This window comes from Nocardia transvalensis NBRC 15921 (genome assembly GCF_000308875.1).
Lineage (GTDB): Bacteria > Actinomycetota > Actinomycetes > Mycobacteriales > Mycobacteriaceae > Nocardia > Nocardia transvalensis.
In genome coordinates, this window is sequence record NZ_BAGL01000128.1 from 1 (window position 1) to 57671 (window position 57671).

Genomic DNA, 57671 nt, shown 5'->3' on the forward strand with positions numbered 1-57671 from the left:
GCGCGAGCTGGCCGCCGATGTTCGCACCGATCATTCGAACACGTCCGGTGGCGGTGAATCCTTCAGTAAGGAAGACACCCCCGGTGGTGATCGCGTTGTCGAGGCTGAGGGCGTCGCCGCCGGGGTTGGCGAGGGTGGCACCGTCGAGTGAGATCTCGACGCCGAAATTCGCACCTAGGGCACTGATTTGGCCGGCAGCGGTGAATCCCTCTCTGGCAACCATGCCGCCGGTGATCGTCGCTCCGTCGAGGAACAGGGCGGTGCCGTCAGGATTGTTGAGGGTGGCACCGTTCAGTGAGAGCTGGCCGCCGATGTTCGCCCCGACGCCGCGGATCTGTCCGGTAGCGGTGAATCCGTCTCTGGCGAACACGTCGCCGGTGATAGTCGCCCGGTCGAGGAACAGGCAGATGCCGTTAGGGTTGGTCAAGTGGGCACCGTTTAGGACAAGTGGGCCGTTGATATTCACGCCGGGGCCGATCACCTCTCCGGCGGTGAAGCCGTCGACGGCGAACAGCCCGCCGGTGATGGTGGCCCTCCCTAACGCGAGTGATTCGACGCGGGAACCACTGAGGTTGAGTCCTCTCAACGTCGAACCCGACAGGACGATGCGGTGGTCGACGTAGCATGCCGTGAGGTGTAGGGGATACTGAAACTCTAGGTTCTCCAGATCGACCGGACCCGTGATCCGGGCACCGTTGATCCGGATCCCGTGGGGATCGACAACAAGGTTGCGGTTGACCAAGACTGCGCGTAACGCGGCAGCCGGTATCTGCCGCTCGGTCCCCCATCCGCCGCCACCGGCCGGATTCCGAGCGGCGAAGTCGACAGCAGGCCCTTTGGCGAGATCGAGTGTTTTCCCCTGCTCGGCTGCCACGCTGAGTCGTGCGACCCACGACGTAATGTCGTAGCCCTCATCCGAAATCGTCACATCGACGATCGTGCCGTACGAACCAGATCGGCGTCACGATGTTCGCGACTGGAGGCGCGACAAGCGCTGAGTGGCACCGGCAGCATCAAAGGGGGCGCATCCTACGACTCCGCAGACGCTTATCGAGTCAACGAAGCAACAGATCTAATCGGGCAACGCGCCTGTCTCGGGCGGACGCGCAGCGGTTCAGACTCGAACGCTCCAAGGTCGGCAATCTTGGTCGGTACTCCGGTAATTGCTGTCTCGGTCCCGTAACCTGGCTGGCGCTCCCCCCTTCCGGGAGCGGCTGGCCGAATGGCTGGCTGCGAGAAGAAATTTCATCGGAGCTGTCTCCGCGACAGCCGATCCTGGAAGGTGGTGGCCGTTGCCGAAGAACAAGCGGCATCGTAGGACGAAACGGGCGAAGACCTTGGCGGTGTTGTTTACCGCCAAGGTCTCCGTGTGTGTCCCGGGCCCGCTGCTGGTGTTCCCCGTGGTGTGGTGGTTCCTCCAGCGCTAGCCCCAAGGAGGCCGGTCATCGGTTGCTGCCGTTGGCCGGCCCTTCCTCACTCGGCGAGGGATGCCGAGCGAAGTCGTTCGATGTGCAGTTGTGGGCCGGTAGGGAGTCGAGGCCGAAGGTCAATCGCTCCTCCTGGCATTGACTCAGCTGGCCGTTGACCCTGTGCTCCAGGCGACCTGCCGGATACGGTCCAGTCATCACCTGGGGCATTGTCAAGTTGTGTCAGTTGCGTAATATGCGTAAGACGCGTGCGCGGCAACAATACCCCCGTTACGGGGGGTAGGTGTTGCAAACTAGTGCTTCACCGCGGGCGGGGATCGAGTGTGACAGGTCAGTGGGGTTTGTTGCGCAGGTAGGCGATTTTCGGTTTGCCGGGGCCGGGGCTGCGTTTGCAGACGTCGAACAGGCCGCAGGCGAGGACGAACTTGCCGAACTTCGCGTGCCCGTAATGTTTGGTGTCGAATCCGGGGATGCGGGTGGTGGCTTTCGCGGCGACCGTGGACTGGTTGGCCCAGCCGTCGGCGTCGGCGGCCGCGGCGACGATCTTCCGGATCCGGTTGCACAGTTCGGTGTCCAGGCCGAGGGGGTTCTTCTTCGTCGCCTTCGGCTGCTGGACGGGTGGTGGGCTGGGCTGGCTTTTGGCTGGTGCGGGTGATGCTGGTGCAGCGCGGGCCGATGGGGTGTCGAGGTTGTCGAGGTAGGTGAAGCGGGTGCAGGCTGCGGTGAACGGTTTCGCGGCGGTGGTTTGCCCGAATCCGTGGACGTGGCAGCCGGATTCGCGCAGCCGCAGCGCCAGGCCGGTGAAGTCGGAGTCGCTGGACACGAGTACGAAGGTGCGAATCATGTTGACGTGCAGGAGATCTAGTGCGTCGATGGCCAGGGCGATGTCGGCGGCATTCTTGCCGGTGACGTAGCTCGGCGTGTGGATCGGGCGAATGGCGTAGGCGAGCATCGGGTTTCGCCACGGTCCCAGGCTTGGGCGGCTCCAGTCGCCGTAGGCCCGCCGGAACCGCACCTCTCCCAATTCCGAGGCGGCGGTCAGGACGGGGCCGATGCGGTGGGCGGGGACGTTCTCCGCGTCGATCAGCACCGCCACCGTATGGTGCCGTTGCGGTGCGTGCCCGTCGCCGCCGGGCACGGTCGCGGAGCCGTGGGAGTGGTGGCCGGCGCTGTAGCCGGGTAGCCACCGCCGCCACCATGAGATGTGTTTGTCGTTCGTGACGCCTGTCGGGCTCGATGCTGGGTCGAGGGTGGTGTGGGGATCGCCGGTGGTGCGTGGGTGCTGTGCTGGCATCGGAGGTCTCCATGCTTGGCGGTTGGGTGAGGTGCGTCGGGAGTACCTGGCGGCGCCCGTGGTGGTTGGTCAGTCGGTGACTCCCGTCGTCTGAGTTCGGCGTGGCGCTATCGGCGGGCCCGTTGCGCGATCCATTCTTGCCAGGATGCCGCTGGCGCCTGGTGCGTGCGCAGCAATCGATCAGGGGTTTCGTCGTCTTCGCAGACCGTCCGCGGCCGACCGGCCGGCATCTACACTCACCTGTATGGACGACGATCTCGGCATCGACGCAGCCGCTCAGGATGATCCGGCGTGGAGAGAGTGGTCCCGCCCCGAGCGTATTGCCCACCAGGTCGACAGGTTGTTCAGCGAGACACTGCCCGCGGTACCGACCGGTCCCGGCGGCTGGACGACACCCGCGGGAGACCCGTTGCCGCCGATGCCGGCCGTGGCCCGGTACGACGACGCCATGAAATTGCATTGGCTGGCCGACGTTTTCGGTGGCTTCTTCCCCGACGAGGACAGCCTGCTCGTCGCCGACAACGCCGATCTCGCGGACCAATTCGTGTGCTACATCGGCCAGTACTTCGTCGAGCGGTGCGGCGGCCGGTGGATCAACGACCCGAGCCTCGGCGGGATGCTCTACGAGTTCGGTCCGGCGGTCGCATTCGACTACCTTCCGCCGTCGGAGACCGCGGTCAGCCCCGGCGTGCACCCCGTTCACCTACTGTTCGAAGCGGCCGCGGACGGTGACTTCGCGGTGGTGACCGACGCGATGTACTCCGCGAGTGCGAGTTACGCCGAGGCCCACGGCCTAGCGCACGAGGCTCTGCAGCTTCGAGGGCAGCACGACCTGAACGCCTGACCGGGCGCCGCGGTGAACGAGGAGGGGCGTCGGCGGGAGGCCGACGAGGAGCGAAGACGGCGGCGCGAGGAGACCGAACGGGGGCGCAAGCACAACGAACGCTCGCGTCACTTCCATGAGGGCATGGCCCAGCTGCGTGGGGAGACCCGGGAGGCCGGCTGGAAGCACGAGCAGACCATCAAGACGCCGCTGTCGGAGCGACGGCACGATACCGCCCTCGACTCGAAGAAGGGCCGGGAGTTCACGGAATACAATGGGGGAAACAATCTTTCGGGCCCGAGGAAGCTGCTGCAGATCGCGAAGGATCGGAGCCTTCTCGAGCGTGATCCGACGGCGTCCGGTTCGTGGGTCGCGATCCAGGGGGCCGCTGACGCGCAGATCCGCGAGCAGTTGGAGGCGATGGAGCGCGACTTCGGTGAGCGATTCCGCTTCGTCGAAGTCACTCGCGAGCAGGCCAGGGCCGCCCGAGAACTCGGGAAACGCCTTGAGCGAGAACGTAACCCGATGGAGTTGTTCAACTCCGAGAATCTGCGTGCACGGGAGCGGATGCGCGAGCGGGCCGAGAGAGTCAGAGAGAAGGCCCGCACGCAGGCCGCGGCCGAACGCGCCATCCAGGCCGCGAGAGAGGCCAGGGCGCGGGAGGAGCGGATCAGGGTCCAGCGGGAGGCGCACGAGCGCGTACTGGCGATGCTGCCTCGCGACGTGGCGAAACTTCTCCAGGTGAGTACTCCCGATCCGGGGGAACGGCTACCGGGCGCACCGGAACCGCACGACGGGAGCACCCGGGCCGGCCGGGAGGCCCGTGCGCGGGCATTGGAGCGGGGCGGCAGGAGCCGCGACACCCGGTGATGGGTAGATGTCCCAGATTCCTTCGCAGCCTCCAGGTTTCGGGCGCCCTGGGCGTCGGCGTGGGGTATGAAGGTGCACAGTGGGCGCTGGAGCAGTGCAGGGCGTGTGCCCTGCCGCAGCCGCAGAGGAACTCATGTCACTACACAAATCGCTCGCCCGGTGGGTCCTTCGGGACGAGCTTGTCGAGGAACGAGCCGCAAGGCTAGCGGCCGAAAGAACCGTTGCAGAATTGCGTGATTTGACGGCAGCCCCCGACCCTGCACCGCGGCCTCAGCCAGCCATGTCGGCGACGATAGCCGGGAATCTTGGATTGCTCACCTTCGCGGCGACGCTCGTGTTCGGTCTCATCTGGATGTCCTACCGTCGCGCGTACGGCACACTGGGGCTGACCCCGGACGAAGTCGGTTTGGACTACAGCGGAATATTGTCGCGAGCGTCCACCGGTTTCGGAGTGCTGGGGTTGTCTGTAGTAATCGGTTGGGGAATCTGGCATCTTTTCGGACGACTGGCCGACAGTGACGAAATTTCGGTCGACGGGACCAGGAAGATCCTCGGTCTAGCCATGTGCGGTTCCCTTCTGATCGTGGTCTACTTCCTGTTGTCGGGACAGGGATTACCAATCCGATATGTTGGATACCTCTTCGCGCTTACGGTAATCGAACTGGCGTGCTTCTTCGTGCTGGTAACGGGCGTAGGATCCCGTGCATGGTTTCAAAAGGTCGACCGAAGTATCAGTCGAGTCGCTGCTTGGTGGCAGGTTCCGGTGGCTATCGTAATGCTTCTGTTGCTACTTAACATGCCGAATATGGCCGGAGCGACAATGTCGAAATCCATAGAATCCGGAGGGTTCATACCCTCGCGACTCTTCCCTGCGTTGGTTGATGCGAAAGTCGTTTCCGTGGACGTGCATTGGCTGGCAGATTCGAAGCCGGACTTTATCGACCAGTCCATGTTTCCGCATGGATTTTACTACCTGGGTCAGCGTGGCGATCTTGTCGTTCTATATCATGATCAAAGCCATAGGGTCCTGCGAGTATCGAGCCAGAATATCGTCATGGAATCGTATGGGTTCAAATAGGTTCGCCTAGGTTATTCTGAGCCTCGAGATAAGGGAACCACCTGCTGGTGAGGAAGACGGCGACCCGCCCGAGGCCTTCACCGCGACCAGTTCTCGAGCCACAGGCTGTAGCAACGCAGGAAGTCACTGACGCGACGCTGCGTGACCCACTCCTCCGGGTCGTCGGGATCGAGGCCGGCGGCGAGCAGTGCTTCGCGGTCAATCGAGTCGGTCATGTCGGGTTGGACGCCGGCGATGCGCCCACGGTGCCGTGCGGCGGGGCACCTGTCCGGGATTGACCGGTCGAGAGACCCGCGAGCGGCAGACGGTGACGGTGTGCTCGCGAACCAGTTCGGGTCGCGCCCTCTATCGCAGGCGTTGCGCTTCCTCAGCGGTGGGCAACCGGATAGCATCGCCGGGCACCCACTGTTTCAGAGTAGCCTCTTCGCGCTGGTTGCGGGCTTGTAGGGTGATCGCGACTTCCCCGAACCAGATGGCTCCGGTGGTGTAGAGCAACATCCAGGAGTACAGCAATGCGGGATGCCACTGGCCGCCAGCGAGCTGGGTGTCGAAGGCGCGGGCCCGAAGTCCGATCGACTGGCCCTTGGCCGCTTTGAGCGGAAGTACGAACACTCGGGAAGGGTCCACCAAGACGGCTTTCGGGTGTTTGAGCCTCCGCACTGCCGGCCGCTCCGGGGGCCCGTTCATCCTGCCCTACTCCATCGCGCGGCCGCAGCCGATTCCGCGGCTGGGGCCCATGCTGTCCTGCCGTTGCCGTTGGCCGTGAGGCGCAGTTCACCGCGGCGGGGGCGGGTGTTGCGGCCGGAGACCTCCAGGGTGAGGTGCAGCTCGCGCAGGCGCCCGTATCCGGGGCCGAGGCCGTGGATTGCGGTTGGGCGCGCGGTGAGGGTCAGGTCGGGCCGGATGCCGCGCACGCGGTCGGTGATCACGAGGATTCCCTGCTGGTTGCGAATTTTCGCGGTCAGGGTCTGGGCGCGTTTCGGTGGGACGGCGGCCGGGGTGTCGCAGACGATCAGCGGGACGCCGTCGGCGAGGACGGACACGGTTTCGAGGGGGTCGCCGCCGCTGGCGTCGATGACGGCCAGGCGGTCGAGGCGGCCGCCCATCTCGGTGACCGCGAGCAGTCCGATGCGCTGCCGCCGGCCGCCGACGATGGCGGCCCACGCTCCGCTGCCGGTGGCGGCGGCGAGCAGCCCGGTCAGTATCCCGGTGCTGCCCCGGCAGCCCACCACGCTCCCGTAGGCCAGTCCGCCACCGGGTAGCAATGCCCCGATCCCGCCCGGCACCACGATCCCGTCGACAAGCGGACCGTCGGCCTCGCCCACGTCGGCCTGCTGCTCGCTGGGCGGCGCGCTCCGGTCGGCGCCGTCCCATGGGTTCCGCTTCCGTCCGGTGGGCGGCTCGGCGGGCATGGCGGTGGCCGCGCCGACCTTGCCGCCGACCGTGGCGATGGAGTCGCGCAAGGCGGCTAGGCGGTCATGTTTCGAGAGCGCCGCCAACTCCGCGGGATCGAGTCGTCGGGACTTGCTCACAGACGAGAGTGTATCGAACGTCAGTTCGATTGATGATGTGTCCAGTGGGTTTAACGTGCAACTTTGTCCCGAACGACCATCCTGGTGATGCCGTCAGGGACACCGGAGCCACCGACTTGCAAGGGCTCCCTGTCGTCGTTCCGCCGCCCTGTTGTGTGCCCGGACCGAGCAGCCTGGCTACATCGGTGATCTGTGACGTCGTATGTCGGTTGATCTTGACGGTGGTTGTGCTGGCGGGATGTTCGTCTCGGTGATTCTGACGCGGTTCTCGCCGATCCGGACATGATCACGTGTCTGACCGACATCGGCGACTCCATCCGCGAGCTGGATTGGGCGCTGGCCGGACTTCGATAGCGGCAGGTCGGCGTCAGACACTGCTGTCCCTGCGTCAGTGACGTGGTGCAGCCGGTATCCGGTCGGGGGTGTAGGTCGTCATGATAGGCAGGTGGTCGCTGGCCGAAAGGGCGAGGTCGGTGCGGATGACCTGGAAGTCGGTGACGGCCGGCGCGAAAGCGGGGGTGACGCGCAGGGTGTCGAAACGCCTGTCCGGGTAGGGGTCTGAGGGCCAGTGGCCTGCCGTCTGCTGCCAGGGCGTCCCGGTGAGGACGGCGGCATCGGCTAGTCCTGCTGCCAGGACGTCGCCGGTGCGGCGGTCGGCCCGCCACGGCCGTTTTTCACCGGGTAGGTAAGTGTTGGGCGACTCGCCGCGGTCGCACTGGTACACGAATTCCGGGGACCACTCGGTCGCGTGGGCGAACGGGTCGCTGTCGTAGCGGATGTAGCGGGTCTTCTCGTCCTGGGGGTACGGGGTCGGGTCGCCGTGTTCGACGCGCAGCAGGACATGGTCGGCGAGCACGCAGTTGGCGTCCATGCCGAGCAGGCCGCCCACGGCGGGCGGGCGGGTCATCGTGGCGACGACCTTCTCGGCTTCGTCGACGCGCTGGCCGCGGCCGAACGGGGTCAAATGGGCGGTGGCGTGCGCGACCGGGGTACCGCCGATATCGAGAACCAGGGTGCCCATGGCATGGTGCAGGGTCGCCGACCACGGCTGCCAGTTCAGGGGGGTGAGGCCGGGCCGCCATAGGACCGCGACGTGGTAGCCCATGTTGCCGACCGCGACGGTGATCTGCCCGCCGGTCGTCTCGCAGCACAGGCCGGTCGCGGCCGCCAGCTCGCGCACCAGCTGCGCGGCGCGCGGGCGCGGATTGTCGCCCGGGGCGTGGATCTCCTGCACGGCAAGCACATCCGGGTCTGCGGCACGGATGACCTCGTGGACCGATTCCCGGCGCGGTGAAGCCGCCCCGTAGTTGTAGAGGTTGTAGCTCATCATCCGCACCCGCACGGGTTGTCCCCTCGTCACCTCCGGCAAGGTATCACTCCCGGCCACACCGACGGCTTGCGCTCTGTCAGCTGGCCGGTAGCCGCCGCTGACAGCCCGATCGCGCCGCAGGGATTCGGCCAGCTGACAGCCCTTTGGACCGATCTCCTCGGACGGTGACGCAATGCGCGCCAACGTAATTCACCGGTCCGGGCTCGCCGACTGGTAGGGCGGTCCGGCCTCGGGTAAGCAGCCCATGACCCCGGTGTGCCCCCTTACCGGGTGAGGTGTCGCTGCGCATTGCTCCCGCCCCGGTGCACTCGGATCTCGTTCCGTGGCGCTAGTGCCAGCGGCCCGATGCGAGGTTCCGGAACCCACCGACTATCCATGAACGGCTTATCGCCTGCCGCGTCGTGGCCGAGCACGGCGTGAAATATGCCGCGGCTGCCCCGGTTTCACCGCTACCGACCTCAACGGCTTCCGCGGCCACCGCACCCCCGAACAGGGCGCGGCAATCGCGATTCGCCTCGCGACCCTTCCCGATAACGGCCCGACCGGTGGATTCTTCGGCGACGCCGGAACAGTGCCCTGGTAACACTATTCATTGCGGTACGGCTGGTAGCGCTCGGCGGCGGCGACCGGCTGACCGCGGGTGGCGGAGGAGAGCACCAGGAGGACGAGGACCAGGAACGGCAGTTCCGTGATAGCGACGAACTGGCTGTCGGTGAAGTTGAAAAGCTGGGTGAAGCACAGATTCACGACCAAGGCCGCCTTCAGCAGCCGGATCGCGGCGTTGTTGCCATGCGGTTCGGCGGGGTTACACCGCGTTGGGGATCGGCCCGGACTCCCGGCCGGAAACTATCCGGGCCGTCGTCCGGCAAGCCGAGCCGGAAGCCCGCGTACTGCCCCCGCCCAAAACCCGCCGCCGAGCTGCTGGTCACGCGGGAGCGCCGTGACCGCACCCCGCTCACCATCATCGAACGTAGGTTCGATGATGGCATATACTGCGCGGTATGTTTGTGGTTGGTGACGAAGTGCGTATCCGGCCCGCGGGTGTGTCGGTGTTCCGGGTGGTCGAGATCGAGGACGACGAGCATGTGGTCATCGTGTCGGTCGATCCCGCACCCGGCGCCTACCCGCATTCGCGGCGGGTGGCCGATCTGGTCCTCGCCACCGAGGTGTGACCAGAGCGGCCCGTTACCACCGTGGGCGTGTTGCGGAGTCTATGCGGTGAGGTCGGCGATAGTGGCGGTCGCGGCGTTGGTCTTGACCGACTGGATGCCTTTCTCGGCCGCGGCCTTGGATTCGTAGGCTTGGCTCTGGGCGATGATCTCGCCGTTGCCGGCCTTGAGCCGCCAGCGAACCTTCTGTGACGCATCAGGGAATATTTCGAACTTCGCCGCCATCATGACCTCCTCGAATCGGAAGGGATAACGCCCGTTCAACCGCAGCTTAACCGGCATCCGCAGTGAAGGAAACCGCCACGTAGTCAGCGCCGGTGCCTCGATGCGCTGGCTGTCGGGTCCGCTGCTGTGACGGCTGGCGCGGAAAGCCGGTTGATGAGGCGCTCGGGCACCCCGGGCGGGGTAGCGTGACGGTTGCCGACAGTGGTGAGGTGCCGTGGCCGGGCGCTATGGTCCCGGTTGCTGCTGCTGCGGTTGCCTGCGGCCTTGGTGGAGGTGAGCCCCGGTGATGGCCGAGAAAAGTAGGGTGGTTCGATTACCGACCCGGTCCGACACCGCCGCCCGCCGGGCCGCCGAGCAGGTGCAGTCGGCGGCGCGGGACTACCGGCACGCCCGCCGGCACCTGGACACACTGCTGGCGCGGATCGACACCGCGGCCCGAGATTCTGCGGTCGACGCTATCGACCGCGACGCCGCCGCGGCGCTGGGTGAGCTGGCGGCTGGCGTTCACGGCGGGTTCGTGCGGTTGGTGACCAGCGTCGAGATCGGCCGCGACCTTGTCGACGAACAGGCGCTCGCCGCGTCGATCGCCCAGGCCGCCGAACTCCCCGAAACACCGCCGGAACCGGAACCCGGCCGGTGATCCTCGCCGCCGATTCCGCGCCACGCGTGTCCGGCCTCGCTGATCTGGCCGCGTTGGGTGCGGGTTCGATCGTGGTGCAGGGCCTGGCGGACGTGCCGGATCGGGTGCGTCCGTTCCAGCGAGGTGATGACGGTTACTGGTACAGCCACGGGATCGGCGGCGGCGTGTCGTCGGAGAGGCTGTGGAGAACTGGGGATGATCTGGTCGTCGTCTCCCGCAGCGACCGGCCCGTCACCGCGGGTGCGACGCAGATCGACAGGGTCCGCGCATTCCCTGTCAAGTCTGCGTGTTGAAGAGCTGCAGACTCCAGTACTCGGTGAACGTCAGCGGCCCCGGCGATGCAGCCGACAGGGGTCCCGGGTTCGGCCCGTGACGTTCAGAGTCAATGACTGCATTGCTCGGCGCCGGGCGCGCTGCCGCGTGGATGACCAGAGCCCATGCTGCTGGGGCTGGAGCACTCGGCACAGCTGGGTCTGCGCGTCGTCGTCGACTGCTCGGGATGTGGTTGAGCGGGCGACACGACCAGGGCCTCGGGCGCCACGATGGGGGGCGAACCGGACACGCTGGCCCGGTTGGGTCGACGGTGGGTGCCGGGTTGTTTCTACTGTTCGGATATGACGACGACCCACGATGTGCGCCGGGTGCATGCCTTCGGTGACGACGCGCTGGCTGACCACGACGCCGTCGAGGTGGCTGCCCTGATCCGCCGGGGTGAGATCTCGGTGGAGGAGGCCGAGTGTGCGGCTGTCGCTCGCGTCCGCACGGTGGAGCCCACCCTGAACGCGGTCGCGTTCGCCGCGTACGAGTCGCCGCGCCGCGGCACCGATCCGTGCGCGCCGTTGTATGGGGTACCGACGCTGGTCAAGGACAACACCGAAGTGGCCGGTATGCCCACCAATCACGGCACGGACGCCTTCCGTGCCAGGCCCGCGCGCACGGACGGGCGGTATGCCCGGCAGTTGCTGAGTACGGGTGTCACAGTGCTCGGCAAGACGCGGATGCCGGAGTTCGGTTTCAACGCGACGTCGGAGTTCCGGCTCGCCGAGCCGGTGCGGAACCCGTGGAACCTCGATTACTCGAGCGGTGCCTCCTCGGGCGGGGCCGCCGCCCTGGTGGCGGCGGGCGCGCTGCCTCTCGCGCACGGCAACGACGGGGGTGGGTCGATCCGCATCCCTGCGGCCGCGGCCGGGCTCATCGGACTCAAGCCGAGCCGCGGACGTCACGTCGATGGTGAGGCGGCGCGCGCGATGCCGATCAACATCGTCAGCGAAGGAGTACTCAGCCGTTCGGTGCGCGATACCGCTGCCTATGTCGCTGCCACGGAAGCCTGCTGGCGTAACCGGAGGTTGCCTCCCATCGGGCTGGTGGAGGGGCCCGCCCGGCGCCGGCTGCGCGTCGGGGTGTTGACCGAGCACATCCTCGGCGGTGAGGTGGACACGCAGACGCTCGCCGCCGTCGACAAGACCGTCGCCCTGCTCGAGGCGCAGGGCCATGTCGCCGAACCGATCTCGCTGCCTGTCGACTCGCGGTTCGCCGAGGACTTCACTCTCTACTGGGGGTTGCTGGCGAGCCTGGCCACCGGTTTCGGCCGTGTCGCGTTCGATCGGTCGTTCGACAGTGGGCAGATCGATGGGCTGACCCGGGGCCTGCGCCGCTACTATGCCCGCAACATCGCCCGGACGCCCGGTGCGTTTCGTCGCCTGCGCCGTACCGGTGCGCAGTACGCGCGGCTGTTCGACCGTCACGAACTGATCGTGTCGCCGGTGGTTTCCCACGTCACGCCGCGGCTCGGCGTCCTCAGCCCGTGCGTGCCGTTCGACGAGTTGATCCAGCGGCTGCGGAATTTCGTCGCCTTCACACCGCTGCAGAACGTCACCGGCACGCCGGCGATCTCACTGCCGATGGCCATGGCCGACGAGGGCGTTCCGGTCGGTGTGCAGGTGGCATCGGCCTTCGGCGACGAGCGGACGCTACTCGAAGTCGCCTTCGCGCTCGAGGAAGCGACCGTGTGGCCCCGCATCCACAACCACGAGGGCTGCTGACATGTACGACGCGGATGTCATAGTCGTCGGCGCCGGACTCGCCGGCCTCGTTGCTGCGCGTGAGCTCGAGCGCACCGGTCTCGACGTGCTCGTCGTCGAAGCCGCCGACCGCGTGGGCGGCAAGACGCTGACAGCTCACATCGGCGACGACCACGTCGATCTCGGCGCGCATTGGATCGGCCCCCGCCAGGCGCGGATCATCGCCCTGGCCGCCGAGCTCGAGGTGCCGACGCGGCCGCAGCCGGTCACCGGAAAGAACGTCCTACGGGTCAACGGTCGCCGGCATGTGTTCCGCGGATCGGTGCCCGCCCTCAACCCTGTGACCTTGTCCGATCTGAGTGTCGGCGCCTTCCGGCTGTGGCGCGCGCACCGCCGCGCCGGGTTCCGCGCCGCGGCCGCCGGGCCCGTGGACAGCCAGACGGCAGCCGAACTCGCTCGGCAGGTGTTCCACACCCGCGACGCGCGTGCGCTTGTGAACATGTTCACCGGGCTGCTGCTCGGCGCGGACCTCGAGGACGTGTCGGCCGCGTATCTGCTCGCCTACCTGCGCTCGGGCGGCGGAGTGCGGTTCCTGTCGGAGTTCAAGGGAGGCGCGCAACAGGACTTCTTCGTCGGTGGCGCCCAGCAACTGTGCGAGCGGATCGCCGCCCGGTTACGGTGCCCGGTCGCGACCGGCACCCGAGTGACCGGTGTGGTGCAGGACGACGACGGCGTCACGGTGCACGCGGGCGAGTCGGCGTGGCGGGCGCGCAGATGTGTCATGGCAATGGCACCACCACTGCTCACCCGAATCGGTTTCACCCCGGCACTGACGCAGGCGCTGGACCGACTCTCCAGACAGACCCGGCTCGGCTCGTACTCGAAGTACGTCGCGGTCTACGAGCGGCCGTGGTGGCGCGAGCAGGGCTACTCCGGCATCGGCTTCGCCACCGACGGTCCGCTGCAGATGGTCGTCGACGGCTGCGCCGACTCCGGTCGCGGCATCCTCGTCGGGTTCAGCACCGGTGCCAGCGCCCGCCGGATGGCGGCCCTCGACGCCGCGGACCGGCGCGCTGCCGCGGTGGACGCGATGGCCGAACTCCTCGGGCCCGAAGCCGCGGCCGCGACCGACTTCTTCGAGATCGAGTGGGCAGATGTTCCGCTGATCGAGGGCGGCCCGGTCGCGTTCGTCCCGAGCGGCGCCGGTCTGCCGGAGCATTTTCCGCCTCCACCCCACCAGCACGTGCATTGGGCCGGTACCGACTACGCCGTCCGGAACAACGGTTACCTCGACGGCGCGATCGAATCCGGCGAGCGCGCCGCTCGCGCCATCGTCGGCACGGGTGCTGTCACGACCTGAGGCATCATGAGTCTCGGCACCGCTCGGGACGACATGATGCAGGGGGTCGGTTGATCGACGACAACGGCCTGCATACGCCGATCATCCCGCCGAACGTCGTGCTGGGCCTGCTCGATCTGGCCGACCGGCGCGGCCTGCACGTCGATCCCTGGTTCGCAGGCAGTGGCCTGTCTCGCGCCGATCTCACTGTCCCCGAGGCACGACTGTCCTACCGTCAGGCCGCCGCGATCGTGCACCGAGCGCTCGCGGCGCTGCCGGCCGGGCCGGTCGGGCTGCAACTCGGGACCACGGACCTGCTGCGCTCGTTCGGCATTCTCGGCTTCGCCGTCCGCGCCTGCGACACGATCGGGGACGCGATAGCGGTCGGTGTGCAGTTCCACCAGGCATCCGGCAGCCTCGCCGATTTCGAGTTCCACGCGGACAGTGACCAATTCGCGATCGAACTGACCGAGCGTCACCCCGACCGGACGCTGCTGCCCTTCATCGCCGAGGAAGCGTTCGGCAGCATCCTGGTGCTCGCGCGCGCCATCATCGGCAACGAGTTCACTCCGACCGGCCTCGAGCTGGCCTACCCACCGCCGCCGTACCTGCCCGCATACACCCGCCTTTTTCGCTGCCCGATCGAGTTCGAGGCCACCGGGAACCGCCTGCACGGCCCGACAGCGCTGCTGACCCGGCCGATCGCCACGAGCAGCGCAGCGCACCTGGCCGTCGCGCTGGACGCGACACGCCGCATGGTCGACCCGTCCGACCGCCGACCGGGCATCGTGGCCGCGGTCGAGGGAGTTTTGCGCCGCAACCTCAGGCAGCCGCTGACCATGGCCGAAGTGGCCAGGCAGCTGCACATCACCGAACGAACGCTGCACCGGCAGTTGGCGGCAGCCGGTCACCAGTTCAGCGCCATCCGCGACCGGGTACGCCACCAGCGCGCGAAGATCCTGCTGCGTGAGTCGAACCAGCCGATCGCCGCGATCGCCCGCGAAGTGGGCTACAGCGACGGACGAGAATTCCGCCGCGCCTACCACCGCTGGACAGGACACCCACCCAGCACCGAGCGGCCGTGAAGCCGGCAACACCGGCCGTGCACCGATCGAGAACGCCGCAGCCGAGCAGTAGCGACATTCCGGTATCGGTGCCATCCACGAGACCCGCCGGTGAATCCGCGCGTGCCACGCCAGGGCGGGCATCGGCAATGCCCGGTGATCAGGCGCTGTCGTGTGGGGGTCGAGGCAGGAGATTCTCGAGCAGCCAGCTGAGCGCAGCCCGATTCCGGACAGCGCCGGCTTCGGTGGCCGGGGTGGTCAGCGCCGTGAGGCGAAGCCCGTCGATCACCGCGACCAGCAGGCGCGCCGTCTCGGCCGGCCGGGGAACCTCGAGACGTTCGAGGACCTCGCCGAACATGGCTTCGATGGCGTCGATCCACGTCTGAACCTCTGCCTGAAGGTGCGGATGATCGGCAGCGTAGAGCTGGAGTTCGTACTGCGCCCGCAATGCCGTCCGATCCTCCGGCACAAGTTCTTCGGTGATGAGGTTCAGCAGGTCATCGTGTGTGAGACCGGATTGCCTCACCCTGGCCGGTAATGCCTCGACAGCGGCGTGAGCCTTGGCCCGCTCCTGTTCCGCGAGCCATCGCAATGCCGCGGCGACGATGTCGTCGCGCGACGCGAAGTGGTACGTCGTGGACGACAGCGACACCTCGGCCGCCTCCGCGACCGCCCGGTGTGTCAATCCGTCGACACCACGTTGCCCGGCGACACGAACGGCGGAGCGCACGATCGCACCGCGAATCTCCTCGGCAGATCGCCGACGGTTCGGCATCGGTCACATCCTCCCACCAACCTAGTTGCAGTACATTTGTACTCACAGTACGTTTGTACTCATGATGGGTAGGGTATCGGCTGACGACGGTGACGGCGTGTCCGGAACGATCGACGCCGGTCACGACCAGTAGCGCCGAATCGACTGGAGCGCTCACGAGGCCACGGTCACCCTCGACGCCACAGTGCTCAACATCGCCGATATCGGCGACAGCAGCGATGCCTGCCTGCTGATCCACGGCCACGGCGGCAACTGGCAGTACTGGCTGCCGACCATGTCCCGTCTCGCGTCGCGGCGTCGCGTGATCGCTGTCGACCTCCCCGGGTTCGGCCGGTCAGCACCCGTGCCGTGGCGGTCGGCGGCGTTCGCCACGACAGCGGCAACGCTCGCCCGGCTCTGCACGCACCTCGGTCTGGATCGCGTTCACCTGATCGGCCACTCCCTGGGGACGCTGATCGCCTGCGAACTCGCCGCCGCCCAGCCCGACCTCGTCACCGGCGTGACACTGGTCAACGGCCCGCCTCTCTCGGCCATCGAGTTCGCCCGCCACCCCATCCGCATCGCGCGCCGTCATCCCCAGCTGGCGAGGGTGGCGCTCACCGACCTGGCGACCGCCGGACTGCCCATACCCACCCTGATCCGGCAGCAGGTCGCCGCCCGCCCACGTCTTCGCGACGCCGCGTTCGCCACCTACATGGGCCGCCCCCCGACCCGCCTGCCAGCCGACCTTGCCCTCAAACTGCTCGACGGCGTCGGCGCACCCGGCTACTACCAAGTGCCCCTCCTCGCGCGGCACTACGACCCGCACCCGGCCCACACCCGAATCCGCTGCCCCGTGCAGCTGATCAACGGCGCCCAAGACCCCCTCGTCCCCGACACCGACATCGCCCGCTTCTGCGCATCCGGCGCCCCGATTCACGACAACATCCGCATCGAAGCCGCCGGGCACCTCGTCAACCTGGAAAAACCCACACAGTTTCACCACCACCTCGAGCGATTCCTCACCGTGACGGAGACCCGCACACGATGACACCCCCAGCAAAACCCAACCCACGCAGCACCCTGCTCATCGCCGGACGCCTCAGCCTCGGCGCAGCCCTGATGATCGCGCCGCGAACCATCGCACGACCATGGGTCACCGACACCGACCACCCCACCGTCCGTTACCTGCTCCGCATCATCGGAGGACGCGAAGTCGCCATGGCCGTCAGCTTGCTCGCGGTAGAGCCCGCACAGCACACAAACCGCAAAAGGCTTCTCACACTGGACGCCGCGTTCGACCTCTGGGACGCCCTCATCGCCATCTCGGCCCGCCCCGCGCTGCCCGGACCCCGTCGGCCCCTCGCCATCGCCGCCGCACTGAGCTGGGCCACCCTCGGCATCCTCACCGCCACCCGGATCGACAACGACTCCGAACGGCGCAGACCCGCCACCGCGGGAGCGCAGAGCCGCAGCCGCAGTGACCGTTGAACAGCGTGTCCGCGGGCGCAGATCACCTGCCGACGAGATCGACCGCCCAGCCCGGCATCCACCCAGGGCCCACTCGACACCACGCCCGATCAGAAACGACACGTCGCTCAGACGACGAGCGGCCGACCACGGCGCCCATCCGGCGAGTAACTGATCAACCAGTCCATCGGCGACAAGGTCGATCGAGAACGCGCAGCTGGTGTGGCAGGGCGTGCGAGAACCAAACCACCGCGGCTGGGCTTGGATCGGTGCCGGTGTCCTCACCCTGGGTGTCTACGGCTTCGTCGCCACCGGGCAACCCGACGCGAACTTCGGGCGCATCCCCGCCGCCTACGGCGGGGCGTCGCCGGATCGCTGCTGTGGGGCATGACTTTTGGACGGATTCCGGCCCGACCGCTGGGACATCACCGGCGCGGTGATCTGCCTGATCGGCGTCGCGGTCATCATGTACACACCACGTCCGAGCTGACCGGAGACCCGGTGTCGGCCACGCATATGGGCCGTCGTCTCTACGGCAGTCGCGTTGACCGTCTGGACACACAGGTTCGCTGCGGACTTGCGAATCTCGATTCGTTTCGCCGGCACGTGCCGAGCACCGCGTGCAGGTAACGGGCACGACGTCCGGTTGCGTGGCTAGTCCGTCTCGCCGAGGCGCTGCCGGGACATGGGCACGATGTTGCGGCGGCCGGTGAGCGCGTCGCGGAGTTGCCGATTTTCCAGGGTGAGTTGATTCAGTGCGGTGACGAGCGCGGGCACGTCGGCCCGGAGTCGCGCGAGTTCGGCGTTCTTGTTGGTGATCGTCTGTTCGAGTTCCGTGATTCGTGCTCGGAGTCGAGTTTCGGCCTCCGGTAGGGTGCCGCAGGCTGCGACTCGGGAGTAGAACTCGTTGCGCAGGTCCGGATGTCGTTGTGTCAGCGCGTTTCTCGGGACATCGGCCTCCAGAGCCAACGCGACGATGGTGAGTGCGCCGTTGCAGCGGTGGGGAGTGCCGTCGAGGATGCGGTGCATCGCGGCCCGGATCCGGTCGCGTTCGTCGGGAGCGGGACTCATCGAGAGTGTCCTTCGGTGATCGAATCGCGGGTGATGCGGGTGCGGTCGTGATTCTCGGCGTGGCCGCGCAGTTTTTCGGCGTTGGCATGGAGCCGGTCGGCGAGCGGTCCCGGAATGTGTGCGGCTTGCTGGTCGAGAATATTTGCGCGACGCCGTAGTTGATGCGCGTGGTCGTCGGTGCGGGCGATGTTGCCGCATCCAGGAACGCAATGGTCGAGGGTGGGTGTGTCGGCGACCTCGTCGCGGTGGCACAGGGCGCGTTCGCGGGTGTAGTGACACAGCAGCAGGGCGTGGGGGTTGTCGTAGAGCCTCGCGTCTTTGTTGGCCAGCAGTCGCCGGGCGGTGGTGGCGGTGATTGTGGTGCCGGTGAAGCGGGGCGCGGTGGTAGCGGCGGTGATCGCCCGGCGGGCGGCCGGGCCCGACACTCCACCGCCGGCCTGGAGGTCGTCGTGGAGCGTGGTGACGGTGTCGGCGACCGCGCGGGCGGTTTCGATGTCGAGGAGTTCGTGGATGCCGCCGCGTCCGCGGGCGGCGTAGCCGGCCGAGACGGTGGTGCGCAGGTGCCCGTATTGGATGGCGAGCGCGGCCGTTCCGTTGGGGCGGCGGGCGATGTGCCAGGCCAGGCTGCGGCGGAATCTGCTGACGCCGATCGGTCCGTGCGGGTCGGGCGGGATCGTCTCGGACGTCCGGTGGTGGCGGTCTGCCTGAGTGTTGGCCCAGGCGATGAAGTCACGGATCCGCTTGTGCAGTGTCACCGGTTTGAGGGAGCCGGTGCCCGGCCGTTTCATCCGGTCGTGCGTGGCGTGGTCGAACAGCAGGTGCCCGGCGGGGACCATGCGCTCTAGCACGCGAACGGCGTTGACGACCGGCGCGATCGCCACCCACCCGACGTCACGTTCGATGCCGGTGGACAGGTGGTTGCCGTCCTCGTCGAAGGCCGACTTGAATTCGTTGCCGCGCACCACGTGCCGCCCGGACGTCCCGTCGGCGCCGGGAACCGGATCGGGACAGCATCCCGCCCGCAGCCCGAGGACTTCACCGGGTCGCATGCCGGTCAGGTAGGCGCAGACGATGAATGCGGCCGTCCCGAGGTGCCGGACCAACGTGTTCACCTCGTCGATATCGATGGCGTCGCGCCACGGTGCCCCGGCGATGCGGCCGGTGATCGGAGTGTCCAGAGGACACGGCCCGGGACGCTGCGCCGCGGCGGCTCGGGCTCGGTGTCGGCTGGCGTAGTTCTTGACCTGTTTCAGCGAGGCGCCGGTGCGACCGGCGAGGTAGGTGGCGGCGAGCCCACGCCCACCACGCATAGCGATGGCAGGCACGGGCCGCTCGGCAGCCAGCACCGGATCCAGGAAGGCGCGCAGCTCGGCCTCACCGGCAGGAGTGCAGCGGTTGGTGGTCGCGGCGGTAAGCAGACGCTGGTGTTCGGTCCGGGCGGCCAGGATGTCGTCGGCGAAGTCGTCGACCATCCGCATCGCCCAGACCAGCAGCGGGCCCAGGGTCTGCTCGGCCACCGGCTCGGTGCTGTTCTCACCTCCGGCGTGACGTGCGGCAGTCAAGTAGTCGTCCGTGCCGTGAATATCCCAGGGCGGGCGCGCGATTCCGGTGGGCCGGGCGCAGAGCTGGTCGAAGGCCCACAACCGAGTAAGTGCGGTGAGAACATGCTGCACGCGGTGACTCCGCAGGTCGGCCGCCGGTGCCAGCAGTCGCTGGGCGTAGGCGTCGAACACGTTGCCGCGGCACTCGGCGAGGCTGGTGATGCCGTGACTGTTGAGCCATTCGGCCAGTTGAATCCATTGCTGCACTGTGCTTTTCACAGTTTGGACGCTGATTCGCGCTCGTATCCGGTGGCTGCGTTCGGCGACGAAGCTGGGACGCAGCCGGCCGTTGATCATCGTCCAGGCCACCAGGCGCAACTGTTCCCGTAAGCCCTCGTGGCGGCAGTGGTGCCATCGAATGGCGGGCCTGCCGGAGCTGGGGTTGCCGGTCAGCGCACCCAGCGACCAGACCGGGTCCCGGTAGCGGGAGTTGAGGTGGCCGTTGATGGTCGACACGTAACGATCGGTGACGACGAGGCTGTCGGGGGTGGGCAGCGGCAGCACATAGGAGTCGAGTTCGGGTGCGGGGGTGTTCACGTATCGAGGTCTCCGGTCAGCAGCTGATGGATGAGCGTGCGGTCGTCATCGCCGACCAGGGTCAACGCTTGTGTCCAAAGGCCCTCTCCGAGTGTGTGTTTCAAGTCTTCCAGTCGTGCGTGGGAGTCCGCCCACCGGCTGCCCCACACTGTGGGCGGCAGGACCGACCGGAGATTGGTCAGGGCCTGATGCAGGTGGGCCAGGCGCGGGTGGTGGCCCGGGTGGATGCGGGCGTTGGGGCAGGCCAGGCACAGCAGGAACGAGGCGCCGCACCCTCCGTCAGCGGTCGGCCGAGGACTGTGCTCCACGCCGCTGCAGTCGGCGGTCGCGGTGGGCAGGTCCCCGGGTGTCGGTGCGGCCCGCAGATCCGCGACCAGCACACCGGCGCGCGCCCGGCGAGCCGCGTCCTCGGCGCCGGCGGCGATGATCTCCACCGATTCGGCCCGAACCCGGCGATCGACCAGCAGGTAGCGGCGATCATGGGTGTCCTGGCTGTGCTGGGTGGGTTCGCGCCGGTCGAGCGCGACAATAGTGCGGCGGCCACGCCGAAACGGTGACCCGCCCGCTCCCGCTTGTTGGCCCCACTCGGTGGCCATGGCCTGGTGGACACCGAAGTCGAACGGCCCGACCGGAAGACGGCAATCCGGGTCACAGCGGCGCCGCCCGCATTGAGAACCACGCCAGATGATCAACCGATCCGTGCCGGGTTCCAGGCTTTCCACGACCGCCCGGGCGAAACGAGTGGCGCGCAGCGCATCGGTGATCAACCGCCCGCGCGAGCCCGCTCCGTCGTCGGTGACGTTGCGGGTCTCGAAATGCGCGCCGGCGCCACGGCGGCGCTTCTCCAGCGGGATCCGGTAGGTCGGATGCCCGTCGGTGCCCTGGTCCGGAAGCGCCCGGGGCACCGCGGCCTCCGAGATCACCGACAGGTTCCAGCCGTACTCGGCCATCAACAGCACCCCCAGCGCCGCGGCCTCCATCCGCGACAGGAACAACAGCAGGTAACACTGCTGCTGAGTGCCGAACATGCTGACCAGCGCCCTGCGATGTCTCCACACCAGCGACGTCTGGCCGTCCTTACCGGTGTAACGAGGCAGCGAGCCGGTGCGCGCGAGAGCGTCGAGCGCCTCGCCGACGGTCCATTCCACGCTGCCCACGGCCAGGGAACCGTCACGCCACCGCTGCAGATGCCCTGCGTGGCGGTCGATTCGGCGCAGCGCAGCCCGGAACATCCTGCGTGCCTGGCGGATGATCTGGTCGAACTCGGCAGCGCAGTAGGACTGCACCGTGCTGTCGGGCTGCTTCATCCGCCGGCACAATTCGTCGGCGACCGATCCCGACCGTAGTCGCGGGTCGTCGCGCAGCAAACTGATCACCATCGACGCCGAGCTGTGCCCGCTGGTCCGCAGCGCATGGTCACGCCATTGCCGGACGAGTGCGGCGGTCAGACCGGTCAGGTCCCGGGGAGGATGCTGCTGCCCGGACACGAACCGCGCGAACGCCACCAGACACAACCAGTGGTCCTTCGATGTCTTGTGTACCGCCCACCTGTGCGGAACACATCGTGCCGCGAACAACGCTGCCAGCGAACGCTGCATCGGCTCCGCGACCGGCAACATCCCGAAGTCGTAGTCCCGGGCCCGCCCCTGCCGGTTGTAGTGGTGCACCACGACTCCGCCGCCGGTCACATACTCCGGGCGGGCATGACCACCCGGAGGAAGCGCCGCACGGCGGCCACGCGGGCTCACCAAGCACCACCGGTTTCCGGATGCATCCGGGCGTCGAGGTCCTGGATGCCGACCGATTCCCGTGCGATCCGTGCGAACACCGAATCCAGTTCCGGCATCGGCGCGGTCACCGGCTCGGCGGCACCGGCCAGCATCGCCCGCAACTGCAGATCGGCCACCGGCGCGAGATACCGGTCGACGGTCGTCTCCCGAGACGCGTGCCCCAGCAGGTTCTGCACCATGAACCACGGATCACCGTAGAGCTGCCGGAAATCCCGCCGCTCCTCGCACGTCAACCCGAACCGCCGATCCATCAACGTATCGAGCACCACCAGCATGTAGAGCGCGAAACTGTTACGCGCCGAATGCGGCGTCGCGTACGGCGCGAACACCCGATACGGATCCAACCCCACCCGATCCGGCGGCGTCAGCACCCGCGCACAACGTGCATTCGCCGCAGCGAACACCCCTTCCCACGAATGCGGCCGCAAGGGCAGCCCCCTCTCGTTGAGCCACAACCACAACGGCTCCAGCCCACCCGGACCCTCGGTGAACAACAGCATCCGCTCGTCCACCGTCAGATCGGCCAACGCCCGCGCACCGACCACGCCCTCACGATCACGCCAGCGAACCACAGGACGCACCCCACGCGTCACCTCCACCACGATCCGAACCTGCCGTAGCCGCTCGTATACCTCCTTGCCCTGCGCCCGGCGCACGGCCCACGCCCGCGAGGAATGCAGGTAGGCCTCGATCTCACCGACCGCTTCGGCGCCCACGTAGAAGGTGCGGGTCCTCTTCGACCGGGTGACGCCCGCCGCGATGATGCCGCGGTAGTACCGCCCGCCGTCCAGCCGCCGCATCGGCACTTCGAAGGTCAGCAGCGAACCGCCCTCCGCCCGGCGCAAACCCGACGAGGTCAGCAACCGCACGAACGCCACGTTCCGGTCCTCCAACCGGCCCACCCAGCCCGCCTCGGGAACACCGGCACGGGTGTGACCGCGCAGCCCGACATCGATCCACCGCCGCCACGTCCGCGGAGTCAGCCAATGCACGTTACTGCGACGCGCGTCCTTCGCCCGCGCCACCGGAATCACGCACGCACCACCGTCACGGCCGACAACCTGCCTGAGCGCCAGCGGATTTCGCTCCACATGCCCCTCCCGCACCGCCCACCCGTACAAGCTGGCGAACGCGGCCAGTTCGCGATTCCACTTCGTGCCGCCGATCCGGGCCGGGTTCTCCGCAGCGAACCGCCGCCAATGCTCGTAATCCTCCAAGTCCCTGGCCGTGGCATCCGTCCACGACCTCCTTCTGCCCGACAGAAAAGTCAGCATCAGACAGATGTCCGTCGCGTAGTTCCGCCGCGTCTCCGCGGTGTACCTCCGAAACCTCCCGGACTGCCCAAACAGGCTCAACACCGGATCGACCCGGTACTCCGGTGAAAGGAAGATCGGGTCACCAGCCCTGACCCCGACATCGACCCGCGGCGCCGACCAATCAGACCACCCCCCAACCAGTTCCGCCATCCGCCGACCTGACACCGGGCTCTGCACGACCCAGAACACACGCCAACTTCCCACTCGTTCCCCGCTCATCGACCGGTATCAACATGCCGATTCAATAGGGAACGCGCCCAAGCGCAGTACCTCAGGTGGCGCGCCCGTGATGGCGAAGGCCCCCAGCTGGTCCTGGAACGGCAGGGTGTGGTGATCGAACTGCGGTACTCGACGGTGCGTGGCACCGTCACCAAGGCTGTCCGGATCTCCGCCGACGGCCACCGCGAGGAGTCCGTGGCGGTCGGCAAATTCGGCACGGTACTGCGGTGGCTGGCCGAGACCCGGTGACCTCAGCGCTGGGTGACCACCATCCACCACCCCGCCCCGGCTCCGCGCGGCGTGTGTGGCCACGATGGCGTATTCGCCGCGCACGGCCTGGTGTCCCCGAGGTCAGAGCCGGAGAAGGATTCCCGGTTCGGCAGGGGCCGATCGGGCCTTCTTCGCAAGCGAATACTGCTGAGGGACTGAGCAACTGATTGCCGAATCACGAAACTCGGGGCAGATCCACCGTTGGGCCGGAGCTGACACTGTTCTTCGGCTTCGCCAATCGGTAGATCGACCTAAAGCTCGGGGCGTGTCGTGGGTGACGCGCCGGTCGGGCTCAATGTGTCGGGCGGGGTGAGCGATTACTTGGCATGACGATGTGGTGGATCATCGATAGCTGTGTGCGGGATGTTGTCCGGAGCGCGTGGTATCCGGTCCTCGTGCCGGTCGTGGCGACGGTGCTGTATTCGTGCCTGGTATCGGTGCGGGAATGGCAGTGGCACAAGACGACTCGCATGATTCTGGCGGTGGCTCCGCCGGGCAGCCGAGTCTTGCGGGTATCGGCGCGCCGGGGCGATGTGCTGTCGGGTTGCGTTGTCGAGATCGGCGAGCGGGTGACCGAGCGCGCGGTGCCGTGCGGGCCGATGGTGTCCGGGGGCAACGCGCGGCATGGCTGACGGTACGGGGAGCGGGGGGATCGGTATGGGTCCGCATACGGGCTTCGACAATCTGTTCAAAATGCATGCGGGCCCGGTGTATCGGTACGCGTTCAAGGCCCTGCGAGACGAGCACCTGGCGAAAGATGTCGTGCAGCAGGTGTTTCTGGCGGTGTGGAACCAGTTCGACGCTGATTTCGCCCGCGCGAGTAGCGCTGTCGCGCGCCGGCTGATCCAGACCATCGCTGCGCGGCGGGTGATCGATGTGTGGCGGGGCCTGTCTCGGGATCCGGTGCCGGTGTCGCGGTATATCGACAGCGATGTGCCCCTGTTCGGCGGCGGCACGGAGACCGGCGATCCGCTGACGCGGCTGCTGGGTGATCAGGAGTTGAAGAACTTCCTGTACGTGCTGGTGATGTCGTTGTCGGATACCGAGTACCAAATCGTTTTGATGGCATGGCTTCTCGGCCTGCCGGATACGGAGATCGCGGAGATCATGAACAAGACGGTGGGCACGGTCCGCTCCCACAAGAGCAGGGCGCGGAAGAAGATCGACACCATGGTGCGCACCAGCCGCCACCGCTTCGACTACGACATCGACTACGACGTCGCCGGTTTCGTCGGGGGAGGTGAGTTGTGGGCATGACCGCCTCCACCCACGATGACGGCCCCTACCGCACCCCGATCGGGATCGGGACGGTGTTCGCCGAACTGGACTACTACCTGCACGAGCGGGTCGCGGAGTTCCGCTACGACCGGGACGAGGGATTGGCGCAGCTGAAACACACGATCGCCGCATCCTCGCCGGGCACGCCGAACGGCGCCGCACACGACAGCGGCAGGCCTGCGCCCGTCCCGGCGAGCGCGCCCCGACCCTACGCCGACGAGGCCCGGGAATGGATCGATGCGCACCGCGGACCCGCCGCCGCCTACCTCGATGCGCTCACCGTGTCACCGTTGCGGATCACCAGCCGTAACACGCACACCTTCGCGGCCAGGATCAGTGGCGGAATCGACGGGGAGCGGTGGCTTCTGAGCTGGCTGCCGGAACTGACACTGACCCGCAAACAGGTCTTCAGCGGCATGGTCCTCGACGAAATCCTCATCGCCCACGACCACGACAGCGCCACCATGCTCGACCTGATGCACGACCTGGCCGCAGACCTGTATCTCCCACTCATCCACATATTGCAACGGCTCGCGATAGTCAAATACCCGCCCCCGCCACCCGCCTGGCTGCTGCGAGCCTGGTCCGACGAAGCCCCCACCGCACCGTCCTCCAGCGGAGGCGCTAGGGACAGCTTTGGTCGTCGCGCCATCGCGATGTACGCGCCATCGCGATGTAATGGCAATGCGGCTGGCGAGCTGCGCAGACCCATCTGATCGGCCTCGGCCCCGAGGGGCGGACAACGGTTCAACGAAACGCCACAAGCGTCGAGTCCTACTGCATGACCACCGGTTTCGGCTCACGAGTACCCGGAGAATCCGCCTGCCAGCACATCTTCCCCCGGGAGTCGGTCCACCGCGTACCAGCGCGGCTCCATTCAACGCGCAGTCCCAGCTACCCGGCACCGGGCATCGGCGCGGCGGGGATGGGATCGATGGGCCCGGAGCCGATGCCCGGTGCCGCCCGCAACATCGATGTGGCGGTGCCGCGGAGCGCGCTGAGCGCACGTCGAGCAAGGCCAAGCGATCAGTCGTCCGGTTCAATTACGACCCCGATGTGGCGCCACGTTCAACTGGATGTTCCCTCGCGGAGGGCGGGACTACCTTGCCCGCTGCCCGACACCGAGTTCCTCGCACTCAATCGGGCTGTCCCGACCCGATGACCGGCAAAGGTGCGGCAACGACGTGCCGGGCGCGGACGGTACTGGCTGCGTGTTGTGGACCCGGCTGTGATCAGCGAGCGCGTCGTGGCGCGGTCGGGTCTCACCTACCGCCCGTCCTGGTGACGGGGTGGTGGCGGTGGTGGGTTCAGTTGCTGTGGTGGCTGGGTTCGTAGTCGGGGTCGGTGGTGCGGTGTGCGGTGGAGATGTGGCCGCGGGTGCGGTAGAAGAAGCTGGTGTCGGTGCCGCGGGTGATCGCGAGTTCGACGGTGTAGACGGTCGGATCGGCGAGGTTTTCGGCACGGTGGCGTTCGACGTCGGCGCGTAGCTCGGGATCGTGGATGTCGGGGTCGGGGGCGTGGCTGAGGGTGAGGGCGCGGTGGGTGAGGGCGGGGATGCTCCAGGTGATGAGGGTCGGTTTGCCGAGGACGGTGGTGTAGGGGGAGATGTATTCGGGCTCGATGCCGAGTTGTTGGGTGACGGCACGGATCACCGCGACGGTGCCGGCGCGGGCCGTGGCGGTGCTGAGGTAGGTGCGGGACCCGATCACGGAGGAGAAGAAGTAGTGGCTGTAGCCGGGGATACCGGCGATGACGCACAGGGTGTTCCAGACGGTGGCGTCGGGTAGTTGCCCGGCGAGCAGCCGCGCGATCCGCCGCTGGGCGACGTCGGCGAGCATCCGGTGGTTGAGCGCGGTGAGCTGCGCGTCGAAATCGGGGATGTCGGCGGGGCGAGCCGGTCCGGGCAACGTCGTCTCCCTTCGTCGCCTCCTATTCTCCGGGGTCGCCCACGACCACCGCTATCGGTGGTGCAGGGCCGCGCCCTGGCGGCGGTGCCGGCGGCACTGCCGGACCGTGGTTGCGGGTGCCGGGCTCCCGTTGTGGGCTGACGCCGCCGCCGTCCGCCCCGGATGCCAGGGAACCAGTGCGTATGACGAGTTCGATGTGCGCGTGATGGTTCCGGCGCAGTTCACAACTCGGGACCGGGGTCGTTGCGCGGCGTGTTTTCGGGTGCGCGGTCGGCGGGGGTGTCGGTGTCGTGGTGGTGGCGGGCGCGGAGGGTGTGTTCGGTGTGTGCTTGGTCGGGGGTGAGGCGGGTGCGGCGGTCGTGTTCGGCGTGCAGGTCGGCGAGTTCGTTGCGCAGCCAGCCGCGGTGGGCCGTGGGCTGGGGCTCGTCGTCGGTGCGGGCGGGTGTGGGTGCGGGCCCGAACAGGGTGTCTTCGTTGGCGTGCAGGGCGATTCGCCGGTGGGTGTCGTCGATGTATTGGGCGAGTTGGTGGTCGGTGAGGGCTTGTATCGGGTCGCGGGGGTCGAAAGTGGCTGCACTGGTGTCGGTGTCGGTGTGGGGGAAGGGGTGGGTGCGGACCCAGTCGGTGAGGGTGTGGCGTGCGCGGCGGGTGGGTGCGTCGCGCCAGTCGCGGCGTAGTTTTGCGCGGGCCTGGTCGGGTGGGTAGGTGGTGGTGATGTGGGTGGCGCGGGCGGTGATGTGGTCGGCGGGGTCGTGGTCGGGGATGGCGGGCTGGCCGTCGTCGCGGCAGTCTCCGCAGAGGCCGTCGTCGCTGCGGTGGCCGGGGCGTGGCTGGGTGTCGAGGGTGGCGCGTTCGATTCCGCAGTGGGTGCACGCGAATCCGTGGTGGTTCGGGACGGCGGCGCGGTCGTAGTCGGTCGCGTATCCGTCGCTGGTGCCGGCGGGGCTGGCGGTGTGGTAGTGGTGGTCGACGCCGTCGGGGATGGGTAGGTGGTGTGGGTCGGCGTCGATGCCGGCGCGGTCGGTGAGGTAGGTGTCGGCGAAATCGCCGCCGACGTCGGGGGTGTGGCGGGTGCCGCGCAGAGCGGGGTCGATGCGTATTTCGTGGTCTCGCGCGGCTTGGCGGCGGCGGTCGCGCCGGTCGGCAGGCACCCGCGCGCCGACGAAGTCGGGCTGGTACACGCCCGGATCCTCGGTGGGGGTGCAGGCGTCAATGAGCGCCCGGTGGTGCGGGTATCGGTGTGCGGCCCACTGGAGTCGGGCTTTCGCGACGGGCCAGGCGTGGTGGTAGAGGGTGGCGGCGACGCGTTCGAGGATGTCGCGTTCGTCGGCGTCGAGTTCTCGGTCGAGGCGCCGCAGTGCGGCGGCCGCGTCGCGCAGACGGCCGTGTTGCAGCAGATCACCGATCGCGCGGAACCGTTCCGGTACAGCCGGTTCGATATCGCGGTCGGCCTCGTCGGGGAATTCGGTGTGGTGCGTTGTGGGTTCTGTGGTGTCCATGGTTGTTGTGGGGGTTGGGGTTTCGCTGTCGGTGGTGGGGTGCAGGAGTGCTTCGATGCGCCAGGCGAGTGCGGTGGCGTATTGGTCCGGTCGGGGCGGGGTGGTGGGGTCGGGGTGTGCGGCGGTGAGTAGTTCGTGGGCGGTGGAGATCGCGTCGTCGGTGGTCCAGCCGCTGCGTGTGGCGTGGTCGACGGCGGCGACCAGCCGCGGCCACGCGGGGCTGGCCGTCACGTGGTCGGTGATGTCGTCGCCGAGCAGCTGGCGGAGGTGGGTGCTCCAGTCCGGCTGGAGGGTGCGGGCGTCGGTGGCGAGGGCGGAGGGGTCGAGGCCGAGCCGGAACCACAGGGCTGCGGCGGGCATGTCGTCGGGCAACGGTCGGAGCGCGGCAGCGCGGGTGAGCAGGGTGTCGATGTCGAGGCCGGCGGTCGCGGCGGTGTCGAGCCGGTCGGCGAGGACCGGCCACCACGGGTCGGTGAGCAGACGGGCCTCGACGCGTTTGGCGAGTGGGGACCAGGTGTGCACGGCGGTGTGGAGGTCGCCGACGGTGTCGGTGACGCGGGCGTCGAGTAGCTGCTGGTGCTCGCGGTCGCGGACGGGGTAGCGGGCGGGCCCGGTGGGCCGGGTGTCGGTGTCGGGGACGTGGTGGGCGGCCCGCCACACCGCGAGATCGGCGACCAGGTGTGGGGCGCCGAGCAGCGGGCGCGCCCACACCGGCGCGGACGACATGGTCCAGGTGCCGGTGTCGGTGGCGATCTTCGCGGCCAGGTCCGCGACGAGGCGGGCGCGGGCCCGCAGATGTTCGGTGACCGGATCGTCGGGCAGCTGGCGCGGCAGTCCCGGGATCCACGGCAGGGGCCCGGTGCTGGTGGAGTGGGCGCCGGAGGGGTCCAGGCGCCAGTCGAGGACGGCGGCGGGGTCGTCGGCGGTGTCGAGTTCGCGCGCGGTGGCCGCGGTCCGCAGGCGGGTGATCGGGTCGTGGCCGGTGAGGGCGAGGGTGGCGAGGTGCTGCCGCAGTACTGGGTAGGCGGGGGCGTCGGTGAGGCCGGGTCGCAGTTGTTCGGCGGCGTCGTCGAGGGACGCGAGCGCATCGGTACCGAGGGTGTGTTCGGTGGCGAGGCCGGTGGCGTCGAGGTAGATGTCGAGGGCGCGGCCGAGGCGGCGGTGCGGGTCGAGGGCGTCGCGTAGCTCGGTGTGCGCGGAGATCTGGGCGGCGTCGCGCGCGAGGATGTGGTGCAGGACTTCGACGGCGGTCTTGGGCAGGACGGCGGGTTCGGTCCAGTAGGAGGCTTCGCTGCCGTCGAGCGCGGTCGGCAGATACAGGTGGTTGGCGTCGGCGCCGCGGGTGAGGGCGACGTAGAGCTGGTTGCGGGACTCGTGGCCGGTGAGCACGATGTGGCAGGTGTCGGCGGTGACGCCTTGCGCGGAGTTGATGGTCGCGGCGTAGCCGAGCCGCACATGCGCGCCCACGTAGGCGGCGGGCAGGCGGGTCGTGCGGCCGAGCCGGCGTCCGGGTCGGAGGTGGGTGGCGGTGAGGCTGCCGTCGGGGTGGACGGCCTCGACGATCCACCGGTACCCGTTGCGCACCCAATCGTCGTCGCCCAGGCGCAGTTTCGGGTCGTTGTGGCGGGTGGTGACGATATCGCCCGGTGACGCCTCCAACCCGTCCGCGAGCGGTGTCTGCGGCCCGGGATCGTGGTCGGAGGCGGTTCGCGACAGCCGGTCGAGCCGGGCACGGTCGTTCAGTTCCCGCACCAGATCGTGGGTGGCGGCGAGCATGATCGCGTCGCGGCCGTCGGTGTAGTCGGCGATCCAGGCGGTGTAGGCGTCGTCGTGGACCGCGCCGTGCGCGCCGGCGCGGATGCGCTGGTGGTCGAGGTAGTAGCCGAGCCCGGCCGGATCTCCGTCGCGGATGAGCAGCGACGCGGCGGCCTCGGCGCGGTCGGTGAACCGCACCACCTGCGTCAGCGTGGACGCCCGCTGCGCGTCGGCGGTCTCGGCGGCCGTGCCGCCGGCTTCGATCGAGGACAGCTGCTGGGTGTCGCCGACGCACCGGATCGTGGCATCGCGGCCGGCGAGGAAGTCGAACAGCCGCAGCCGTTTGTCGTCGCCGAGCTGTACATGCTCGTCGACAATGGCGAGGGTGTCGGCGTCGAGTTGCAGCATCCACTGCGGCAGTGACGGTCCTGCTCCGGTGCCGGGATCGTGGGAGTGACGTGCGGTGCCGGGGGTGTGGGCGTCGAGGACGGACAGGAGTTTGTCGACGGTTTCGACGCGGGCGCCGGTGGCGTCGTGCAGGACTTTCGCGGCCGCGGCGGTCGGGGTGAACCCGACGACGGTGCCGCCGGAGGCGTGCCAGGCGTCGACGAGCACCCGCATCGCGGTGGTCTTGCCCGACCCGGCCGGGGCGTTGGCGGTCTCGATCCGCCACGGTGAGGACGCGAAACTCGTCACCACCGCGGCCTGTCCGGCGTTCAACTGCCGGTCGGCGTTCGCGGGATCGGCGTTGTAGGCGCGAATCGCCTCGGCCACATACCGGTCCGGGATCGTGCGCGCGCCCTGCTGCAGCGACAGGTCGATCAGCCGGGTCGCGACCTGTAACCGGTGCGGGGAGGTGTAGGTCTGTGCGCCCGCGACCGTGTGCACGCTCGTGCCCGACGTGCGCCGGAACACCGGCGGCACCTCCCGCAGAACCGGCTCGGCCGCGATATCGGGATCCCCGCGAGCGATCGATTGGGCGGGGGCGAGGGCTTCGGTGACAACGGCGTCGGCGACCTGCTCCCACCGGTCACGGGGCACCGCGCCGCGCAGGTGGCGTTCGGTTTCCGACCGGATGTGGTGGCGCTGCCAGGTCGCCCGCTGCGCGGACACCGTGGCCAGCACCGCCCGCGCGGTGCGCGCGATCCATGCCGCATCGATCACCGGCCGCGCCCGCGGTGGTGGCCGCAGTGCGCGAGCCACGGCGTCGGCGAGAGCTTTCCGGCCCCCGAGCACGGCGGTGGCTTGGGCGCGCCATTCGCTGCGCTGCTGGGCCCACGACCGCGACGAGTGTTTGGCGGGCCGGGTTGCCAGGGTGGCGTGGTCGGCGAGGCCGAACATTTCCTTCGGTGTCGGCTCGCGCCCGATCCGTTTCTGGAATGCGGCGGCGAGGTCGGTGAGGCGGGCGCGGATCGCGGCGTCGCGGCGCGACCAGAACTCGATCAACGCCACCGGCACCCCGACGATCTCGCGGATCGGGCGTTTCGCCGGGTCGGTGCCGGGCCGTTCGGCGAACTCGAGGCCGACGTCGGCTTCGAGGTGCTGCTCCAGGCGGGTGTTGTAGATCTCGCTGACGGTGACCAGCAGCCGGTAGATCATCGACGCGTCCAGGGTCCGCCACCGGCCATCCAGCGTCCGGCAAATATTGGCTAATAGCGCATGCGTGTGCAGATCCGGATCCCCGCAACGACTTTCACGGTGGGTGAACCGGGCCGCGACGACGCCCTCCACCTCCACTTGCCGCACGCCGTTGCGGCCCAGCCGGGTGTAGGTGCCGTGGCGTTCCAGCCAGGCGAGCGCGTCGTCGACGGCGGCGTCGTGGGCGGCGGCGATGCGGTCGGCGACGTGCTTGGGCGCGATCGCCCACAACGCCGACACGCTCTTGACGGGGCTGAAGGTGATGTCGATCCCGGCGACCGCGGCCGATCGCGGCCGTGAGATACGGGCCACCCACCCGGACAATTCCCGCGTGTCCAGTGGTGCCCGCTTGTACTGTTCGCGGAACATTCCGGTCGCGACATCGGTGCGGATACGCGCGCGAATGTCGTCGGAAATGGCGGCGGACTTGTCGTATCCGTGCGCGATATTGTGCCGCGCGAACGCGTCGGCGCACCGGTTCCGGAATTCGTTCTCACCGGAATAGACGCGGTACGGATTCCCCAGCCGTGTCGCTTTGTCCGCTGCCCGCTGCGCGTCTTTGCGTTTGGCGCCCGCCGCGATCTCTGCATCGATCACTGCGGCCTCGATGTGGTCGGCGTTCGGGTGCCGGCCCTCTCCGAACAGGGCCCGCATCTGCGCCTCGGTGACCTCCTCACCGGGCTCGATGCCCAGCGCCGCCAGCCCGGATCCGTGCCAGCGGCCCGGTGATTCCCCGTGCGCGGAGTAGTAGTCCGCCAGCGGATCGGCACCCAGGTCCGAGGAATCGCCCACGGCGACCTGCCGCAGGTAATACAGATAGCCGGTTCCGGCGAACACTTTGTGCAGCGTCGCTGTCACATATTCAGACAACGCCCCGAATCAACCCGGGAAGAAGGGGAAAATGTGCTACTAAAAAATACACATTTCCCATTCCCCCTGGTCGTTACCGAATCGTTATCCTGGATGCAAGAGGTCTGCCTGTGGTGAATAGGTGAAAAGGGGGTAGAGGAGGTGTGTGTAGAGGAGAGAAGAGGGAGAGAAGGGTGTGGAGGTGATGTGGTGCGAGTGATGGGTGGGGTGCGTGTGGTGCGGTGGGAGGGTGAGCGAGTGGTGGAGGGGAGTGAGGGGTGCGTGATGTGTGGCTGTGGGCGGGGTGGTGGCCGGTCCGCCGCGGGAGTGGGCACCGCGGCGGACCGGGGACCAGCGGGTGGAGCGGGTGTTACGCGGCGGCTGCGTAGAGGGGGCGGCAGTCGTCGCAGAGGTCCTCGGGGTCGATGAGCTGGTCGGTGAAGCACGAGCAGCAGCGGCCGCGCCGCCACCGCACCGGCCGCAGCGGCGTGACCGTCGCTTCCGGCCCGGCCTGGTCGAGGGCGTCGAGGTAGGCGGTGATCAACCCGCGCACCAGCGGCGCGGAACGACGTTGCAGCTGGCGCAGCAGCCGGGGCGCGATCGCCGGGTACCGACTGGTGAGGTGGCGGCAGTAGGCGGCGACTTCGTCGGCGAGGGTGAAGCCGCGGGGTAAGGCGGCGATGCTGGGGCGGTCGAGGTCGCGGCACGGCTGGCACAGGCCGTCGTCGCTGACGCGGTGGCCGTCGGGGCCGGTGACGAACCGGTCGGCGCAGGCGCGTTCGGCGAAGCAGTAGACACACACCCAGCCCTGCACCGGCGGCAGCGTGGTGTCGTCGTAGTCGAGGCCGTTGCCGTTGGCCAGATACGCCGGGCGCTCGTCGTCGCTGACCGCGAGCCCGGTCCGCGTCCGTGCGACGCCGAAGGTGTCGAAGTTCTCCGGGGTCCGCGCTCCGGCCCGGTCACGCTCGGCACGGACTTGGTCGGCGACGTGGCGCACGTAGGTGCGGTCCCAGTCGGTGGGCGGGTAGGCGGTGTCGGCGTCGACGAGGAACCGGCTGCGGATGTAGTCGGTGACCACGCGCGGCTCGCGCACCGGTCGCCGCTTGGCCCGCAGCGCCGCGATGTGCTCGGGACGTTTGCGGGCGCGCTTGGCGCGGATCTCGGTCGCCGTCGATGGGGTGGCCTCGCGGCGGATGCGGGTGTAGTCCGACGCCGACAACCTGCGTGCTGCGGAACCGATCGCGGTGAGCGGCACGGTCTTGAACGGGCGCGGCCGCTGGTCGGTGGGGCGGTGCAGGCCGGGGTCGGTGCGGGCGACGAAGGTGTCGAGCCACGCGCGCAGCTCGGCGGGCGAGCGCCGCCACAACGCCGTCAGGTGGGCGCGGGCGGTGAGGTAGGGCTCGTGGTGGAAGGTGTCGGCGAGCAGCAGCAGCCGCTGCATGTCGAGACTGGTGGCCAGGGTGGTGAGGGCGTGCTCGAACACCTCGCGGGCTTCGGCGTGACGGTTCTCGCCGAGCAGGTAGTCGACCTGGAGCAGGGCGTCGGACAGCGACCGGAATTCGGTGGAGGTCATCGTGATTCCCTTCGTGACAGCGAGCGGACAGACCAACGCCGCGTGGGACCTTGCACACCGCACGGGATGGTCGGCCGGCCGGGCGGCCAGCCTGGGGGCGTCTCGACCGGGACGGCGGACGGTGCGGCAGGGAACGCGCCGGGGCGTGCACCACCGAATTTCGGCACCCCACCGCCACATCCGGACGGCGCGGGAGCGAAATTCGGTGGTGCCGGGCGCGGGCCCTGCCGCACCGGCCGACGGCCTGGTAGCCCTTGTCGGGCTGGTCGCCCGGCCGGACGGGCATCCACCCCGCACCGACCGCGGTTACCGGCTGAGGTCAGAAGTTCGGCTCGTCGGCGAACCCGTCCGACCCCGCCCCGGCGGCCGCGAGCGCGGGCTCGGGCGTGGCATCGACCTTCCAGGGGTCGTCGGTGACCGGAACCCGGTTCGGGGTGCTGGTGGTGCCGTTGCGGGGCACGCGGGTCACCTTGGTGGTGGCGAACCGATTCGACGGGCCCATCTCATCGACCTCCAGCTCGACCACGTGGCGGTTCTCGCCTTCGCGGGTCTGGAAGGTCCGCTGCTTCAACCGGCCTGACACGATCACCCGCGCGCCGCGGGGCAGATCGCTGTGGGCCAGATTCTCCGCGGCGTCGCGCCACAGGTTGCAGCGCAGGAACAACGCCTGCCCGTCCTTCCACTCCGCGGTCCCGCGATCGAACGTGCGGGGTGTCGAGGCGACGGTGAACGACGCGACCGGCACACCCTGAGTCGTATACCGAAGCACTGGCGCGTCGGTGAGATTGCCGATGACGGTCAGAACTGTGTCTCCAGCCATGAGCGAGCACTCCTTTTCTCGGGGAACGGAATTCCGCTGATCGCGCGACGGCGCGCGCTGCGGCGGTTCGATGTGGGATCGAGGTGTCGGCCACCGCGACTGCGGTGACTCGCCGCCTGCCGGCGACGGTGATGAGCGGCCGGTCGGCGCGGGAGCGGCGTCGCGCGGAGACGGAGCTGCCGCGAGTAACACGCGTGTCGCGCACGGCGACGATTGCGCTGGCATCACCCGGAAGCGATCGCCGTGGAAGCGGTTGCGGGTGTGGCCACCGATCAGGGGCGGGCGCTGAAGTTCGACGGGAACCCGTACTCGCCGTGGGATTCTTCGATCACGTCCGGCTGTGGACCCCTGTGCATAACGGTGCCGCGCTCCCGGGCCGGGTCGATGTCGCCTTCTCCGCCGCAGGCGGAACGGTCACCGGCGACCAGCGGCCCTGCGCTGGGATTACGGCGGGGTCATCGCGGCGGCTGTTTCATCAGGGCACCGAACCTGTCGACCGCGACGATGGTCGGCGGTGCGGTGGCGTAGATGCTGATCCCGAACTGGCCGGGTTCGGCGGTGATGACGAGCCACCCGTCGCTGGCGGCGCTGTCGCGGATTGCGTCGATCAGCGTGGTGTCGCCGAACGTCGGCTCGGTCAGCACCAAGTGCTCGGCGAAGTCGTCGCCGCCGACCGGCGTATCCCCGAGTCGTGGGCCGGTGCCGCGGCCCCAGCCGACCGCGAAGGCGACTTTCGCCCACCCGTCCGGGCTGGGCGGCTCGGTGAGCTGGCGCGGCAGGCCGCTACTGGTGAGATAGGTGCCGTCGTCCTTCACCCACACCAGCGCCGGCCGGTCCGCGTGTTCGGCGATCAGCGAGGGCCGGTGCTTCGTGGCGGCCATCGCGTGCTCGGCGATCTCGAGCACCTCGGACGCGCGGAACCACAAATCGATCGACGACACAGGAAGACCTCCTTGTTCTCGGCAGGGAGCGACCGCACGCCCCGTCATGCGCGGGCGGCGAACGGAATCGGGGAAGCGAACAGCCGCACTGGTGCGGGGCGGGGGATCTAGCGCAGGTGGCGGATCGCCGCGGTGGTGGCGGCGAGCGGATCTGGGAATGCGGCGGCGTGCGCGCTGTCGGCCGCGAAGACGGCGGCCCCGGCTCCGCGGGTGCGGTCATGAACGAAGACCCGCCACCCGTGCGTGCCCGGACGCGGCGGGCAGAGATACGCGGCGACATCGACCGGCCCGGCCGGCAGCACCCGCACCGCGGGGGCCGGGTTGTCGGCGACGTCCACCGACCAGCCGGGCGGGACGACCCGGCGCAGGACCGGCAGGGCGGCGGCGACGGCGGCGCGGTCGCGGGCGTACTGGGCGGCGGCGTGGCGCGCGGTGTCGCGTGCGAGACGCTCGGCGTGGGACACCCAGTGGCCGGTCGGCTCGTCGAGCACCAGCCAGATCCCACAGCGGGCACACCACCGCCGATCCTGGCGGAGTTCGGTCGTGGCGATCCGGCAACACCGGCACACCACCGATGCCGGTCGCTGTGGGCTGGTCGCCGCGGATGTTCGCGCCGCCGGTGTGGGCGGGCGAGCTGGGAGACCGGTCACAGGGCCGCGTCGTCGGCGCGGCGGCGCAGGAGGTCGTCGATGTAGCCGTCGAGCAGGTCGACGTCGTGGTCGCCGCGTTCGGGCACGGCGTCGAAGACCGGCATGGTGTCGACGTAGACGCGGCACCGGCGACCCGCGCCGAGGGCTTGGGTGTGGATCGCGATGACCGCGGTGCCGTCGGAGTCGGTGCTTTCGGACACCGCGGGCCAGAGCGCGGGAAGGGTGTGGCGGAGGGCGGGCAGGATGGCGTGTGCCTGGTCGGCGAGCGCCCCGATGATCTTCTGCCAGCTCGAGCGTTTCATCTCGAGGTTGGAATTGAACGGGCTGGCGATGAACGGCGAGTGCGGGTCGACCACCCGGACCGGGTCGTCGGGCCCGTCCTCGACATACCGGTAGGTGCCCGGGGCGATCGCCCACACCGTCTGCCAGGCGAGGCGATCGGGGGAGAACACTTCGACGACGTAGGTGGACTGCGACAGGTAGTCGTCGATGCGCAGGTGGTAGCGCAGCGTCACCTGGTGCCGCTGGTCGAGCAGGGTCACCTCGTTGACCTGGCCGATACCGCCGGTGATGTCGGCGGCGGTGATGAGCGGTCCGGATTCGGGCATCGGAAGTCCTTCCTCGGCAATCGATCTGGCGGTGGCGCGGGTGAGTGCCGCGTGCGCTAGTGGTCGGGTAGTTCGTGGATGTCGGCGGTGTCGGACACGATCGGCCACCGCAGGGGCGGGCTGTCGGCGAGCGCCTGGCGGGCGAGTGCGTCGGCCCGGTCGGGGTCGGTGGTGTCGACGATCTGGGTGACGGTGTGGGTGACCGCGTAGCGGGGCGTGGCGGGGTCCCGGGGTGGTGGGGTGTGGCGCTGCGGGTAGCGCTCGGGCCACAGCAGGATGGGAGCTGCCGAACTGGACAGCCGCATCCTGGATTGCGCGGCCGCGAACGTGAGGGTCGGGAAACCACCTGCCGCGACCGGCGAGTACGACACCCCGCGGCGGTCGCGGGTCTCGATCACGAACCCGTACCCGTCCTCGTCGCGGGTGAGGGTGACCTCGTAGGTGACGAACCCGTTGATATCGGAGACGACGAAACCCGTCATCGATGACCTCCGTTTCTCGTGCGGGGGGAGCCAGTGCGGGGGAAAGTGAGAACCGCGACGGCGGCAGCCGCCGGCGGACGCGTTTGTCACACGGTGTGAATGCGGCGACGTTCAGGTACGGCCGGTGGGGTGGAGGTGGCGGGGACGCCGTGTGCCGTACCGCAATCCGTTGCCGACGGTGCGGTTGAGTTCGGTGGCGGTGAATCCGTCGACACCGAGATGCCGGTGGGCGGCGTCGGCGAGGACGGCGCGGGCGTGGTGTTCGTCGAGTTCGTCCGCGGCGACCAGGCGGCCGAGGACCAGCGCGGCCCGGAACAGGGTGAGGTTGCGAGTACCGGGCCGGGCGTCCGCGACCCGGTCGGCCTCACCGCGCACGATCGCCGCCAGATACGCGTCCGGATGACCGGCAGACACCGGGACCACGGGCCGCGCGGGCGGCGGGGGTGGGGTGAGCAGGGCGATGGTGTCGGTCGGCAGGTCGGCGACCGGGCGGGGATCGAGGATGCGGTAGTCGCCTGCGGGGGTGTGGGATCCGGCGGCGACGACGTATCCGCGGTGGCCGCGGGTGTCGATCCCGGGGCCGAGCCGGGCGACGGTGCACGGCAGCGGTGGGTGGTCGGGGGCCCGGTAGTACAGGTGCCAGCCGCCGGGGGTGGCGACGGTGAACGTGGGCGGTGCGGGCCGGTGCAGGCGGGCGGTCAGTTCGTGGAGCGCGTCGTCGAATTCCGGTGCGGTGGACACGAGATGGGCGGCGTCGAGGTCGATCACGTGCAGCCGGGCCGGGCCGGTCGCGATCGCGATGTTGAACCGGCGGTTGTAGGACCACCAGCGGCGGATACGGTCGGGATCGGTGCTGGCGTAGTCCGGCCAGCCACGGATCGCGGGCCGCTTGCCGCCGGCCCGTAGCGGGAACACCGGCCACCCGCGCCCGGCAGCAGCGAGCGCCGCTGTCAGCAGGTCGGGATCGGTCACGGCAATCACCTCCTCGGCGCGGGTCAGTCCCACCAGAGGCTGAGCAGGACGTAGTCTCTGCCGCCTGTGCCGAGCGCGGCGTTGGTTTCCTCGCGGTCGTGGAAGATGATCGTGTCGGCGTCCCAGCTCTCAGCGCCGGCGATATGAAACAGTTCCTGCGCCTGATGATCGTTTTCGGTGAGCAGGAACAGGGTGTCGGCGTTCCAGTGGTTGTCGCCGAGGTCGCGGAGTGTGATCAGCGATCCGGCGGGCAGCTGATCGATAGCGCCGGGCAGGCCGGGACGGTCGATGCAGGCGGCGAGCCACAGGTCGGCGTGGGCGGCAAGACTGTCCGCGACCCGCGGGCCGTCGAAGGAATTGAAGCTGGCCCGGCGGATCAGCTCGAGCTGGATCTGCTGGATCGTCGCGTCGCGCAGAAGAAGGTCGGTCATCGGAGCCTCCGGTGTCGTCTACGCCGTGGACGAGTCCGCCCACGACGGGCAGGAAGAATGCAGGTGCGGGCCCCACCAGCACGCGGGGCCCGCAGCTGCAAGGCATGGCGAATCGCCCACGGCGCCACAGGAACGGCGGGCGATGTGCTCGGAACGGGTCAGGCTGCCTGCGGGGTGTCGTCCTCGGTGACGGGGGTGTCGATGTCGATGGTGTCGGGTTCGAGTTCGCCGGCGGCGGCGAGATCGACCGGCACCAGCGGGTAGCCGGCGTCGCGCAGGAAGTTCAGCAACCGGCGCACTCCGGCGTCGGCGTAGCGCCAATGCTCCTTGGTCGCGCGCTTCTCCAACGCGCCGATGACCAGCGCGAGCACGATCACCCGGCAGCGGGCCGGGGTCGCGGCCTCGACCGCGCTGAGCAGTGCGGGCCGCCAGCCGGTGACCCCGAGCAGCTCGAGTGTGGTGTTGAAGGCGTTGTACTCGGCCAGCATTCCGGAATCGGCCGCCAAGGATTCGGCGATGAACTTGTCAGCGCCCTGCGGCAGGGTCTTGCGCGCGAGCAGCTGCCGCTCGAACTGCATGCGGACCTCCTTCGCGGCCACGCCCTGCTTGTTGAGTTCGCGCACCCGTCGCGCCGCCTGCCGCTTGGCCTCGGCCGCCTCCGCCACGGCGGCCTGGGCGGCAGCGCGCCGCGCCGCGAGTTCGTCCTCGTCCTCGTCGTGGGTGTCGTCGGCGGGACCGGCCGTGTCGGCCGCCGGGTCGGTGTCGGAGGCGTGACGCAGTCTGGCGTTCTCGATCTGGTCGAGCGGCAGGAAGTATTCGGGGGTCCAATGGTCGCGCTTCTCGATGTCGCGGACGTGCCGCATACCCTCGCGAGGCTCGCGGTCGGGATCGCGTTCGGTGGACCAGTCCACTGAGCCGTGCTCGACGATCGCGCCGGTCTCGCGGTCGATGCACAGCGGGCGGTGGTCGAGTTCGATGTGCACCAGCCAGCGGCCCGGGTCGGTGTGAACGAGGGTGTCGGACACGGGGTTGCCGTCGGCGTCGGCGAGTTCGCTGGAGAGGACCACCTCCGCGAGAGGTCCGTGGAGGTTGGGGTAGAGGGTGAGGACCCCGAATCCGGCCTCGGCGTAGGGCAGCGCGGCGGCGAAGTACTCGCGGCCTTCGGCGCGGTGGTTCGCGATCCGCCGCGCCTCGAAGGGGAATTCGGTCCGGCCGACTTTCGACAGGCGGGACACGGCGGCGGTGTCGCCGACGGCTTCGTAGTCGGCGATGACCGCGGCCTGTTCGAGATCGAACTGCCCGTCGTCGACCAGCGTGCGGGCGGTCTCGGAACCGCCGACCTTGCGGGCGACCTTCACCTGGTCGCGTTTGGTCTGCAACGCCTTGCTCACCCGGGTGACCGACGCCCCGAGTTCCAGCGCGAGCGCGATCCCGCCGGCGCGGTCGCCGTCGGTGAGCGGGACGCGGCGATCGTTGAGCGTGATCTGCTCGAAGATCCGCTCGATCTCGGCCTCTTTCTCGTCCAGCGAGGTGTCGGCGTCGACGATCCACACCGGCACCCGGGGCTGCTCGTAGGCCAGCGCGGTCAAGGTGCGAACTTGCCCGTCGCGCACCACGATCCGCCCATCGGGCATCCGGATCGCCAGGATCGGGTCCTTCACGCCGTGCACGCGGATGGACTCGGTGTCGACCGGGTAGTCCTCGAGCCGGAAATTCTTGCGCACGTTCTCACCGATCTCCAGCTCCGCCGGATCCATGCGCTTGGCTTCGATCCTCGGCAGCAGCGACTCATCGGCCGCGCCGCCAGCGTGCTGCTCGGCCTCGGTGCTCATCTGTTCGGCAGTGACGGCGGTCGAGGGTTGCGTGGCGGTGTCGTCGACGGCCTCGGCGTCGGAGAGGGTGGTTTCGGTGGGCAGGGACATCGGGGGCTCCTGTCATGAAACAGGCAGGCACCCCGGCAGCCTGATGCTGCGAGGTGCCTGCCTGGCGGGGGATGAGGGAAGCGCTGCGGGGCCGCGGGGCGGCCCGCCGGTCAGTCCTTGTTTTTCGGGCGGGGCGTGATGTTGATCGGTGTCAGGAACCGGGCTCCGAGGTTGTCGGGGTCGGTGTAGGTCCAGTGCTTGCCCTGCCAGTCCGGGTGCTCGGCGCGCCAGCGTTCGATCGTGGCCTCGCCCAGCGCGGTGGCCGGTCCGGCGGAGCCGAGATGCTCGCCGAGCACATAGTCGTCACGGGAGATGGTGTCGGCCATCGGGATACAACCTCCTAATCAACGGGCACGCGGGGCTGCGTGCGGTCCGGTATCGAGCGGGAGTCAGATGAGAGTCATGGCGCGCAGGGCCAGGTCGTCGAGGTCGTCGGCGCGGTCGGCGTCGGGGATGGTCTGGCTGTAGCTGGTGACCGCGTTGGCGATCCCGGCCGCGGTGAGCTGGCCGCCGGCGATGAAGTGCGACAGGATCCCGGCGCGTTCGTCCTCGCTGAAACCGAGCCGCTTGGACACGACCTCGATCGTCTTGTCCGGCTGCGTCACCGGCGTCGCCGCCGCCTGTTCCAGCTCCCCGACCCGCGCGGTCAGGAATTCCGGCGAGAGCCATTCGGTGACCTTGTCGCGGGTCTCGGCGGTGATCACCGACAGCCGTTTGCGGTAGGTGTCCTGCGACCAGGCCCCGGTGGTACCGAGATCGAGCTTGTCGCCCAGATGCCGCTTGGTGTAGGCGAACAGCGGCAGCGTGAGCCCGTTGCCGCAGATCTGCACCATCAGCTCCGGCTTCAACGTGACCGCGTGATGGCCGATCTCGGAATTGGCGAACCGGAACCCGGCGAACACCACCGGCTCGCTGCCCGGGGTGTAGCCGCGGCCCTCGCGCGCGGCGACCGGCCGCCACCGCTCCAGCTGACCGGCGACCCGGCGGCGCTCGGCCTCGAGGTCCGGGTTCGCGAACGGCGTGCGGTAGTTCTCCAGAAACCGCGGCGCCAGCGCGGACACGCTCGGGGAGTACACCTTGCAGCGCATCGTGGACTCGCTCAGATCACACGCGCGGACCTGCACGTCGGCGTCGGCGAGCTTGATCCCGTCCAGCACCGCGGTCAGCACATCGAGGTTGTCGATGATCCCGTACCGATCCGACAACAACGCCCGCAACACCCCCGGCTCACCCGCACGCCCAGAAGCGAACAGCCGCAACAGAAACGACCGATCATCACCCGCCGCCGACCCATCGGGGCCGGGGGTGCCGTGCAGCAGGCCGTTGACGTTGGCGTCGTACAGATCGGCACGACCCTGCTCGCGCAGCCACCTCAGGTAGCCGACCGGGATCTTCAACTTGCTGCCGATCTGGGAATCGGCCGCCCCGGTGGGCCGGTAACTCCCGTCGACGGAGGTGACGCCACGCTCATCCAGCACCGGCGCCACACCGTCCAACTCCACGAACCCGTCGCGGGCCCGCAGCGCCGACGCGGGAGCGACGACATCGACCTTCGCGGCCTGCTGCCGATTCAGCAGCGCCACCAGGTCACCCAGTTCGGCATGACGCACCGAGGTAGCAAGCGACACAGCAAAACTCCTTTCAGACACGGGACACCCCGCCGCCCCTGCACGAACAGGGGCGACGAGGTACGGGGGCGTGAGGCCACGGCTCCAACCGCTCGACGTGGTCCCGGAAGGCCGGGGACGGTGTCGACGTCGGCCGGGAAAGCCGATTCCGGAGAGAGGAAGCCGGGCCTCGCATGCGGCTATTTCGCTGGGCGACAGGGGGTTCAGGTCTGCTGTCGCGTCGGGCGGTCAGGCCGTGGCGGTGAGGGTGGCGTTGGCCTCGGCGAGGATCGCGCGGAACGTGAAGAGGGCGTCGGCTGCCAGGCCGTCGAGCGTGCCCGCAGTGATCTCGCGCCCGGGACGCGGGACGATCGGCCGCAGATGGATACCGACGGCCAGGAACATCCCGGTGTCACCGTCGTGGAATTCGATCGCCCGCGCGCCACCGGCGTCGTCCCGGACCTGAAGGCTCACGGCCGCGCCGGTGTCGGAGCGGGTGACCAGCTCGTAGGTGTCCGCGGTCTCCACGGCGATGCCGACCACGAACGGCCACGCGTCGGACCAAGCCACCAACTCCGCCGGGTCGAACAGGGCCACGAGTTCATCGACACCCAACTTCTCGATGATCCGGGCGCGAGCACGATCGAAGTCCGCCACGAGACTCAACACAGGTGCAGTCACAGTTCCTCCCTCGGCTCGCCGAAAGGCATCAGGTGAATCGGGGCACGCGGATGCGCTACTCAGGAGCGAGACGGCGGCATCGCCCTATACGGCCAGCCGGACAGGCGTCGAGCGATTCGCCACGCGCGGGTCGCGATCGAGCGCAGCCCGGTCGCGGGCTCCGGGACCGGGAGGCGGGTGAGGTCGACGACGCCGTAGGTGATCCAGTGGTGCCAGCAGCGGTCGAGTGGCTGGACCGACCGCGGCCGCTGGGGTAGGGCTCCGGCGTAGTGGATCGCGAACGCTTCGGCGAAATGCTCCGCCGCCTCGGAGTCGGCCGCCTCGGGTCCGGCCTCGTCCTGGCGTCCCCAGGCGTAGCTCTGCGCCCGGGCGTACGCCTCGTCGATCGGCGCACCCCGTTGCCGCTGGGCCTGGGAAAACTCTTCCCACGTGTCATCGTCATGGGTGCCGGGGGAATGGCTGGCAGGTGTGAACACGACAAGGACCTCCTTCTGGGAGCCGGACAAAGGGGAATCCGATCGAATACTGGTGCGGTAGAGCTACTTGCAACGCGAGACGTAGTTGCGGGCTACCGACCTGTGGGCAGATCAGTGAATGTGGTGGCGTCTCGTTTCTGGACAGGTGCCGGTCTCACTGCCCCCGACGTGACCTGATGACATCGAGCCCAGGGCTCAGAGCTGGGAACTCAGTGGTCGTGAGGCCGGCGCATCTCAGAAACTTTGAACTGAGCATGCAGACATGCATGAATTGATGACAAGCATCCGATGCATTGGAGCATCGACTGCAATTGCCGCCCAATAGCGTTGACGCTCAGTCCGACCCTGCCGATGCGCCTGGACGGGCGGAGTATTCTGGAGGACGCGAGGGGCCTGGCCGGTCAGTCACATACCAGTCAGGAGAGTTGCTATGGCAGAAAACGCTCGTTCTCGCCGGGGGTATCGCGCGGCGCGCTCACCGGAAGTCGTTGCACGCCTCGACCGATTGCGCCGTGCCACGCTCGACAGACGAGCGGCGCAGAGGGAACGCGAGAAGATCGTCACCCAGGCCGTGCGCGACTACATCACCGCGTGGCACGCGATCATCGTCGTCGAACAGCACCGCGACGCGGAGATCGCCGCACTGCGCCAGCAGATCGACACCGCCACCGCCCGCGCCGCCACTGACATCGCCGCACAGCAGCACACACAAGCGAGGAGCGCCGCCACGATCCGCGACGAGGGACACAACGAGAGCCAGATCGCCCAACTGCTGGAGATCACTCCGAAACAGGCCCGGAAACTGCTTACCGCAGCACCGAAGACCACACCCATCGGCGCAGACACCAACCGCCCCCGCCGACCCGCTCGCAGAATTCCCGCGCAAAGGCGGACCAGCCCCGGGGATTCCGCCACGAGAGCCGATACCTCACAGCATGCGGTGCGCGAAACTCTGAACCCAGAACCCGGTCGAGACACCTGATTCGGTGATTGCTCACCGAGGCGGGTCATCCGGGGCCGAAGCAGTCTCCATAGCCTCCGATGTTCCACACAACCCACCGGAACTCCTCCGGAGAGAACACGTAACGCGCAACTACCCCCGGTGCCGGCGACACCGGCCAGAAGCAGACCCCGCAGCGATGGCAATAACAGCCACCGCTCCACGCCGCATAAGCCGCACCGCGGCCACGCAGGACCCGATCGTTGCGACGGGAACGCCGCACGACGATCGTGAACGCGACCACCGCAGGCGCAGCCAGCGACACCACGAACCAGGCACCGATCACGATGGCCACCACCGTTTCCAGAACCGACGGGCTGGAGGCACGAGGATGCTGCACCACGCCGATCACCATCGCCACAACGCAGATGACGGCCGGCATCAGTAGCACGAGCCCGAGCATGAGCGGCCAACGAATCCGAACCCGCGGCGGTCCCGGCGATGTGACACGGGCCAGCATGGACGTCGTGGTCCGCTCGACCACCGCGGTGCCCATCACCGGCACCAGACCGGTCGAGGTCAGGCCAACACCGGAATAGTGGTCGACCCCGGAGACGGTCGACACGCCGGTAGCGCGCAGTGCCGGAACGCTCTGGACCCAATCGATGCGTGTGCAGCTCGGGCACGACATGTCGGCCATACGGATACCCCCTCTGAGTGGAACCTCGCTGCGACGCCATCCCCTGCTGCCGGCCAGCGCCGGTCCGGCCGGACGTTGCGTGGGCGAAAGTTTCCCCAATAGAACCGGACAGTCCTTCGAATGTCGAGAATTTTCGTGGCTTTGCGAGTCTCGCTCATCTGCGTGTACCATCACGGTCTCCTCTCGCGGACAACGCATATCGGACGAAATGGACGAAGCCCGAGGCCGGTACTTGGTCGACGATTGAGGACTGCGTAGTCGTCCAGCACATCAGCGACGTGAGTCGCCCGGTTGGCCGTTTGTCTATTTTGTCTATTTTCCGCATGGTTGAGGTGTCCCTACTCTGGGCTGTGCCGTACTTGCAGTATTATCTCGGCTTGTGGATATTGAACTGGAACTTCCCGGTGGAGAAACCGTTCCGGGGAGCGTTCCTGTGGTCGTTATTGGGCCGAACGGAAGTGGGAAAACTCGACAAACCCGGAACCTCAAGACTTCGGACGGTCGGCCATTGGAATTCATCAATGCGCTCCGGAACACTCGTGTAGCAATTGATCTACCGGCCATAGGGTACGATGCGGCACGTAACCAGTATGAACAGCAGAAGAATCAGGCGCGCGCGTCTCACTGGGAGCTGACCAGTGAGTTCGACGCCATGCTGGCACAGTTGCTTGCGACCGATGCCTCGGCGTCCTTGTCTTTCACTCGGCGGTATCGACAAGATCCCGCGAGTGTGGGCATTCCCGAAGATACCGATCTGTCGCGTGTCGAAGAGGTCTGGAAACGTGTATTCCCGGGTCGGTACCTGGATTGGAAAGGATGGAAACCGAACGTCATAAGCACCACGTCGGGCGGCAATGCTGCGTACAGTGGAAATCAGATGAGTGACGGCGAGAAGGCGGCCCTGTTCCTGGCGGGGCGTATTTTCACTGCACAGTCCGGTGTGGCATTGGTAGTCGATGAGCCAGAAACTCATTTCCACCCAATGCTTGCTATCCGGTTGTGGGACGAGCTCGAAGATGCTCGACCCGATATCCGATTTGTGTATATTACTCACGATGTTACGTTTGCAACGTCGCGGCGCGATGCTCGGTTTATTCTTGCCAGTCCCACTCAGGGGCTGAAGGTTGTTGATCTAGGTGAGGGGTTGCCTGACGAAGTAAGCACAGCGTTACTGGGGTCGGCATCCCTGTCCTTCTATGCGTCCCGGATCGTATTCTGCGAAGGCGATTCCGCGAGCTACGACGCCAGGCTTTACGATGCATGGTTTAACGGTGTGGATACGGTGGTTCGGCCGGTATCCACCTCGCAGCACGTGCTGCGTTGCGTCGATGCTCTGAAACAGGCCAAGCTTGCATTGGCTCTGGAAGCCGTCGGGATAATTGATCGAGACCACTACAGCAAGCAGTATCTTGAATCCTTCAGCCCTGAGAACCATGTGCTTCCAGTCCACGAGGTGGAGAGTATTTTCTGCCTTCCGGATGTTGTTTCCGCAGTTGCGAACCATATGGATATAGCGTTCGACGCCGACGGTTACCGAGCCAAGATTGTGGAGCGCACCGACAGTAAGCAAATGCACCAGCTTGCCATCCAGCGGTGGAAGGCAAGAGTGGAGCCGCATCTGCAGGGGCTCGTCTCTCAAACTAGCAAAAGAAATAAAACGACCGAAGATTTGGCTGAAGAGCTACCGTCTATTTTTAACATGGAAAATTGGTCCTTTTCGCCGAAGGAAATACTCCTTGAGGAAGCGAGCCGCCTGACTGCCGCCTTGAAATCGGCATCGCTGCTGGACATGTTGGCCCTGCTTCCAGGGAAGCCTTTGCTGCCATTGGCGGCTCAATCAGTCGGAATGACACCTGAATCTTACACAAACTTAATTATCGGCTCGCTACGGAAGGACACGAAGAACGTCAAATTGGGAGCCGCAGTCGAGCGAGCGTTGAGACCACATTTGCCACCAAGGGCGACGGCGGTTTCAGGGATCGAAATGCCTTTAATCCAATGACTAATGTGGTTGATGGAAGGTAGGTCTTCCGTACTCAACGGCAGAGCGACCCGGCCGACCCGAAGATGCTGACACTGGGAAGAACGGTGTAACTCCGAATCAAGCAGTGGCACATGGACTGTGATGTGAAGGCCGTCGAAGTAGCCGATACTGACGCGGTGGCCAGACCCAGGAGATCGAAGACGACAGCGGTCGATACCGAGTTGGTGGGTCGGCTGGTGGCCCACTCCAAGCGATGGCTCTCAATTTTCACCATCGGTCCCATGTCCGTCCGGCTAGGTTGCACTCCCAACGGCACGTTGGCCGGCCGGGTCCTGCTCATGGAAGACCGGGCCGCCGCCGTGGTCTGGGTGCTCATCATCGACGGAGCCCGCGACGCCAAGGAAGTCGACCGGCAAGTGGTACTCGGTGGCGGCTTCCCACGGCACATCTCGGTCCATATCGATTACGACGACACCGACCTCGCCCTCAACCATCTGGTCCTGGACCATGTCGACGCCGGTGGCGACGTCGATGAACTGACCGCTCACATCGCCGAACGAACCGTCGGTGACCTCGATACCGGAGCCGACCGTGTGGTCGCCGCACCGGCGGTCCCGATCGACGATCTCCCGCCCTTCTGCACGCCGCCAGCGACGATTCCCGACCCGGATGACACCGAGCGTGCCGGACGGTCCAGCGGCCCCAACCGCGGTCACAGACTGCGGCGGCTGCTGCGGATCCGGTAAAAGCCATCAGACCAGGTTGGCGCTGAACCAGCACGTTAGGACGGCAGCCTGTCGAGCGCAGCGCGCAGCCCATCGGCCGCGAGGTCGCATGATCGGGGCCGGTCCCGGCCCACCTCACGGCAACTCGATGGCGACTCGCTCCCGGCGGTCGTAGGCTTGCGCAAATGATCACGGGGATGGCCAGCGCACGTCTTAAGCTGGAGCATGCATCGAGGCATCTGGAGGCGCTCACCAAAACCGTGGATGAGTTCGCCAGCGGAGGCCACTTCCAGGTGGCCGTTGTTTGGAGCTGCAATCATCCGGACTACGAATGCCGCGGCATCGTCAAGAACTCCGCCCCGACTCCCGATCTCATCGCGCTGCAGGCTGCCGACGTGGTTGGGAACCTGCGCGCCGCACTCGATCATGCCGTGTTCACTCATGTGCAGGAGCATTGCAGTAACGAAGGCCGGCCCCTGGTCTCGGACGAGCTGAGACGTATCCAGTTTCCGATCCTTAGTGGGTCCGGCAGGATCCGGAGTCGCGACCAGTTTGGGCCGACTGTTCTGGATGTTTTGAATAACCACCAACCAAGGAAGAGCACTGTCCATCCGTTGTTTCGGCTGAACAAGCTGGTTAACCAAGACAAGCACCGGGTCATGTTGATCACCGCCAGCGCGAAACTCGAAACCGATGTCCATTACCAGTATCCGCTTGAGTACGTGGACGACATCACCGAGCTTGGTGCGGACCTTCGTCCCGGGTCCGAGATCTTGCGGCTCAAGTTCCGTGCAGTCGCGCCCTTGGAGAAGCACCCGTGGGAGTATGTCGATATTGGCGGCGGCTATCCCGTAGCAATAGACATACCGGACACTGACGACACTCCGCCGATTCTGCCGACGATGAACGAGATCCGCGACTTGGTCGGTGTAGTGCTGGACGAATTGGAAGGAGCGGGAGTCTCTTAATCGTGAGTGGATGCCTCCCGGAGTGATTATGCCGTCTCGGCAGGCTTGGACGTTGATGGTGCGGCGGGTAGTCGGCGTTGGACGATTCGCGGTTGCCTGTACGGGTATGAGTGCGGCTGTTCGTCCGCTGGCCTGGTGGTGGTTGGAGTGTTTTGGTGGACGAGCCTCCAGCGTGGTGACGGTCCAGCCGGACGAGGCTGTTCTGGCGATCTCGGGGAGTGGGGTAGTTGTGAGGGATCGGCTGGCGTCGCCGCAGCAACGCGCTGACCTCGGCGGTGTTGGGCGCTGGTCGCGTTAGATCTGTATTGTCGTACTGGAGGTCAGGGCGTGGGCGTAGTGGTCCATTCCCCTCCGGACACGACCACTACGCACACGGACGGTTCGGGCCAGGTATCTGCCCGGACCGTCCGTTTTTTGTGGTCATAGGTCAGCGTGAGCCCGAGTTCGCGGTAGACCTCCAGCTTGTCCTCTGGGTCGGCGTGGTTGAGGACCGTCACCGGTCAACCATTGGCGCCGCAACTGCGTCGACGTAGTCGGGCGCCGTTTGGCCTTGTAGTAGTTCTGCCGGGCCACCCCAGCACTCGACAGCATCGGTCTACCGGTGCGCCGGCGGCGACGAGGCTGTTGATCACCAGGTAGAACCGCCTTTTGGGCCAGAAACGTCCTCCCCGAGGAACTTCGCGGCGTCGCGGATGATCGCGAGCTCGGTTTCCAGCTCGCGTATCCGGCGGCGATCGCGGGAATCGGTAGCCGGGGCCAGGTTCATTCAGGGAACCATCGACCTGACCAAGCGCCTCCCGACGAAATACGTTGAATGCGAACGTCTTCCGGCGATCGAGGATCAAAGCGAAGATGATTGGTGCCCGCGTTGGGCAACGCGACCGCAGTGCTGGTAGTCGTTTCGGGTTCGAGGACTGTCAGCCGGCGGGGAGTTCGACGATCATGGTGAGTCCGCCGCCGGGGGTGGGTTCGGCGTGGACGGTGCCGGTCATGGCTTCGACGAATCCGCGGACGACCGACAGTCCCAGTCCGACGCCGGTGGAGTTGTCGCGGTCGCCGAGGCGTTGGAACGGTTCGAATATCTGGTCTTCCGTGCCGGGCGGCACGCCGGGGCCGTGGTCCTGCACGGTGATCGACACTCGGTTGCCGAGGTGTTCGGCGGTGACGCGGATGGGTGTGTCGTGGGGGAGTAGCGCAGTGCGTTGTCGATGAGGTTGGCCAGCACGCGTTCCAGTAGTCCGTTGTCGGCGTGGGCGGAGACGTCGCCGACCTCGATCTTGATCCGGTCGACGGCGGCGGGGAGCAGTGCCCGGGTGCCCATGGTGAGTCCGACGATGGCCTGGCTGACGGCTTCTTCCAGGTAGATGCGTTCGGACTGCGGCCGTATCACGCCAGCGGCCAGTCGGGAGGAATCGAGCAGGTTGTCGACCAGTGTGGTGAGCTGGTCGACGGATTCCTCGACGGTTTCCAGCAGTTCGGCGGTGTCCTCGGGGGAGAATTCGACGTCGTCGCTGCGCAGGCTGGAGGCTGCGGCCTTGGCGGCGGCCAGTGGGGTGCGGAGGTCGTGGCTGACCGCGGACAACAAGGCGCGGCGCAGCTGGTCGGCCTCGCGCATGGCCGCGGCGGCCTGTGCTTCGCCGGCGAGTTGGTGACGGTGCTGCATTCCGGCGGCCTGGTTGGCGACCGCGCCGAGCACCAGCCGGTCGCCCGGGGTCAGCCGGCGGCCGGTGAGCAGCAGCCAGTGCATATCGTCGCCGGCCTCGATCGCGACGTCGGCGTCGGCGACGCGGCGGGGTGGATCCTCGCCGACACAGGCGATCACCTCGTCGTCGGTGGCGAAGCTGACCGCGTGCTGCCCGAAGGTCTCACGCGCGCGTTCCAGCAGATCGTGCAGGTCGGCGCCGTGCAGGACGGCGCCGGCGAACAGGGTCAGCAGTTCGGCTTGTCGTGCGGCGCGGCGCGCTTCACGAGCACGTTTGGTCGATATGTCGACGAGGGCGGCGACGGCGACCGCGACCATCGCCATGACCACGATGGTGAGGACGTTGTCGGGTTCGGCGATGGTGACGCTGTAGCGCGGTGCGACGAAGAACCAGTTCAACAGCATGCCGCCCAGCAGCGCGGACAGGGTGGCGGGGGCGATTCCGCCGAGCAGCGATACCGCGACGACGCCGACGAAATACAGTGCGCTCTTCCCGGACAGGTCCAGGTGGTCGTCCAGCCAGTAGTGACATGCCGGGGTGATCAGGGCCGGCACGAGGAGCGACGCCGTCCAGGACAAGGTTCTGCGCTGCCGGGGCGTCACCGACGACCACCGGAATCCGCGCTTGGACTCCGCGTGGGTGACCATGTGCACGTCGATCTTTCCCGACGCCTGCACGACCGCGGAGCCGATGCCCTCGTCGAGAATGCGGGCCCACCGCGAGCGCCGCGAGGTGCCCAGCACCAGCTGGGTGGCGTTGACCTGACGGGCGAAGCCCAGCAGCGCCTCGGGCACGTCCTCGCCGGTGACCGTGTGCAGGCTCGCGCCCAGGCCGCCGGCCAGGTCCCGCAGCCGGGCCAGCCGCTGCGTGGAGACCCCGGCCAGGCCGTCGCCGCGGACCACGTGCACCGCGATCAGATCCGCGCTGGACTTGGTGGCGATGCGGCTGGCGCGCCGCACGATGGTCTCGGACTCCGGGCCGCCGGTCACCGCCACGACCACGCGTTCGCGGGCCTCCCAGGTGTCGGTGATCTTGTGGTCGTCGCGGTACTTGGCCAGCGCCGCGTCGACCTGGTCGGCCAGCCACAGCAGCGCCAATTCCCGCAGGGCCGTGAGGTTTCCGGGCCGGAAGTAGTTGCGCAGCGCGGCGTCCACCTTCTCCGCGGCGTAGACGTTGCCGTGCGACAGGCGCCGCCGCAGGGCCTCGGGCGTGATGTCCACGAGTTCGATCTGCTCGGCCCCGCGCACCACCCAGTCCGGGACGGTCTCGCGCTGCACGACGCCGGTGATCTGCTGTACGACGTCGTTGAGGCTCTCCAGGTGCTGCACGTTGACCGTGGACACCACATCGATCCCGGCGTCGAGCAGTTCGTGCACGTCCTGCCAGCGCTTCTCGTTCCGGGATCCGGGCACGTTGGTGTGCGCGAGTTCGTCGATCAGGACCACCGCGGGACGGCGGCGCAGCACCGCCTCGACATCCAGTTCGGGCAGGGTGGCGCCGCGGTACTCGATGTTCTTCTGGGGGATCCGTTCGATGCCCTCGAGCAGTTCGGCGGTCTTCGTGCGTCCGTGCGTCTCCACCACCGCCGCGACCAGGTCGCGGCCGCGCTCCAGACGCCGATGCGCCTCGCCGAGCATCGCGAACGTCTTGCCCACGCCGGGGGCCGCGCCTAGGTAGATCCGCAGTTGGCCGCGCTTCACTCGTCCATCATCGCGCGCGACCGTGCGCGAATGACGAGCTATCCGGGACCGCGCCGCTCCCACGGCCGTCAGTGTCCACATGCCCACTGTTCGGGCGAAGCCGCTGACCGGGGCGGTGACCATGGGAATAGGTGCCGTCCTGTCCGTGGATACTTCTCGCTACGACCATGCTGGGGCCGGTTCGGCCCCAGCAACGAACCTAAGTGCTCGTCGAGGACTGCGGTTCGCCGTAGGAGCTGTATTTGCGGATTCTTGACGGCTCGCCCGGTCTCCGCCCACGCGGAGGGCGGGCCGTCGCGTGTAGGTGAAGCATTCTTCTCCGGACGAGGTCGAGTCCGGGTGAAAGCTTCTGTCCCTCAATGATTGTCGGCTGGGTCGGCGCATCCGGTCAGTCGAATCCGGCCCGTCGCGGCCAGGGTTCGGTGCGGCGGGCCGGATGGCTCGGGGTCAGGCGAGATCGCGGTGGGTGAATCGGTAGGCGCCGGCGGCGACCAGGACGATCGAGGTGGCGGCGAGGACGAGCAGGCCGGTCCAGCCGATGCCGTTTCGCAGGGGTTCGCTGTCGATGTAGTAGTGGAACGGTGAGAGGTAGGCGGCCCAGTCCAGGCCGATCAGGGTAGCGAACGCGTGTGCGGCGTAGGCGGCGACGCCGACGACCGCGGTGCCGGCGAAGACCATGCCGCGGCGTCCGAACGCCGCGCCGATACCGGTCGCCAGGGCGCCGAAGGTGACCGTCAGCAGCACCAGGTGCACGCACTGCGCGGCGAACTGTCCGGGGCTCACCGCGGACAGGTCGGCGCCGCTACGGATGGCGAGCATGGCCAGCCACAGCACGACGCCGATGCCGGTGGCCGCCAGCACCAGTGCCGCGAAGCGCTGCAGGATCAGCGAGGTGCGGGTGAGGGGGTGGGCCAGCAGCAGGTCGAGGGTGCCGGTTTCCTCGTCGGCGGCGGTGACGCGGGCGCCGACGGCGGCGCCGAAGAACATCGCCAGCAGTGGCACGATCAGCCCGAACACCGTGGAGCCGAGATAGCCGGGCGCGGAGGCGATGTCGTTCATGTTCAGCGCGTCGCGCAGGCCCTCGGGCAGGTTCTCGGTCTGGGATGCGCCGTTCTTCGCCATCTGCGGGTAGAAGCTCGCGTACAGCACGGCGGCCAGGGTGATGCCGGCGGTCCAGCCCAGCAGGCTGCGGCGATTGACCCGCAGTGTCTTGGTGAGCACGACGGTGCGCGCGGTGGCCATGGCGGGTTCGACCAGGGGAGCGACGGCGGTGGAGAGGGAGGTCATTGCTGTTCCTTCGGATGTGCGAGTATCCGGTCCGTGTTCTTGCGGGTGGGTCAGGCGGCCGGTTGCGGTGCGGCGTCGGCGCCCGCGTAGTGGCTGTGGAAGATCTCGTCGAGGTGGGGTTCGGTGGTCTGTAATGCGGTGACGGTGTGGCGGGCGGCGGCCTTGACTATCGCGTCGGGTGCGCCGGTCAGTCCCGCGCGCAGCGTGGTGCCGGTGTCGTCGAGCACCGCGTCCACGACGCCCGGCAGATCGCGGAACTCGCCGGCCGGGACCGGTGCGGCGAAACGGATCTCGATCCGGCGGGTGGCCCCGGCCCGCAGGTCGGCGACGGTGTCGAGGGCGACCAGCGTGCCGTCGCGCAGGATGGCGATGCGGTCGGCGACGGCTTCGACCTCGTCCATGATGTGACTGGACATGAACACCGTCTGCCCGTTCGCGGCAGCCTCGGTCACCAGCTCCAGGAAGGTCTGCTGCACCAGCGGATCCAGCCCCGAGGTGGGTTCGTCCAGAATCAGCAGCTCGGGAGTGTGCATGAACGCCTGTACCAGCCCGACCTTCTGGCGGTTGCCCTTCGACAGGCTCTTGATCGTGGCGTTCTGGTCCAGTCCGAGGCGGGTGGCGAGGTCGTCGATGCGATGCTGGGGGACGCCACCGCGCAGATCGCCCAGGAACCGCAGGCAATCCCGCACCCGCTGGCGGCCGTCGACGACGAAATCGCCTGCCAGATAACCGATCCGGCGCCGCATCTCGACACCGTCGCGGCGAGGATCGAGCCCGAGCACAGTAGCAGCGCCGGAGGTGGGCCGGATCAGGTCGAGAAGTAGCCGGATGGTGGTCGACTTGCCCGCGCCATTGGGACCCAGGTAGCCGAACACCTCTCCTTCGCGGACGTCGAGAGTCAGTCCGGACAGGCCGCGGCGTGTTCCGTAGGTCTTGGTGAGATCCCGGATCTCGATGGCATTACTCATGTCTCACACGGTAATCAAGTTTCAGAGATTTGTGAATACTCTGACTTGTTCGAGCTGTCTGTACTATAGGGGCATGGATTCCGAGCAGCGACTGCGAGATGCGGCCGAGCGGCTGGCTTTGACCCTGGCGCAGGGTGGGATGCAGAAGACGACGGCACGGGTGATGACCGCGCTGCTGTACACCGAGCAGGAGGCGATGACGGCGGCGGACCTGTGCGAGCGGTTGTCGATCAGCACCGGCGCGGTGTCGGCGGCGGTGAAGCAGTTGACGCAGTCGGGGATGATCGAGCGGGTACCGGCGCCGGGCAGTCGCCGCGAGCATTACCGCTTCCCGCATGGTGCGTGGGCGCGGTTGTACACCTATCAGAACGCCTTGTTGAAGACGATGCAGGATGCTGCGCAGGAAGGGCTCGATGCCGCCACCGACGGGGCCCCTTCCGTCGGTCGGCTGCGCGAGATGCAGGACTTCTACGGATACATGGCGGCCGAGATGCCCGCGCTCATCGAGCGCTGGCGCGAGCGTTACGACCCCGGCCGCGCCTGACTACAGCTCGGACTGAATCCCGGCGACCGGCAAAGTCTTTCGTGGTCATCGCCGTGCTGCCGCAGGTGCGCCCCCGGGGCGATCTCGTCGTGCTGAGAACCCCGTCTTGCTAGTTATTTCAGGACATGCTGAAATAACTAGCAAGAAGGAGGTGGCGTGTGACCGAACCTGGTGCCGGGCCGCTGTTGGAGTGGGTGGAGCGGGTGGTGGCGTACCTGACGCCGGAGATTCCTCCGGTGGCGGGGCGGGTGCTGGGCTGGCTGATGGTGTGCGACCCGCCCGAACAGTCCGCCGGTGAGATCGCCGACGCGATCGGCGCCTCCCGCGCCTCGCTGACCACGAGTCTGCGGCTGCTCATCGACGCCGGCTTCGTGTCCCGCATCCGCAAGCCCGGCGTGCGCACGGTGTTCTATCGCGTCGACGACAGCGCCTGGGCGCGGGTGGTGCAGCGGCAGATCGACGCGCTGGCGTCGTTCCGTGACATCACCACCGACGGTATGGCGCTGGTCGGCCCCGACGCCGGCCGCGCGAGCCGGTTACGCGCGGCGCACGACGTATTCACCTGGATGGCCGAGGTTTTCGCACAAGCGCCGCGGCCGCCGCATCCCGACAGCGAGGAGCAATCATGACCCGTACCGCAATCGTCATCGGGGGCGGGATCGGCGGTCTGGCCGCCGCGCTGGCACTGTCGCGCATCGGCTGGCACGCTACCGTGCTGGAGAAGGTTGCCGAAGTCGGTGAAGTGGGAGCGGGGCTGTCGCTGTCTCCCAACGCGTTCCGCGCGCTGGACGCGCTCGGCGTCGGCACGGCTGCCCGCGCGGTCAGTACGCCGACCGAGGCGACCGCGAATCTGCGGGTGCCCTCCGGCCGCTACCTCACCCGTGCCGTCGCCGGGCAAGCGTTGCCGCTGCGGGCTTTCCGGCGCGCGGCTCTGCACCGGCTGCTGTGGGACGCGGTACCCGACGGGTGGATCCGCACCGGCGAGGAAGTCACGGGTGTGCGGCACGACGGCGGCACGGCGACGGTGACGGTGACGCACACCTCAGGCGAGACCGCGGCCGATCTGGTGATCGCCGCCGATGGTATCCGCAGCACCGCCCGCCGCCTGGTGTGGCCCGAGGCACAGGGGCCACGGTTCCTGCACTACACCGCGTGGCTCGGACTCACCGACGGCGACCGGCTGCCGCCCGGCGAGGCCCGCACCGGAAGTATGACCATGGGCCCTCGCCAGTACTTCCTCATCCACCCGCTGCGGTCGGGACAGTTCTACTGGGCACTCGGCGCCCCTGCCGAACAACCCGGCGAGCGTACCGAGGACGAACTCGCACGCGCCCGGGCCCGGGTCGCCGGCTGGCACGACCCCGTCCCCGCCCTGGTCGACGCCACCCGCCCGGAAGACCTCCGTCGGGTCGACATTCACGATCTGCCGCCGCTGCGGACCTTTGTGCACGGCAACGTCGTGCTGCTGGGCGACGCGGCCCACGCCATGAGCCCCGACCGGGGCCAAGGCGCCGGGACAAGCCTCGAGGACAGTGTCGTCCTCGCCGCCGCGCTCGTCGGCACCGATGACATCGCCGCCGCGCTCGCACGATACGACCACGAGCGCCGCCGCCGCACCCAGTCGATCGCCCGCGGCGCGCGCCGCACCGGCCAGCAGACCGTCAACGGCGGACGACTCGGCCACCATCTGCTGACCGCCGCCCTGCGCGCGACCCCCTCCGCGCTGTGGCAACGCGCGACCGCACCGGACAGCAACTCCGTCTGGTCCTGGACGCCACCGGCTCTTCCCGCCACCGCACACGGGCAGTAACCACCGCAACGCACCGGTCCGATTGCCATCGTGGCCTACCTCGGCACGAAGCCCGACCGTCGCTGGCCGAGCGGGCGGGAGCATCAGCGGGGAAGCAGCCGCACCATGCCGTTTCGCAGCGCGACTCCTCCGGAGGTGGCCGGCACCAGGAACGCCTGCGCCGCCCGCACGCCCCGCTGCTTGCGCCCGACCACGCGGCGATGACGGCGCTCGTACCGGCGCAACGCTGTCGGCAGGTCGCCGGGTGCGGAGGTGAGTTCCTCGGCGAGGGTGCGGGCACCGATCATCGCGTTGGATGATCCGTCACCGAACAACGACACACACGACGCCGCGTCACCGACCAGCGTCACCGGACCCTGTGACCATCGCGGCAGCCGGACGCGGCTGACTGCGTCGCAGTACAGGTCCCCGGC

At 68.0% G+C, this 57671-nt stretch carries 54 protein-coding genes and 3 pseudogenes (1 of these 57 running past the window's edge); 23 read left to right on the plus strand and 34 right to left on the minus strand.

The genetic code is table 11. The features are described 5' to 3' along the window. Positions 1-928, minus strand: a pseudogene (locus tag ON41_RS37065) (hypothetical protein); the annotation flags it as partial. Positions 929-1758: 830 nt separating this feature from the next. Further along, entirely contained in the window at positions 1759-2721 is a 963-nt protein-coding gene (locus tag ON41_RS37070) for an NYN domain-containing protein (RefSeq protein ID WP_083905908.1), read from the minus strand. A gap of 244 nt (positions 2722-2965) precedes the next feature. Here ON41_RS37070 and ON41_RS37075 point away from each other — a divergent pair, with 244 nt between their 5' ends. From ON41_RS37075 to ON41_RS37085, 3 genes are all read left to right on the plus strand, one after another. Next, entirely contained in the window at positions 2966-3565 is a 600-nt protein-coding gene (locus tag ON41_RS37075) for a hypothetical protein (RefSeq protein ID WP_040753994.1), read from the plus strand. 12 nt (positions 3566-3577) lie between these two features. After that, positions 3578-4414 carry a hypothetical protein gene (locus ON41_RS37080; RefSeq protein WP_157185773.1) on the plus strand — a complete coding sequence of 279 codons (837 nt, stop codon included), beginning with the start codon at positions 3578-3580 and terminating at the stop codon, positions 4412-4414. 79 nt (positions 4415-4493) lie between these two features. After that, a complete protein-coding gene (locus ON41_RS37085) occupies positions 4494-5492 on the plus strand; it encodes a hypothetical protein (protein ID WP_157185774.1) in 999 nt (332 codons plus the stop codon). 77 nt (positions 5493-5569) lie between these two features. Here the strand turns inward: ON41_RS37085 and ON41_RS42100 are convergent, their stop codons facing one another. The 5 genes from ON41_RS42100 to ON41_RS42105 all read right to left on the minus strand — a co-directional run bounded on the left by ON41_RS42100 (position 5570) and on the right by ON41_RS42105 (position 9101). Further along, entirely contained in the window at positions 5570-5707 is a 138-nt protein-coding gene (locus tag ON41_RS42100) for a hypothetical protein (protein ID WP_157185775.1), read from the minus strand. Positions 5708-5837: 130 nt separating this feature from the next. Further along, positions 5838-6104 (minus strand): hypothetical protein, encoded by a 267-nt coding sequence (locus ON41_RS37090; RefSeq protein ID WP_040753999.1) that lies wholly within the window; start codon positions 6102-6104, stop codon positions 5838-5840. A gap of 71 nt (positions 6105-6175) precedes the next feature. Next, positions 6176-7024: a DnaE2-dependent mutagenesis accessory factor ImuA' gene (imuA', locus tag ON41_RS37095; protein WP_051163390.1), complete on the minus strand. Its 849-nt coding sequence runs from the start codon at positions 7022-7024 to the stop codon at positions 6176-6178. A 388-nt stretch (positions 7025-7412) separates the two neighbouring features. Further along, on the minus strand, positions 7413-8384 hold the full coding sequence (locus ON41_RS37100) for an endonuclease/exonuclease/phosphatase family protein (RefSeq protein ID WP_157185776.1): 972 nt from the start codon (positions 8382-8384) through the stop codon (positions 7413-7415). A 555-nt stretch (positions 8385-8939) separates the two neighbouring features. Further along, on the minus strand, positions 8940-9101 hold the full coding sequence (locus ON41_RS42105) for a hypothetical protein (protein ID WP_157185777.1): 162 nt from the start codon (positions 9099-9101) through the stop codon (positions 8940-8942). 254 nt (positions 9102-9355) lie between these two features. Here ON41_RS42105 and ON41_RS42110 point away from each other — a divergent pair, with 254 nt between their 5' ends. Beyond that, positions 9356-9526: a hypothetical protein gene (locus ON41_RS42110; protein ID WP_157185778.1), complete on the plus strand. Its 171-nt coding sequence runs from the start codon at positions 9356-9358 to the stop codon at positions 9524-9526. A 39-nt stretch (positions 9527-9565) separates the two neighbouring features. Here ON41_RS42110 and ON41_RS37105 read toward each other — a convergent pair whose 3' ends face one another. Beyond that, positions 9566-9748, minus strand: a complete 183-nt coding sequence (locus ON41_RS37105; protein ID WP_040754364.1) for a YegP family protein — start codon at positions 9746-9748, stop codon at positions 9566-9568. Positions 9749-10052: 304 nt separating this feature from the next. Here ON41_RS37105 and ON41_RS37110 point away from each other — a divergent pair, with 304 nt between their 5' ends. The 5 genes from ON41_RS37110 (at position 10053) to ON41_RS37130 (ending at position 14833) form a co-directional block, all read left to right on the plus strand. Then, positions 10053-10388 carry a hypothetical protein gene (locus ON41_RS37110; RefSeq protein WP_040754002.1) on the plus strand — a complete coding sequence of 112 codons (336 nt, stop codon included), beginning with the start codon at positions 10053-10055 and terminating at the stop codon, positions 10386-10388. Beyond that, positions 10385-10681: a hypothetical protein gene (locus tag ON41_RS37115; protein WP_040754004.1), complete on the plus strand. Its 297-nt coding sequence runs from the start codon at positions 10385-10387 to the stop codon at positions 10679-10681. Before ON41_RS37110 ends, ON41_RS37115 begins: the two co-directional genes overlap by 4 nt. A gap of 321 nt (positions 10682-11002) precedes the next feature. Further along, entirely contained in the window at positions 11003-12430 is a 1428-nt protein-coding gene (locus tag ON41_RS37120; RefSeq protein ID WP_040754009.1) for an amidase, read from the plus strand. Position 12431: 1 nt separating this feature from the next. Beyond that, positions 12432-13769, plus strand: a complete 1338-nt coding sequence (locus ON41_RS37125) for a flavin monoamine oxidase family protein (RefSeq protein ID WP_040754013.1) — start codon at positions 12432-12434, stop codon at positions 13767-13769. A 50-nt stretch (positions 13770-13819) separates the two neighbouring features. Then, on the plus strand, positions 13820-14833 hold the full coding sequence (locus tag ON41_RS37130; RefSeq protein ID WP_051163392.1) for an AraC family transcriptional regulator: 1014 nt from the start codon (positions 13820-13822) through the stop codon (positions 14831-14833). A gap of 139 nt (positions 14834-14972) precedes the next feature. On the opposite strand, the gene ON41_RS37135 is transcribed toward ON41_RS37130, so the two are convergent. After that, entirely contained in the window at positions 14973-15587 is a 615-nt protein-coding gene (locus tag ON41_RS37135) for a TetR/AcrR family transcriptional regulator (RefSeq protein WP_083905910.1), read from the minus strand. 184 nt (positions 15588-15771) lie between these two features. On the opposite strand from ON41_RS37135, the gene ON41_RS37140 reads away from it, so the two are divergent. From ON41_RS37140 to ON41_RS37150, 3 genes and pseudogenes are all read left to right on the plus strand, one after another. Beyond that, positions 15772-16617 (plus strand): alpha/beta fold hydrolase, encoded by an 846-nt coding sequence (locus ON41_RS37140; RefSeq protein WP_040754014.1) that lies wholly within the window; start codon positions 15772-15774, stop codon positions 16615-16617. Then, positions 16614-17057 (plus strand): hypothetical protein, encoded by a 444-nt coding sequence (locus ON41_RS37145; protein WP_157185779.1) that lies wholly within the window; start codon positions 16614-16616, stop codon positions 17055-17057. The genes ON41_RS37140 and ON41_RS37145 overlap by 4 nt, the downstream gene beginning before the upstream one ends. 181 nt (positions 17058-17238) lie before the next feature. Beyond that, positions 17239-17505 (plus strand): annotated as a pseudogene (locus tag ON41_RS37150) (YnfA family protein); the annotation flags it as partial. Positions 17506-17690: 185 nt separating this feature from the next. On the opposite strand, the gene ON41_RS37155 reads toward ON41_RS37150, so the two are convergent. Genes ON41_RS37155 through ON41_RS37170 form a run of 4 tightly spaced genes read right to left on the minus strand, consistent with a single transcriptional unit; the run spans position 17691 to position 23570 of the window. Beyond that, on the minus strand, positions 17691-18107 hold the full coding sequence (locus tag ON41_RS37155) for a hypothetical protein (RefSeq protein WP_040754021.1): 417 nt from the start codon (positions 18105-18107) through the stop codon (positions 17691-17693). Beyond that, entirely contained in the window at positions 18104-20245 is a 2142-nt protein-coding gene (locus tag ON41_RS43310; RefSeq protein ID WP_040754025.1) for a site-specific integrase, read from the minus strand. Before ON41_RS43310 ends, ON41_RS37155 begins: the two co-directional genes overlap by 4 nt. Continuing rightward, on the minus strand, positions 20242-21933 hold the full coding sequence (locus ON41_RS37165) for a hypothetical protein (RefSeq protein WP_083905912.1): 1692 nt from the start codon (positions 21931-21933) through the stop codon (positions 20242-20244). Before ON41_RS37165 ends, ON41_RS43310 begins: the two co-directional genes overlap by 4 nt. Positions 21934-21989: 56 nt before the next feature. Further along, positions 21990-23570: a site-specific integrase gene (locus tag ON41_RS37170; protein ID WP_306307802.1), complete on the minus strand. Its 1581-nt coding sequence runs from the start codon at positions 23568-23570 to the stop codon at positions 21990-21992. Positions 23571-23681: 111 nt separating this feature from the next. Here ON41_RS37170 and ON41_RS42115 point away from each other — a divergent pair, with 111 nt between their 5' ends. From ON41_RS42115 to ON41_RS37185, 4 genes are all read left to right on the plus strand, one after another. Next, positions 23682-23819, plus strand: a complete 138-nt coding sequence (locus ON41_RS42115) for a hypothetical protein (RefSeq protein WP_218003613.1) — start codon at positions 23682-23684, stop codon at positions 23817-23819. Between the two features lie 377 nt (positions 23820-24196). Further along, a complete protein-coding gene (locus tag ON41_RS37175; protein ID WP_157185781.1) occupies positions 24197-24472 on the plus strand; it encodes a hypothetical protein in 276 nt (91 codons plus the stop codon). A 25-nt stretch (positions 24473-24497) separates the two neighbouring features. Then, positions 24498-25097 (plus strand): RNA polymerase sigma factor, encoded by a 600-nt coding sequence (locus ON41_RS37180; RefSeq protein WP_040754034.1) that lies wholly within the window; start codon positions 24498-24500, stop codon positions 25095-25097. Further along, the gene (locus ON41_RS37185; RefSeq protein ID WP_157185782.1) at positions 25094-25834 is read left to right on the plus strand and encodes a hypothetical protein; all 741 of its coding nucleotides are present in this window, start codon (positions 25094-25096) and stop codon (positions 25832-25834) included. Before ON41_RS37180 ends, ON41_RS37185 begins: the two co-directional genes overlap by 4 nt. 591 nt (positions 25835-26425) lie before the next feature. On the opposite strand, the gene ON41_RS37190 is transcribed toward ON41_RS37185, so the two are convergent. The 15 genes from ON41_RS37190 to ON41_RS37260 form a co-directional block, all read right to left on the minus strand. Next, positions 26426-27025, minus strand: a complete 600-nt coding sequence (locus tag ON41_RS37190; RefSeq protein ID WP_040754039.1) for a hypothetical protein — start codon at positions 27023-27025, stop codon at positions 26426-26428. A 221-nt stretch (positions 27026-27246) separates the two neighbouring features. Next, positions 27247-32775 carry a MobF family relaxase gene (gene mobF, locus ON41_RS37195; RefSeq protein ID WP_051163398.1) on the minus strand — a complete coding sequence of 1843 codons (5529 nt, stop codon included), beginning with the start codon at positions 32773-32775 and terminating at the stop codon, positions 27247-27249. A 361-nt stretch (positions 32776-33136) separates the two neighbouring features. Continuing rightward, positions 33137-34339, minus strand: a complete 1203-nt coding sequence (locus tag ON41_RS37200) for a hypothetical protein (RefSeq protein ID WP_040754044.1) — start codon at positions 34337-34339, stop codon at positions 33137-33139. 319 nt (positions 34340-34658) lie between these two features. Continuing rightward, positions 34659-35159: a single-stranded DNA-binding protein gene (locus ON41_RS37205; RefSeq protein ID WP_040754048.1), complete on the minus strand. Its 501-nt coding sequence runs from the start codon at positions 35157-35159 to the stop codon at positions 34659-34661. A 455-nt stretch (positions 35160-35614) separates the two neighbouring features. Next, entirely contained in the window at positions 35615-36100 is a 486-nt protein-coding gene (locus ON41_RS37210) for a hypothetical protein (protein WP_051163400.1), read from the minus strand. Between the two features lie 107 nt (positions 36101-36207). Next, positions 36208-36591, minus strand: a complete 384-nt coding sequence (locus ON41_RS37215) for a hypothetical protein (protein WP_040754051.1) — start codon at positions 36589-36591, stop codon at positions 36208-36210. Positions 36592-36746: 155 nt separating this feature from the next. Further along, complete coding sequence (locus ON41_RS37220) at positions 36747-37358, minus strand: hypothetical protein (RefSeq protein WP_040754056.1); 612 nt, start codon at positions 37356-37358, stop codon at positions 36747-36749. A 56-nt stretch (positions 37359-37414) separates the two neighbouring features. Further along, positions 37415-37840, minus strand: coding sequence for a hypothetical protein (locus tag ON41_RS37225; RefSeq protein ID WP_040754061.1), 426 nt, complete (start codon positions 37838-37840; stop codon positions 37415-37417). 111 nt (positions 37841-37951) lie between these two features. Continuing rightward, positions 37952-38812, minus strand: a complete 861-nt coding sequence (locus ON41_RS37230; RefSeq protein ID WP_083905939.1) for a bifunctional DNA primase/polymerase — start codon at positions 38810-38812, stop codon at positions 37952-37954. A 23-nt stretch (positions 38813-38835) separates the two neighbouring features. Next, positions 38836-39243 carry a hypothetical protein gene (locus ON41_RS37235; RefSeq protein WP_040754065.1) on the minus strand — a complete coding sequence of 136 codons (408 nt, stop codon included), beginning with the start codon at positions 39241-39243 and terminating at the stop codon, positions 38836-38838. 158 nt (positions 39244-39401) lie between these two features. After that, positions 39402-41165 carry a ParB/RepB/Spo0J family partition protein gene (locus tag ON41_RS37240; protein WP_051163403.1) on the minus strand — a complete coding sequence of 588 codons (1764 nt, stop codon included), beginning with the start codon at positions 41163-41165 and terminating at the stop codon, positions 39402-39404. Between the two features lie 110 nt (positions 41166-41275). Then, on the minus strand, positions 41276-41491 hold the full coding sequence (locus ON41_RS37245) for a hypothetical protein (RefSeq protein ID WP_040754071.1): 216 nt from the start codon (positions 41489-41491) through the stop codon (positions 41276-41278). A 63-nt stretch (positions 41492-41554) separates the two neighbouring features. Beyond that, the gene (locus tag ON41_RS37250) at positions 41555-42793 is read right to left on the minus strand and encodes a hypothetical protein (protein ID WP_040754076.1); all 1239 of its coding nucleotides are present in this window, start codon (positions 42791-42793) and stop codon (positions 41555-41557) included. 228 nt (positions 42794-43021) lie between these two features. Beyond that, a complete protein-coding gene (locus tag ON41_RS37255) occupies positions 43022-43453 on the minus strand; it encodes a hypothetical protein (RefSeq protein WP_157185783.1) in 432 nt (143 codons plus the stop codon). Between the two features lie 59 nt (positions 43454-43512). Further along, the gene (locus tag ON41_RS37260) at positions 43513-43929 is read right to left on the minus strand and encodes a hypothetical protein (RefSeq protein WP_157185784.1); all 417 of its coding nucleotides are present in this window, start codon (positions 43927-43929) and stop codon (positions 43513-43515) included. Positions 43930-44500: 571 nt separating this feature from the next. Between ON41_RS37260 and ON41_RS42120 the strand changes: the two genes are divergently transcribed. Continuing rightward, the gene (locus ON41_RS42120) at positions 44501-44911 is read left to right on the plus strand and encodes a hypothetical protein (RefSeq protein ID WP_157185785.1); all 411 of its coding nucleotides are present in this window, start codon (positions 44501-44503) and stop codon (positions 44909-44911) included. Between the two features lie 25 nt (positions 44912-44936). Here the strand turns inward: ON41_RS42120 and ON41_RS37270 are convergent, their stop codons facing one another. Beyond that, complete coding sequence (locus ON41_RS37270; RefSeq protein ID WP_040754085.1) at positions 44937-45569, minus strand: hypothetical protein; 633 nt, start codon at positions 45567-45569, stop codon at positions 44937-44939. 379 nt (positions 45570-45948) lie between these two features. Between ON41_RS37270 and ON41_RS40950 the strand changes: the two genes are divergently transcribed. The 3 genes from ON41_RS40950 to ON41_RS37280 all read left to right on the plus strand — a co-directional run bounded on the left by ON41_RS40950 (position 45949) and on the right by ON41_RS37280 (position 49246). Then, positions 45949-47571, plus strand: a complete 1623-nt coding sequence (locus tag ON41_RS40950; protein ID WP_157185786.1) for an AAA family ATPase — start codon at positions 45949-45951, stop codon at positions 47569-47571. A gap of 263 nt (positions 47572-47834) precedes the next feature. Further along, positions 47835-48299 (plus strand): hypothetical protein, encoded by a 465-nt coding sequence (locus ON41_RS37275; RefSeq protein ID WP_157185787.1) that lies wholly within the window; start codon positions 47835-47837, stop codon positions 48297-48299. A 164-nt stretch (positions 48300-48463) separates the two neighbouring features. Next, positions 48464-49246 carry a hypothetical protein gene (locus tag ON41_RS37280; protein ID WP_040754092.1) on the plus strand — a complete coding sequence of 261 codons (783 nt, stop codon included), beginning with the start codon at positions 48464-48466 and terminating at the stop codon, positions 49244-49246. A gap of 628 nt (positions 49247-49874) precedes the next feature. On the opposite strand, the gene ON41_RS42125 is transcribed toward ON41_RS37280, so the two are convergent. From ON41_RS42125 to ON41_RS37295, 4 genes and pseudogenes are all read right to left on the minus strand, one after another. Next, on the minus strand, positions 49875-50012 hold the full coding sequence (locus tag ON41_RS42125) for a hypothetical protein (protein ID WP_157185788.1): 138 nt from the start codon (positions 50010-50012) through the stop codon (positions 49875-49877). A 151-nt stretch (positions 50013-50163) separates the two neighbouring features. Continuing rightward, positions 50164-52649 (minus strand): annotated as a pseudogene (locus tag ON41_RS37285) (ATP-binding protein). A 447-nt stretch (positions 52650-53096) separates the two neighbouring features. Beyond that, entirely contained in the window at positions 53097-53936 is an 840-nt protein-coding gene (locus ON41_RS37290) for an ABC transporter permease subunit (RefSeq protein WP_083905916.1), read from the minus strand. Positions 53937-53986: 50 nt separating this feature from the next. Further along, the gene (locus ON41_RS37295; protein ID WP_040754094.1) at positions 53987-54904 is read right to left on the minus strand and encodes an ABC transporter ATP-binding protein; all 918 of its coding nucleotides are present in this window, start codon (positions 54902-54904) and stop codon (positions 53987-53989) included. Positions 54905-54977: 73 nt separating this feature from the next. Between ON41_RS37295 and ON41_RS37300 the strand changes: the two genes are divergently transcribed. The 3 genes from ON41_RS37300 (at position 54978) to ON41_RS37310 (ending at position 57258) form a co-directional block, all read left to right on the plus strand. After that, entirely contained in the window at positions 54978-55448 is a 471-nt protein-coding gene (locus tag ON41_RS37300) for a GbsR/MarR family transcriptional regulator (protein WP_040754098.1), read from the plus strand. 158 nt (positions 55449-55606) lie between these two features. Then, entirely contained in the window at positions 55607-56077 is a 471-nt protein-coding gene (locus ON41_RS37305) for a GbsR/MarR family transcriptional regulator (RefSeq protein WP_040754100.1), read from the plus strand. Then, on the plus strand, positions 56074-57258 hold the full coding sequence (locus ON41_RS37310) for an FAD-dependent monooxygenase (RefSeq protein WP_040754101.1): 1185 nt from the start codon (positions 56074-56076) through the stop codon (positions 57256-57258). Before ON41_RS37305 ends, ON41_RS37310 begins: the two co-directional genes overlap by 4 nt. Before the next feature lie 83 nt (positions 57259-57341). On the opposite strand, the gene ON41_RS37315 is transcribed toward ON41_RS37310, so the two are convergent. Continuing rightward, on the minus strand, positions 57342-57671 hold the final stretch of the coding sequence (locus tag ON41_RS37315) for an FAD-dependent monooxygenase (RefSeq protein WP_040754380.1). Its footprint extends 774 nt past the window's final position; 330 of the gene's 1104 nt are visible here — the last part of the coding sequence; its start codon lies beyond the right edge, outside the window; the stop codon is at positions 57342-57344.

Bases quoted from the DNA above. Each gene is read 5' to 3' on its own strand.
- ON41_RS37070 (WP_083905908.1), bottom strand. From the start codon at position 2,721: ATGCCAGCACAGCACCCACGCACCACCGGCGATCCCCACACCACCCTC.
- ON41_RS37075 (WP_040753994.1), top strand. From the start codon at position 2,966: ATGGACGACGATCTCGGCATCGACGCAGCCGCTCAGGATGATCCGGCG.
- ON41_RS42100 (WP_157185775.1), bottom strand. From the start codon at position 5,707: ATGACCGACTCGATTGACCGCGAAGCACTGCTCGCCGCCGGCCTCGAT.
- ON41_RS42110 (WP_157185778.1), top strand. From the start codon at position 9,356: ATGTTTGTGGTTGGTGACGAAGTGCGTATCCGGCCCGCGGGTGTGTCG.
- ON41_RS37105 (WP_040754364.1), bottom strand. From the start codon at position 9,748: ATGGCGGCGAAGTTCGAAATATTCCCTGATGCGTCACAGAAGGTTCGC.
- ON41_RS37120 (WP_040754009.1), top strand. From the start codon at position 11,003: ATGACGACGACCCACGATGTGCGCCGGGTGCATGCCTTCGGTGACGAC.
- ON41_RS37125 (WP_040754013.1), top strand. From the start codon at position 12,432: ATGTACGACGCGGATGTCATAGTCGTCGGCGCCGGACTCGCCGGCCTC.
- ON41_RS37135 (WP_083905910.1), bottom strand. From the start codon at position 15,587: ATGCCGAACCGTCGGCGATCTGCCGAGGAGATTCGCGGTGCGATCGTG.
- ON41_RS37145 (WP_157185779.1), top strand. From the start codon at position 16,614: ATGACACCCCCAGCAAAACCCAACCCACGCAGCACCCTGCTCATCGCC.
- ON41_RS37155 (WP_040754021.1), bottom strand. From the start codon at position 18,107: ATGAGTCCCGCTCCCGACGAACGCGACCGGATCCGGGCCGCGATGCAC.
- ON41_RS37170 (WP_306307802.1), bottom strand. From the start codon at position 23,570: ATGAGCGGGGAACGAGTGGGAAGTTGGCGTGTGTTCTGGGTCGTGCAG.
- ON41_RS37180 (WP_040754034.1), top strand. From the start codon at position 24,498: ATGGGTCCGCATACGGGCTTCGACAATCTGTTCAAAATGCATGCGGGC.
- ON41_RS37185 (WP_157185782.1), top strand. From the start codon at position 25,094: ATGACCGCCTCCACCCACGATGACGGCCCCTACCGCACCCCGATCGGG.
- ON41_RS37200 (WP_040754044.1), bottom strand. From the start codon at position 34,339: ATGACCTCCACCGAATTCCGGTCGCTGTCCGACGCCCTGCTCCAGGTC.
- ON41_RS37205 (WP_040754048.1), bottom strand. From the start codon at position 35,159: ATGGCTGGAGACACAGTTCTGACCGTCATCGGCAATCTCACCGACGCG.
- ON41_RS37220 (WP_040754056.1), bottom strand. From the start codon at position 37,358: ATGCCCGAATCCGGACCGCTCATCACCGCCGCCGACATCACCGGCGGT.
- ON41_RS37225 (WP_040754061.1), bottom strand. From the start codon at position 37,840: ATGACGGGTTTCGTCGTCTCCGATATCAACGGGTTCGTCACCTACGAG.
- ON41_RS37235 (WP_040754065.1), bottom strand. From the start codon at position 39,243: ATGACCGACCTTCTTCTGCGCGACGCGACGATCCAGCAGATCCAGCTC.
- ON41_RS37240 (WP_051163403.1), bottom strand. From the start codon at position 41,165: ATGTCCCTGCCCACCGAAACCACCCTCTCCGACGCCGAGGCCGTCGAC.
- ON41_RS37245 (WP_040754071.1), bottom strand. From the start codon at position 41,491: ATGGCCGACACCATCTCCCGTGACGACTATGTGCTCGGCGAGCATCTC.
- ON41_RS37270 (WP_040754085.1), bottom strand. From the start codon at position 45,569: ATGGCCGACATGTCGTGCCCGAGCTGCACACGCATCGATTGGGTCCAG.
- ON41_RS37275 (WP_157185787.1), top strand. From the start codon at position 47,835: ATGTCCGTCCGGCTAGGTTGCACTCCCAACGGCACGTTGGCCGGCCGG.
- ON41_RS37280 (WP_040754092.1), top strand. From the start codon at position 48,464: ATGATCACGGGGATGGCCAGCGCACGTCTTAAGCTGGAGCATGCATCG.
- ON41_RS42125 (WP_157185788.1), bottom strand. From the start codon at position 50,012: ATGAACCTGGCCCCGGCTACCGATTCCCGCGATCGCCGCCGGATACGC.
- ON41_RS37290 (WP_083905916.1), bottom strand. From the start codon at position 53,936: ATGACCTCCCTCTCCACCGCCGTCGCTCCCCTGGTCGAACCCGCCATG.
- ON41_RS37295 (WP_040754094.1), bottom strand. From the start codon at position 54,904: ATGAGTAATGCCATCGAGATCCGGGATCTCACCAAGACCTACGGAACA.
- ON41_RS37300 (WP_040754098.1), top strand. From the start codon at position 54,978: ATGGATTCCGAGCAGCGACTGCGAGATGCGGCCGAGCGGCTGGCTTTG.
- ON41_RS37310 (WP_040754101.1), top strand. From the start codon at position 56,074: ATGACCCGTACCGCAATCGTCATCGGGGGCGGGATCGGCGGTCTGGCC.